The organism is Pedobacter sp. MR2016-24 (assembly GCF_026239655.1).
GTDB lineage: Bacteria > Bacteroidota > Bacteroidia > Sphingobacteriales > Sphingobacteriaceae > Pedobacter.
On record NZ_JAPIVO010000004.1, the window covers coordinates 1 to 57,671 of the forward strand.

A 57,671-nucleotide genomic window follows, 5' to 3' on the forward strand; every position below is an offset into this window, starting at 1 on the left:
CATATTGGGAATGCATCTTACAGGAAATAGGGCAAATCCTGTTCATCGCATAAGGCAGCCTTATATTCTTCGCTTCAATTCTAAGATAACGATATGATTTTTTTTATCTCTGACCACTTCTATAAGAATTTGCCTGCCATTTCTATTTTTAAGCATCTCCGTAACGTCACTCAGTTCAAAGAATGCCATACTTCTGAAATCTATGCTCACAATCTCATCCTCTGGCAATAATCCTGCAGCTTCTGCTGGTGATCCTGTTTCTATCCTTCCGATATAAAATCTATTTCTCCTGTCCGCGCCATTTACATAGATTTCCATACCCGACATATCGTGATCAAACTGAGGTTCTCCTTTGGTCTGTTTCTCCAGATACATACTGTTATTTTGATAATCGAATGTTACAGTAAAGTGGCGGAGAACATCCGCTCCTATACTGCCATTCCGTTCGCTGCCCTCTATTCTTAATACCTCTGTATTAAATTCCGGAAATCCGGAGAGTACGTTATGAAAGGTGTAGTTGCCTATTTTAAATACCGGGATTCTTCCTATGTGTCCACTAATTATACCATTAATGCCAACACCTAAATTAGCTGGTATCGTTGTAACAGGAAGTGGAAAAGGTTTTTGGTTTATAGATTCTAAGGAGAGTGGATTACTGGAACCATTATCTATTAACAATTCCAGTTTAATTGTGGTTGAATCCGGCATTTGAATTTCACTGGTCATATATGGCTTGGAATTCCTCAATAGTATGGGGATTCTGTCTCCTTTTATTTTTACTGGGTAGTCTGGGGTATAGAGTGTAAGCCTGTTTCTGTTATAGTTAATTCTGACTTTGAAGCTATTAAAGAAATAATAACCCAGAATACCATAAATACGAACGCCAAGATAGCTGGAAAGATTGAAGATGTCTTCTGTAAAAATTGCCGTAGGTACATTGTGCATTTGTGATTTTCCTACTCTTACTGCCATGTCATTCGTCAGGATTGCATCTACATTTTCTCCCAGGCCATAACCTCTTACTTTTACTCTCTGATAGTTTTTAATTTCATATCCTTTTAGAAAAGAAGTATCTGTAATGATCATTTGACTGGCACCAGTATCCAGCAGAAAGTTGAACGGACCTTTTCCATTGATATAAATGGGTATAATGATCAGGTTTTGGGCAGTCTTAAAGTCCATGCTGTATTTCTTCCTTTTACCATCCAGTTTAAAGACCTGAGCCTTTGTAATTGTTATCGTTACAGTAAGCATCAGGAATAAACTGAATTTCAAAATTGAAACCACAGGAATGGAGTTTTTCATGGCATGGAGCTATAAAAATCTTGTAATAAAAATAATATCTGGTTAGGTATTCCTTTATATAAATATACGATTATTTAGTGGCTAAGGTATTTGATCATATTAAATTCATATATACTTGTTAATGCCGTATTTTTAGTTACCTTTGAACCATCAATAAAGACAAATAAACATTAAGTACTTTTTGTATTTAATATCAAAATATTTAGGTGTCTATATCGGTGGTGTCCACCTCTTCCCATTCCGAACAGAGAAGTTAAGCCCACCAGAGCTGATGGTACTGCGGTAACACGTGGGAGAGTAAGTCGATGCCAAATCTTAAAATCCTGCTTGTAAGAGCAGGTTTTTTTTTGCGCAGGATTTCGATAGGGTAGTATTGCTGTTACTGAAATAAGTTGATCTTTTATGAAGAACAGATAAAACTTACCGATAGCTATGTTTTGAAAATTTTATCTCTGAAATTTTCCAGATGAAATTTTGCATGATATGATGAAAGACGTACAGCGCTTTGTTTAGCTGATACAGCTGTTTTAATCTTTCAATATTTGTATTGAGCGAATGTAAAACATATAAATTTCGTATAATTCACCAAAGAATATAGGTAGTTTTGCTTCCTGAATTTGTTTGAAATGAAATTAGCAATTAATGGTTTTGGTAGGATAGGACGCATATTTTTGCGCACTGCCCTCGAAAAAAACATCAATGTTGTCGCCATCAATGATCTTGCTGATCCGGCAACACTAGCACATCTTTTTAAGTACGATACGGTACACCGTGGTTTTAAAGGTGAGGTGACTTATACCGATAATTCGCTGATTATTAACGGTAAGGAGATTTTAGTTTACTGTGAATCTAAGCCCGCGTTATTACCATGGAGTTTATTGGCCATAGACCTTGTGCTGGAATCGACTGGTAAATTTACCACCAGGGCAGGTGCTGAACAGCATCTTACTGCTGGTGCCCAACAGGTGCTGATTTCTGCACCGGCTGATAAGGATATTCCAATGTTTATTTTAGGGGTGAATGATGCTGAGATTGATCTTAGCGCATCTGTGCTTTCCAATGCTTCCTGCACGACGAATAATGTGGCACCAATGGTGAAGATCCTTGATGATAAATGGGGAATTCTGGATGGCTATATTACCACTATTCACTCCATGACAGGTGATCAGAGTTTGCACGATGCACCGCATAAAGATCTGAGGAGGGCTAGGGCAGCATCGGCTTCTATTATCCCGACAAGTACCGGGGCAGCGAAGGCGATTACCAATATCTTTCCTCATCTGGAAGGTAAATTGGGTGGTGCCGGAATCAGGGTGCCGGTCTTAAACGGTTCATTAACTGATTTCACCTGTATACTGAAGCATCCGACTACTATCGAAGAGATCAATGCGGCATTTAAATCTGCCTCAGAAAATGAGATGAAGGCGGTACTGGAATATACCGAAGACCCTATTGTGTCTGTTGATATTCTTGATAACCCGCATTCTTGCATTTTTGATGCATTGCTGACTTCCATTGTTGGTGATCTGGTGAAGGTGGTAGGCTGGTATGATAATGAATCTGGTTACTCCGCACGACTGGTAGATCTGGTATTGAGGATCGCAGCGCAGCACAGATAGAGCGACGTGGCTAAAATCAGGATTAAGGAAGAAAAATGATCAAAAGGATAAGTCAGGAGCAAACATTTCCGCTTCGTAGTAAAGTGCTTAGAAAAGGTGCGCCTTTTACTAAATGTATATTACCCACAGACGGTATAGCTGGAATTTACCATCTTGGCTGTTTTGTAAATGACAGGCTGGTCTGTATAGCAACCTTTTTTCCGGAGGACTATCCGGAGCGGGGTGAGGGCGGGATGAGACTAAGAGGAATGGCTACAGACCCGGAATTTGCAGGTAAAGGTTATGGTGCGGAACTGATAAATTTTGCACTTGCAGAACTTAAAGAGAGCCATGTTGTTTATATGTGGTGTAATGCGCGTAGCACTGCTGCAGGCTTTTATGAAAAACTAGGTTTTAAGCTGATCTCTGAAGAATTTGAAATTCCTGGTATAGGTCCGCATTTTAATATGTTATATTCGCTGAGCAAAAATGAAGATACGGTTTGATAATTAATAGATAAACAATAAAAAATATAGAGATGAATACAATAGACCAATGCAATTTTAAGGATAAAAAGGCTTTAATAAGAGTAGATTTTAATGTTCCGCTGGACAAAGATTTCAATATCACAGATGATAAAAGAATGCGTGCAGCATTACCAACGATCACTAAAGTTTTGAATGATGGAGGATCTGTAATTTTGATGTCCCACCTTGGTCGCCCTAAAGGCGGACCTGAAAATGCATTCTCTTTGAAACATATTTTAGGTGATTTATCAAGAATGTTAGACCTTGAAGTAAAGTTTGCTGATGATTGTATTGGTGCTGAAGCTGAGGATAAAGCTAAAAACCTGGTACCGGGAGAAGTTTTATTGCTGGAGAATCTTCGTTTCTATAAAGAGGAAGAAAAAGGTGATAAAGATTTCGCCGGCAAATTGGCTAAACTGGGTGATGTATATGTAAATGATGCTTTCGGTACTGCTCACCGTGCACATGCTTCTACTTCGATCATTGCAGAATTTTTCCCTACAGAGAAATATTTTGGTTATTTGATGGCTGAGGAATTAAAAAATGCAGAGAAAATAAACAATAATGCAGATAAGCCTTTTACGGCAATTATGGGTGGAGCTAAAGTATCTGATAAAATCTTATTGATCGAAAGTCTGCTTGATAAAGTGGATAACCTGATTATTGGTGGTGGTATGGCTTATACTTTTGCTAAAGCGCAGGGTGGTGAAATAGGTACCTCTTTGCTGGAAGCAGACAGAATGGAATTGTGTCTGGAACTGATGGAAAAGGCAAAAGCAAAAGGTGTAAATCTGCTTTTACCACTGGATACAGTAATTGCTGATAAATTTGATAATAACGCCGAAAAGAAAAGCGTAGATACGGGTACTATTCCGGCCGACTGGATGGGATTGGATATCGGTCCAAAAACGATTGAAGCTTTCACTGCGGTAATTAAAAACTCAAAAACATTATTGTGGAACGGACCGATGGGCGTTTTCGAAATGGCTAATTTTGAGCAAGGTACGCGTGCAATAGCTGAAGCTGTTGTTGCTGCGACTAAAGAAAATGGTGCTTTCTCGCTGATTGGCGGAGGTGATTCTGCTGCTGCAATTGCAAAATTTGGCCTGGAAGATGAAGTGAGTTACGTTTCTACAGGTGGTGGTGCATTGTTGGAATATATGGAAGGCAAGGAACTTCCTGGAGTTAAGGCAATTAACAGCTAGAGGGAAAACCCGCTTTTTAGATAATATACACAGGAATAATGTAATTTTGTTCCTTCAAAAGAGTCGCCCACAGGCGACTCTTTTTCTGTTTTTGGGGAAGTCTTTTCCCTCTTTTTATATGTGGATAACTTTTTTGTGGTAGATTGTGGTAAAAAGTGGTAGAAGTATCTATTTTTACACTACATAAAATGTGCAGATACTATAATGGTTCAATTGTTAGGGGAATTTGATTGTAAATTGGATGCGAAAGGCCGCTTGATGGTTCCTTCCGGTCTGAAAAAACAATTGCCAAACGTTGAGCAAGAGGGACTTGTGATTAACAGGGGCTTTGAAAAACATCTGGTGATTTACCCTAAAAAAGTGTGGGAAGGTATAGTTGAAGAGTTGAGTAAGCTCAACCAATATGAGAAAAAAAATCGTGAATTTATTAGATTTTTTACTCGTGGTGCGATGGAATTGACGATGGATGCTTCAGGAAGAGTAAATCTGCCGAAGTCATTGTTGGAATTTGCGGGGATTAGTGGTGAAGTGATCCTGGCTTGTCAGTTTGATAAGATTGAGCTTTGGGATAAACAGGCTTACGATAATTTACTGGACAGTGAGCCGGAAGATTTTGCAAATCTGGCTGAGGAAGTGATGGGAAATAAAAACAGGGGGGAAGATGGAAAATAATTATCATATACCAGTGCTGCTGAAGGAATGCATTGAGGGTTTGAATATCAAACCTGATGGGGTGTATGTTGATGTGACTTTTGGTGGCGGTGGTCATTCCAGGGAAATATTAAAACATTTAGGTAAAGACGGTATACTGATCGCTTTTGATCAGGATCCGGATGCGCAGAGAAATAAGATTGACGACCCAAGGTTTTTGTTTGTTGACCAGAATTTTGCTTTTCTGAAAAACAATCTTCGCTTATTGGGATACAAACAGGTAGACGGAATTCTGGCTGATTTAGGCGTTTCTTCACACCAGTTCAATGAACCGGAGAGAGGTTTCTCTACCAGGTTCGAGTCGACCCTGGATATGCGGATGGATAAACAAGGCAAGCTTACGGCGGCCGACGTATTGAATACCTATACAGAAGAAAAACTGCACAGGATATTCGGTATTTATGGCGAAGTAAAAAATGCTAAGTCATTGGCCCGTGCGGTGGCAACAGCAAGAATGAACCAGCCGATTACCACGCTGGCTGAGTTCAAAGATGCAATTGCAGCTCATATTCCGAAAGGAAAAGAGAATAAATATATGGCGCAGGTTTTTCAAGCGCTTCGCATTGAAGTGAATGCGGAGATTGATGTGCTGGAGAATTTTTTACTGCAGACTGCCGATGTTTTGCATATTGGTGGTCGTTTGGTGGTAATGTCTTATCATTCGCTGGAAGACAGACCGGTAAAAAACTTCATTGGAAAGGGTAAGATCAGAGGAGAAGCGGATAAGGATTTTTTTGGCAATGAAGAGAAGCCTTATAAAGCAATTACGCGGAAAGCGGTAATCGCGGATGTAGAAGAGTTGGAAAGAAACAGCAGGGCCAGGAGTGCCAAATTGAGAATTGGAGAAAGGATATGAATAACCAGTTCAGGGAAGATATAGAAGAAGAGGAAGAAGAATTACTGGATGAACCGGTAATTAAGCTGAAGAAGCCTAAAAAAGAAAGGGAGACAGAGAATGCCAATCTTTTCTTTAAAAAGCTTTTTGTGGATGGAGTGGTTTCTAAGGAAGCTGCAACAGAAATGCTGCCCTTCCTGGTTTTCCTGTCGCTGCTCACGATGTTGTATATCGCGAACAGCCATATGGCGGTTAAGAATATAAGAGATATAGATAAGTTAAATAAAGAAGTTAAAGAGCTGAGCTGGGAATATAAATCACTTAAGGCTGATTTAATGTTTAAAAGCAAGCTGACGGAAGTTGCTAAAAAGGTTGACACGTTAGGTATAAAGGAGCTGACAGAGCCCCCAAGAAAAATTATCATAAGTAGTGATGAACATTAGAGCTAACATATTATTACGTGTTTACTTGTCCTTCGGACTGATTGTACTGCTTGCCGTGGCAGTATTGGTCAGGTTATGCGATGTACAGTTTGTAGAGGGACATAAATGGCGTGCCATGGCCGATAGTCTCTCTACAAAGTATATCAACGTGGAGGCTGCGCGTGGTAATATTTATTCTAATGACGGGAGCTTGCTGGCTACCTCGGTACCGGAGTATGAATTGAGAATGGATTTATATGCCGGAGGAATTAGTGATAATACTATTTTTAACAGTAAGGTAGATTCGCTGGCAATGAAGCTTTCGCAATTTTTTGCAGATAAAACACCAAAAGAATATTCGCGTATGCTGCGTACAGCAAGACGTGACAGTGTGAGGTATCTGCTGATCAAAAGAAAAGTGAATTACCAGGATCTGAAAACTATCCGGACTTTCCCTTTATACAATATCGGAAAGTATAGCGGTGGATTGATGGCAATACAGCAAAATAAAAGGATTTTACCTTTTAAAGATCTTGCTGCGAGGACTATTGGTTATGCCAATGAAAATGTAAAGAATGTTGTTGGCCTGGAAGGGGCTTACGGAAATTATATTAATGGTGAAAGCGGCAAGCGACTGGTGCAGCGTATTGCTGGTGGTGTATGGATGCCTGTAAATGATGAGGCAGAGATTGCACCGAAAGAGGGTGCAGATGTTATTTCCACTATTGACATCAATATGCAGGACCTGGCGCAGAGTGCTCTGGAAAAACAGCTGATTGTAAGTGATGCGGATCATGGTACGGTAGTGTTGATGGAAGTGGCTACCGGTGAGGTAAGGGCAATTGCCAATTATACACAGGTGGCGCCCGGAGAATATAAAGAAGTTTTCAATTATGCTATTGCGGGTAATCAGGATCCCGGATCAACATTTAAACTGGCCTCTTATATGGCTATGATTGAGGATGAAGTGATTGATACGAATACGCGGGTAGCAACAGGTACTTATAAGGTTCCTGGAAAATTGATTACAGATTCTCACGGGAGTGTGGGTGTCGTTTCGGTTAAGAGGGCATTTGAAGTATCTTCGAATGCTGCTGTAGCGCAATTGGTCAATACGCATTATAGAAATAACCAGTCGAAGTTTACAGAACACTTATACGATTGGCATCTGAATGAAAAAATGGACCTGCAGATTTATGGTGAGGCACAACCTGTAGTTAAAAATCCGAAGAACAAAAGCTGGAATAAAAATCTGACTTTACCGCAGATGGCTTATGGTTATGAGATGCAGCTTACGCCACTAAAAATGCTGTCTTTTTATAATGCAGTGGCAAATAACGGGAAATATCTGGCGCCGATTTTTGTAAAAGAAATACGCAGGCTGGGTAATCCTATTCAGCAGTTTAAAGCGAGAGTGGTAAATGAAAAAATTTGTTCGGACAGAACGTTAAAGAGAATGCAGGAGATGCTGGAAGGCGTAGTTACTGAAGGTAGCGGTAAGCTGATGGGTTCTCCGTTTTATAGGGTAGCAGGAAAAACAGGTACAGCACAGGTTGCAGATGGAAATAGAGGGTATAGAGCTAAAAAGAGTTACCAGGCATCATTTTGTGGATATTTTCCTGCAGATAAACCTAAATATTCAATTATTGTAGTGATCAACGGACCAAAAAACGGATACTATGGGGCTACGGTTGCAGGTCCTGTATTTAAGGAAATAGCGGATCGTATTTATGCAAGTGATATACAGATGTACAATAATGTAACAGAACATCTGGCAGGCAATACAAAAAGTCCGGAATCAAAAGCGGGACAAAGCAAAGCAGTTAAAAAAGTATATAATTCATTAGGAATTAAAACGCTTTATGCCGCAAAATCTGATTATTTCAATAGTATAGATACGAGTAATGGGATTGTTTACGAAGAATATAGTGATGTAAAAGGTATGATGCCTAATGTGCAGGGAATGGGACTTAAAGATGCCTTATACCTGTTAGGTAATGCGGGATTGAAAACCCGTATAAATGGTAGCGGAAAGGTGATAGCACAATCTGTCCCTTCTGGTACGAGAATAGGAAAAGGTTTATTGGTACAATTAGAATTACGATAAGATGCAGTTGCAGGATGTTTTATATGGTGTGGCAATCACAAACCTTGTTGGTTCTACCAACAGGGAAATCAGTGCGCTTACATTCGACTCCCGCAAAGTTGGACAGGATGCTGTCTTTTTTGCGATAACAGGTACGGTAGCTGACGGACATAAATTTATTAGTCAGACGATAGCAGCTGGTGCTACAGTGATTATTTGTGAAGAAATTCCGGAAGAAAAAGCAGCTGGTGTTACCTACATTGAGGTAGCAGATTCCTCTGTTGCTTTGGGCAGGATGGCTGCAAATTTTTATGGCAACCCTTCTGCAAAATTAAAATTAATCGGGATTACCGGTACAAACGGGAAGACGACGATTGCAACATTGCTGTTTAAATTGTTCAGGGCCTTAAAATACAACGTTGGCCTGATTTCTACGGTGGAAAATCAGATCAATGATCAGGTTTATGCAGCCACTCATACTACACCTGATCCCATCAGCCTGAATACACTGCTGAATACTATGGTGCAGGAAGGTTGTGAGTACTGTTTTATGGAAGTAAGTTCTCATGCGGTTGTTCAGCACAGGATTGAGGGGCTTGATTTTGCAGGAGCTGTGTTTTCTAATATTACACATGATCACCTGGATTTCCACAAGACATTTGACAATTATATTAAGGCCAAAAAGGCTTTCTTCGATATCTTGCCGAAATCAGCTTTTGCATTAACAAATGCGGATGATAAAAATGGTGCTGTAATGCTGCAAAATACCAAAGCGGCGAAAAAAACTTATGCGCTGAAACAGCTTGCTGATTTTAAGGCGAATATTATTGAAAACAGGTTTAGCGGTTTAAATCTGGACATTGACCATGTTGATGTATTTTTTAAACTGGTAGGTTCATTCAATGCCTATAACCTGCTTGCTGTTTACGGTACGGCTATGCTGCTTGACCAGGATAAGCTGAATGTGCTGACGATCTTGAGTAACCTCACAGGGGCTGATGGTCGTTTTGAATATGTAAGCAATGCTAAGCAGATCATTGGGATTGTAGACTATGCACACACGCCTGATGCAGTACAGAATATCTTGAGTACCATTCATGATATCAGGAAAGGTACAGAGCAGGTGATCACCATTATTGGTTGTGGCGGCGACAGGGATAAAACGAAACGCCCGCTGATGGCGCAGGTGGCGTGCGACTGGAGCGATAAGGTAATACTGACTTCCGATAATCCAAGAACAGAGAATCCGCAGACAATTGTGGAGGAAATGGAAGCGGGTGTATCACCGACAAATAAAAGAAAAACATTGACCATTCTTGACCGCAGGGAAGCGATTAAAACGGCCTGTCATTTAGCCAGACCGGGAGATATTATTGTGCTTGCAGGTAAAGGACATGAAACATACCAGGAGATTAATGGAGTAAGATATCATTTTGATGATAAGGAAGTGTTGACGGAACAATTAAACTTAATCAGCTGATGTTATATTATTTATTTGAATATCTAAACGCGCATTACGAATTTCCGGGATTGAGATTGTTTCAGTACATCACTTTCCGTACTTCGCTGGCAATTATCATTTCACTGATTATTACCACGGTTTACGGCAGACGGATTATTAATTATCTGCACAAAATGCAGGTAGGGGAAACGGTAAGAAATCTGGGCCTTGAAGGACAGATGCAAAAACAGGGTACGCCAACAATGGGAGGGATCATGATCCTGTTAGGGATTCTTGTGCCTACTTTATTACTGGCCAACCTGACGAATGTTTATGTGTTGCTGATGATCGTAACGACCATCTGGATGGGAGCTGTTGGTTTTGTGGATGACTATATTAAAGTATTTAAAAAAAATAAAGAAGGATTGGCCGGCAAGTTCAAAATTGTTGGTCAGGTTGGTCTGGCCTTGATTATTGGCTGGACAATGTATTTTAATCCGAATATAGTGGTAAGGCAGACTGTTGATGAGGCAGGTACGAGCAAGAATACTGCGCCAATGGTATTGAGACAGAAGGGGGAGAAGTATTATTATACTCAGGATGTAAAAACAACCATTACCAACATTCCCTTTTACAAAAACAATGAATTTGACTATGCCAAGGTGCTTAAGTTTTTAGGTCCTGGTTATGAGAAATATGCAGTGTTTGTATTTATACTTTTTGTAGTAGTGATTATTACAGCAGTTTCAAACGGGGCAAATATTACGGATGGGATAGATGGGCTCGCAACGGGTACTTCTGCCATTATTGGAATTACGCTTGGATTGCTGGCCTATGTTTCGGGAAATACGGTTATAGCGGATTATTTAAATATTCTCTATATACCTAATTCAGGCGAGCTGATGATCTTTGCCGGTGCTTTTGTAGGTGCGTGTGTCGGCTTTTTGTGGTACAATTCCTATCCGGCGCAGGTATTTATGGGGGATACGGGTAGTTTAGCTATCGGTGGGATTATTGCCGCATTGGCGATTATGATCCGGAAGGAATTGTTGATCCCGATCTTATGTGGTGTTTTCCTGATTGAGATTTTATCAGTAATGATCCAGGTTTCTTATTTTAAGTACACCAAAAAACGTTTTGGAGAAGGCAGAAGGGTATTCCTGATGTCGCCATTACACCACCATTACCAGAAAAAAGGATATCATGAAGCGAAGATTGTTACGCGCTTCTGGATCATCAGTATTCTACTGGCTATTATCACTATTGTCACTTTAAAACTGAGGTAATGGAGCAGCAAAGGATTGTCATATTGGGAGCCGGTGAGAGCGGTGTAGGTGCAGCAATGCTGGCACAAAAACAAGGATTCGATGTTTTTGTATCAGATTTTGGTGCTATTGCGGATCGGTACAAACAAGATCTTGAAGCGCTGAAAGTCGTTTTTGAAGAAAAGCAGCATAGTACTGAGCTGATTCTGAACGCTCATGAAGTGATTAAAAGTCCGGGTATTCCTGATACGGCTCCGGTCATTAAAGAGTTAAAGAAAAAAGGTGTGCCGGTGATTTCAGAGATTGAGTTTGCCAAACGCTATACCCAGGCAAAAACGATCTGTATTACCGGTTCAAATGGGAAAACGACTACCACAATGCTAACCTATCATATCCTGAAAAAAGCAGGTTTGAACGTAGGTCTGGCAGGTAATATCGGGCATAGTTTTGCAGCGCAGGTTGCTACGGAGGCATTCGACTGGTATGTACTGGAGATATCAAGCTTTATGCTGGATGATATGCACGAATTCAGGGCAGATATTGCCATACTGTTAAACATTACGCCTGACCATTTAGACAGGTACGATTATAAAATGGCTAATTACGCGGCCTCAAAAATGCGTATTACACAGAATCAGCGACCAGAAGATCATTTTATCTATTGCGCAGATGATGCCGAAACAATTAAGGTGCTGAAAGGTGCAAAGGTGAATTCGAAAATGCTTCCGTTTTCTATCCGTAAGAAGGTAGAGGAAGGCGCATACCTGGAGGGAAGCAACATACACATCAATATAAACCACAAAGAACAACTAACCATGTCAATTTCAGAGTTAGCCTTACAGGGCAAGCATAATATCTACAACTCTATGGCCTCTGGCATAGTGTCTAAGGTATTAGATATCCGCAATCAGATCATTCGTGAAAGTATGGGCGATATTAAAAATATTGAGCATAGGCTGGAGCATGTGGCGAAGATTTCCGGTGTTGACTATATCAATGATTCGAAAGCGACCAATGTAAATTCGACCTGGTACGCCTTGGAGAGTGTGAGTGCTGATGTAATCCTGATTATGGGTGGTGTGGATAAAGGCAATGATTACGAAATGCTGAAGGACCTGGTGAAGAAAAAGGTTAAAGCTATTGTTTGTCTTGGAAAAGATAATAAGCGGATTCACGAAGCTTTTGAAGATGATGTGGAAATTATTGTGAACACATTTTCTGCAAATGAGGCTGTACAGGTATCTTACCATTTGGCAAAAAAAGGTGATACAGTATTGTTATCACCAGCCTGTGCGAGTTTTGATCTTTTTAAAAATTATGAAGACCGTGGTAACCAGTTTAAGATGGCAGTTAAAGAATTATAGATTATGAGCACAGTACAGATGCTTTTAGAGAAGACAAAGGGAGATCGCTGGATATGGCTGATCATTATCCTGTTGTCGCTTATTTCTATTCTTGCGGTTTATAGTGCTACGGGAACGTTAGCTTATAAACAAGGGAAAACAGTAGAGAAATTGTTGCTGACGAAGCACCTGATCTTTGTTGTAATGGGGATAGGTATGATCTATATTGCGCATCTGCTGGATTATAAATATTATGCAGGGATATCGAAAATCCTGATGATCATCACAATTCCACTGTTGTTTTATACGCTTGTTTTTGGTACCAGTTTAAACGATGCATCACGTTGGGTGAAGATTCCTATTATAGGGCTGACTTTCCAGACTTCCGATTTGGCTAAACTGGCATTGATTACGTTTCTGGCAAGGATGCTCACCAAGAAACAGGAGAATATTAAAGACGTGAAATCAGCATTCATCCCAATTATGGGGTCAGTTTGTGTTGTTTTCATATTAATTGCACTGGCAAATTTATCTACGGCACTGATGTTATTCGGTGTAAGTATTTTGCTGTTAATTATCGGCAGGATCAGTATCAAACAGATTGCGATTGTTTGTGCAGGAGGTGTAGTATTATTGATGTTCGTGGTCTTATTAGGACCAAGGAGGGAAACCTATAAATCGAGGATCAATACATTTTTACATCCGGAACTGCAGCACTCTGATAAAACATACCAGGCGGACCAGGCTAAAATTGCATTGGCAGCTGGTGGCATTTTTGGTAAAGGACCGGGTAACAGTACACAGCGAAATTTCCTGCCCCATCCATATTCCGATTTTATCTTCGCAATTATTGTGGAAGAATACGGGTTGATGGGAGCGCTGATCATTATTGTATTGTATCTGGTATTGCTGTACAGGTGTGTGAGGATTGTTACGCAAAGTCCCAAAGCCTTTGGTGCACTGCTCGCTGCAGGATTAAGTTTTAGCTTAACGATACAGGCTTTTGCGAATATGGCAGTAGCAGTTGGATTAGGGCCTGTTACGGGTGTTCCGCTGCCTTTAGTGAGCATGGGCGGTACATCGATGATATTTACCAGTATTGCATTTGGTATTATTCTGAGTGTAAGCCGGGACGTAGAAGAAAATATTAAGAAATCGCTGGATGAAAACGGCAATAAAAAGGTAGTTGTTGGTGAAATACCAGCAATGGCATAAGATGATAAAGATGAGACCAACAAGGGTAATTATTTCAGGTGGTGGCACGGGCGGACATATTTTTCCGGCCATAGCAATTGCTAATGCGCTGAGGCGTATGGAGCCGGGCTGCGAAATACTTTTTGTTGGTGCAACCGGCAGAATGGAAATGGAAAAAGTTCCTGCTGCAGGTTATAAAATTGTAGGATTGAATATCAGTGGTATCCAGAGAGGGTCTATCCTGAAAAACCTGGGACTGCCTTTTAAGTTTTTGGGCAGCATGCAAAAGGCACTAAAACTGATTTCTGAATTTAAGCCTGATGTAGTAGTAGGGGTAGGAGGTTATGCCTCCGGACCGATCCTGTTTGCCGCTTCCTGGAAAAATGTTCCTTATTTAATTCAGGAACAGAATTCCTATGCGGGGGTGACCAATAAAAACCTGGGCAAAAAAGCTTCAAAGGTATGTGTTGCTTTTGATGATATGGATCAGTTTTTTCCTGCGGACAAAATCCTTAAAACAGGTAATCCGGTAAGGAAAGAGGTAGTAGATATTTATAACAAACATTTCGAGGGTGCAGAGCTATTGAAGCTGGATCCGCAGAAACGGACAATCCTGGTAACTGGTGGTAGTCTGGGTGCGGGAACATTAAATAAGAGTATTGAAAAACACCTGCAGGATTTTATTGATCAGGATGTACAGCTGATCTGGCAGACGGGTAAATACTATTATGCCGGTATTATGGAGCGGATCGGATTTAATTTTCATCCGAATATCCGTGTACTGGAATTCCTGAATAAGATGGATCTGGCCTATGCAGCGGCTGATGTAATTATTTCAAGAGCGGGTGCGGGTACGATTGCAGAATTATGCCTGATTAAAAAGCCCGTGATACTGGTGCCTTCGCCAAATGTTGCGGAAGACCATCAGACGAAAAATGCAATGGCATTGGTGAAAAACAATGCTGCTTTATTGATTAACGACCGCTCGGCAGAAGACACTTTGGTTAAAGAAGCACTGAGCCTGCTAAATGATAAAGATCGTTGCGAAGAATATGGAATCAATATTGGTAAGATGGCACTGCCTGAAGCTGATGAACTGATTGCAAAAGAGGTGTTTAAACTAGCGGGGAAGGAGGCAAGATAATATGGAACTGGAATTGATCAAACGTGTTTATTTTGTGGGTATCGGCGGTATCGGAATGAGTGCTATTGCACGTTATTTCAAGAAACGCGGTTGCCTGGTTTCCGGTTACGATAAAACGCAGACTGTATTGACTGCTGCTCTGGAGAAAGAGGGGATTGTTATTGCCTTCAAGGATGAAGTGACAGCTGTTCCATCGGAATTTTTAAATAATGATGCGGAAACGCTGATTATATATACTCCGGCAATACCTAAAAGTTCTGTTATCCTGAATTATTTTATGGATAGCGGTTTTGACCTGAAGAAAAGATCACAGGTTTTAGGGATTATCAGTAAAGGCCAGTTTTGTATTGGGGTGGCTGGTACACACGGGAAGACGACTACTTCTTCTATTATTGCGCACCTTTTGACTGATACAGGATACGGATGTACAGCATTTTTAGGAGGAATAGCCACAAATTATAAAAGCAATTTCTTAATTGGCGATAGTGATGTAGTGGTAGTGGAGGCAGATGAATATGACCGCTCGTTCCTGACTTTGCATCCTGATATTGCTGTGATCACTTCTATGGATGCTGATCACCTGGATATTTACGGTGATGCGGCGCAATTACATGAGTCATTTCAGTTGTTTGCTGATCAGTTGGAAGAAGGTGGTACCCTGTTTATTAAAAAAGGCTTACCAATTCAGCAAGGTACTACTTATAGTGCCGGACTGGATTCGGTAGTAAGGGCTCAAAATATTAGGGTAGAAGATTCGAACTTTGTTTTTGACTATAAAGATGAAGTCCATGCGATTGATAATATCCGTTTAATGCTTCCGGGTAAACATAATGTGGAAAATGCTACAGTAGCTATTGCTGTTGCGCTGAAGCTAGGAATTGATGCAGATAAAATTAAAGCTGCAGTGGCCAGTTTTTTAGGTGTGAAGAGACGATTTGAATATGTGGTAAAGGCAGAAAATCATATTTATATAGATGATTATGCACATCATCCCGAAGAGTTAAGAGCTTGTTTTGATGCGGTGAGACAGTTGTATCCTGATAAGAAATTAACAGTTGTTTTTCAGCCGCATTTATTTACACGTACGCGGGATTTTGCAGAGGGCTTCGCGGAGGTGCTCAGTACAGTTGACGAGCTCTTATTGCTGGAGATTTACCCGGCGAGAGAGTTACCTATCGAAGGTATCGACGCAAAGTTTCTGGCGGATCAGATGACATTGGAGAACTGCAGTATCCTTACAAAAGAGGAAGTGCTGGAGCATGTTAAAAATACTGGACCTGAGTTATTGTTAACTGTAGGTGCCGGAGATATTGATACATTAATTGAACCGTTGAAAGATATTTTATCAAATGCTTAGGAGGGTAAACTGGAAATTGGTATTTAAGTGTTTTGCCTGGCTGATCAGCCTTGGCGGAATCATTACCCTCATGAGTTTTGTGAGCGTAAAAAAGAATACGATTACCTGTACCAATATTAAGATTCTGATTCCGGGAGCAGATAATTTTATTGAAAGAGAAGAGATTGACGCTATACTGAAACAGAGTCAGGGAACACTGATAGGCCGTAAACTCGAAAGCATTAATTTACATGCGATTGAAAGAAAAATACAGTCCAATCCATATATCGCTCAGTCAACGGTTTATGCGGATATGGATGGTGTAATTCATATTGAGATCAGTCAGCGCCAACCCCTGTTAAGAGTCATTAATGCTGGCGGGCAGGACTATTATATTGATCGCGACGGATTAAAAATGCCGATCTCTCCAAACTTTACAGCGGATGTATTAGTAGCAAACGGACACATTCTGGAACATTTTGGAGGTCGCGTAGATACACTGATTACAAAAATGGCAGCAGATTTGTACAGGACTGCATTATACCTGAAAAAAGATACGTTATGGGACGCACAAATTGAGCAAATATTTGTTAATGATAAAGACGATATAGAATTAGTACCAAGAGTGGGCGATCAACGCATAATATTGGGTAGTGCTGACTCACTTGAGATTAAAATGGCGAACCTCCTTATTTTTTATAAAAAAGCAATGCCACAGGTTGGCTGGGATACCTATAAGACGATAAATATCAAGTACACCAATCAGATTGTTTGTGAAAAGAACAAAGTTGATTCCTTAAATGGATTTGCTGTAAGGGCGGTTTCTGTGAAACATACCCAGGCACAGGCCAAAAAAGTGATCGATTCTCTGGTCAATGCACAGATTGCTGCAGAACTCAGTAATAATCCTGAAGCGGATGTTGCGGGCGATGAAGTAATAGCGGTCAAGAGAAGGGAACCGGAAAAAAAGAAGGAAGCGGTGAAAAAGCCGGTGGTGACTAAGCAGCCCGAGAAGAAAAAAGAGCCGGAAAAGAAAGCCGTAAAGAAAACGGTTGTAACTATACAACCAGAAAAGAAAAAGGATCCGGTTATAAAAGCTGCTGCAGTTAAACAGCCTGAAAAGAAAGAGCCTGTAAAGGCGCCAACTGTAACAGTTAAAAAGAAGGAACCGGTAAAAACGATAACAGTGAAAAAAGTTGAGCCGGTAAAAAGTGCGGAGCCGGTGAAGACAAATGTAACAGCGAGAAAAAGCTGGCCTCCGCATGCAAATGAGAAAAAAGATACCAAGAAAAACAAATAGTATATAATTCGACAAATAGATATAGTTATGGGCAAAGAAAAAACTACCGTTCAGTCTCCAATAGTGGTGGGATTAGACATCGGTACTACTAAAATCTGTGTGATAGTTGGTCGCAGAACACAGCATGGGAAAATTGAGGTGTTGGGCATCGGGAAGGCAGAATCCGCGGGTGTAACACGTGGGGTAGTATCAAACATACAGAAAACTGTACAGGGTATTTCACAAGCTGTTGAACTGGCGAGCGGACAATCTAACGTGGAAGTGCGCGTGGTGAATGTTGGCATTGCTGGTCAGCATATCAAAAGTTTGCAGCACCGTGGTATTCTGACGAGGAGGGAGCTTAATAATGAGATCAGTAAAAAAGATCTGGATAAATTAATTGATGATATGTTCAAACTGGTTATGCCCCCGGGAGAAGAAATCATCCATGTTTTACCTCAGGAATTTACTGTCGATAATGAGCCTGGAGTAAAAGATCCGATTGGTATGGCGGGTGTTCGTTTAGAAGCGAATTTCCACATCATCTCTGGTCAGGTAACTGCCGTTAAAAACATTATGAGATGTGTCACCAACGCTGGTTTGCAAACTCAGGAACTGATATTGGAGCCCCTGGCTTCATCGGAATCTGTATTAAGCGATGAAGAAAAAGAAGCTGGTATCGCTTTAGTTGATATCGGTGGTGGTACTACTGATATTGCTATATTCCATGAAGGTATCATCCGTCATACGGCTGTTATTCCGTTTGGTGGTAATAGTGTTACAGAGGATATCCGTGAAGGCTGTTCAGTGATGAGAAACCAGGCAGAATTGTTGAAGACCCGTTTCGGTTCTGCTTTGGCTGAAGAAAATAAAGAAAATGAGATTATCTGCGTACCAGGTTTGCGTGGCAGAGAACCGAAAGAAATATCTGTGAAAAACTTAGCTTACGTCATCCAGGCCCGTATGGAAGAAATTATTGAGCATGTTTATTATGAGATCAAATCTTCAGGTTATGAGAAAAAACTGATCGGCGGTGTAGTAATTACCGGTGGCGGAGCGTTATTAAAACATCTGGCGCAATTGGTAGAGTATGTAACCGGTTTAGATTGTCGTGTAGGATATCCGAATGAACATTTGTCGAAATATGAGGATATGCCAAAGACTATCTATGACGATCTGAAAAGCCCGATGTACGCAACGAGTGTTGGTTTGCTGATCAAGGGTATTCAGAAAGCTGAAGAGTTAATAGAAGAGCTGAAACAGCCTGGTGTTTATGTAGAAAAGACAGCAGCAGTTAAAGATAAGGCGAAACGCAGCGGAGGTGGATTATTTGATAAGTTACTGGCTAAGACTAAAGACTTTATCAAAGATGACATGAACGTTAGCGATGAGGATTATATAAAACCGTAGTATTTATCCACAATACATTAGTTTTCCACATTACAAACAGATGTGGAAAACTAATGTGGAAAAAGTGGTAATATTACAAGGAGTGATGAACAGGTAAAACCAATTTTTAAGTAACTGATTCATAAATATATGTATTTTGAAATGTTAAAAGATAAGTCATCAATCATCAAGGTAATTGGTGTTGGTGGCGGTGGTGGTAATGCGGTAAACCATATGTACCGTCAGGGAATAGCAGGTGTGGACTTTATTATTTGTAATACTGATGCTCAGGCATTGGAGTTCAGTCCTATTCCCAACAAGGTACAGCTTGGCGCAAGTTTAACAGAAGGAATGGGTGCAGGCTCTATTCCTGAAGTGGGTAAAAATTCGGCTATTGAGAATATAGACGATATTAAATCCATGTTAGGCAGTACTACAAAAATGTTGTTCATTACGGCTGGTATGGGTGGTGGTACTGGTACAGGTGCAAGTCCGATTATTGCTCAGGCAGCAAAGGAGCTTGATATCTTAACCGTGGCAATCATTACTACTCCCTTCTCTTTTGAAGGGAAAAGACGTAAGATGCAGGCCGAAGATGGTTTGGATGAACTGAAAAAGTATGTAGATTCTTACCTGGTGATTTCCAACGACAGGCTGCGTGAAATTTTTGGTAACCTGACTTTGGGTTCCGCTTTTGCACAGGCTGATGATATTTTGACAACTGCCGCTAAGGGAATTGCCGAGATCATCACTGTTCCTGGTTATATCAACGTGGATTTTAAGGATGTGCGTACAGTAATGAAAGACAGTGGTGTTTCTATCATGGGTAGCTTTGCCTGTGAGGGAGAGAACAGAGCGCTTGCTGCTGTTGAAGGTGCTTTAGCATCGCCATTGCTGAAAGATAATGAAATTGAAGGTGCAAGATATATCTTACTGAATATCAGTTCTGGTTTACGTGAGGTAACAATGGACGAGGTAGCCATCATTACGGATTACATTCAGGATAAAGCAGGTCTTTCTGCTGATTTGATCTGGGGTAACTGTATAGATGAAAACCTGGGTGATAAGTTGTCAGTAACAATTATCGCTACTGGTTTCCAGACTACGGAACAACGTGCACACGATAAGAAGAATGTTAAAAAAATATCTCTGCTGACTCCCGAAGAAGCACCATTGGTGAAACCTCTGGAGCCTGTAAATTCGTTTATCGAACCTAAAGCTAACAGCTTCTCTAACGAGCCGGTAATAAAAACGAAGGAAGAGATTAAACAATCTGATTTATTTGGTGATATGTATAACGGAAATAAATCCAGAAAAACAGAAGAGCCAGAAAATGGGATTATCAGACATACTTTAGTGGAAGAAGAAAAACCAGTTGCGGAAGTGCAGGAGACTGGTGTTGACTTTGAGCTTAAGCTTGCTGAAACTGATTTCGTATTCGAAACGCCTAAACATAATTATGTTGAGCCGGCAGCAACGCAGGCAGAGGAAGAGATTGAAGTTCCGGGACTTGATGATGATAAAAATGACGAGTCTATTGAAGACCAGCTTAAAAAATCTAAAGAGCGGATTTTACGTTTGAAAGACCTGAGCATGAAATTGCGTACTACCAATGGTTTACAGGAACTGGAAAATGAACCTGCTTACAAACGTAAACAAATGCAATTACAACAGGTTCCGCATTCTTCAGAATCTCAGGTTTCGAGATTTACATTGAGCAGTGATGATGACGGTACAACTGAAATCAGACCCAATAATTCATTTTTGCATGATAATGTTGATTAAATCAGCTGATCATATTTAACAAAAAGCCTTAACAATAAAACGTTGAGGCTTTTTTGGCATTGTATATCAGCCACAGAAAGCTTAAATTCGCAAAAAATAAAAGATAACTTAAAGACATATAACATTGGATATTTTTGAAAAGATAACAAAGCATATGGGCCCGCTCGGGCAACACCAAAAATGGTCACATGGATATTTCTCCTTTCCAAAACTGGAAGGCGATATCGCACCGCATATGAATTTCCGTGGTAAAGAACACTTGGTATGGAGTTTAAATAACTACCTGGGATTAGCTAATCATCCTGAGGTAAGAGCAGCTGACCAAAAGGGGGCTGCTGACTTTGGAATGGCCTATCCTATGGGAGCCAGGATGATGTCTGGAAACTCAAAGTATCATGAGCAATTAGAGCAGGAGCTTGCCACTTTTGTGGGTAAACCTGATGCATTTTTATTGAACTATGGATATCAGGGTATGGTATCTATCATTGACTGCCTGGTTGACCGGAATGATGTTATTGTTTATGACGGTGAATCTCATGCTTGTATTATAGACGGTTTGCGTTTGCATATGGGCAAGCGTTTTGTTTATAAACACAACGATATAGATAGTGCAAGAAAACAGCTGGAGCGTGCTACGAAACTGGTAGAAGTTAGCGGTGGTGGTATTCTTGTGATTACTGAAGGTGTTTTTGGAATGTCTGGTGCCCAGGGTAAAATCAAGGAACTGATAGACCTTAAAAAAGAATTCAATTTTCGTCTGTTAATTGATGATGCGCATGGTTTTGGTACAATGGGCCCTACTGGTGCAGGTACTCATGAAGAACAAAATTGTATAGAAGGTGTTGATATTTATTTTGCAACCTTTGCAAAATCAATGGCCGGTATCGGAGCATTTGTAGCCTCTACAGAGGAAATCACTAATTTCTTCCGTTACAATATGCGTTCACAAACATTTGCTAAAGCATTGCCTATGCCAATGGTTGTCGGTTTGCTGAAACGTTTGGAGCTGTTAAAAAACAATCCTGAGCTAAGAGAGAAACTTTGGAACATTGCAACAACGCTACAAAAAGGCTTACGTGCGAGAGGCTTTGATTTAGGGATCACTAATACCATGGTAACTCCTGTATTTTTACAGGGTGAGCTTCTTGAAGCTACAGCACTGACTATGGATCTGCGTGAAAATTATGGTATTTTCTGTTCTATAGTTGTATTCCCTGTTATTCCTAAGGGGTTGATTGAATTGAGATTAATTCCTACAGCAATGCACACAATTGAAGACGTTAACCGTACTTTGGAAGCTTTCAGTGAAGTAGCAGACAAGTTAAAGAGCGGCTATTATAATGATAACAAATTTGTTCCTCAATAGCAGGTTTCAAAAAATATAAATTCGTAAACGCCTTCTGACTCATCAGGAGGCGTTTCTTTTTACATACCATTCCATCTGTTAATTCTGATGATTTAAAATGCCTTTTTGAGAAAATAAAGTAGGTTATCCGTCTCTGTATAGAGGAAAAGGCCGTTTATTTTCTATTATTTCTTATGTAAAAACTTTTTTTATAGTAATAAAGGAGTTATATTAGTAATTAAGTATTAATACAACCTAAAAAACCAAACTATAATTTAAAGATGAAAAAATTTAATGAATTAAAGGAACTGCTGACTTCGCTGGAAGTTGATGCAGAAAAGTTTTACAGCAAATCGAATAGTGCTGCCGGTACACGTGTTCGTAAGGGGATGCAGGATCTCAAGAATTTGGCACAGACAATCCGTCTGGAAATTCAGGAAACTAAAAACAAAGAAGCGTAATTTGCTTCCTGTAAACAAAAATGCCCTGATTGTTATATCGGGGCATTTTCGTTAGTCTTATTATAACTAATTCTGTTGTATCTGTTTAATAATTTGTTCGGCCAGTCCTGCAGTAGCGGGTACCAATGGCAGACGCACCTGGTCTCCACACACATTGAAATGCTTTAAGGCAGCCTTTACACCCGCAGGATTTCCTTCTGCAAAGATTAAACGCGTAAATTCTATCAGCTTTAAATGGAGAGGAAGCGCCGCGGCGAAGTCGCCCGCCAGACATAACCTGATCATCTCTGATAATTGTAAAGGCAAAGCATTCCCCACCACAGATATCACTCCCGAAGCACCTAATGCAATCATTGGTAAGGCTACGGGATCATCTCCGGAAATTAACAGGAAATCTTCTGGTTTATCTCTCATGATCTGGTTGAACTGATCAAAGTTACCTGAAGCTTCTTTTGTACCTATCACATTTTTACAGTCATGCGCCAGTCTGCAGGTGGTCTCCGGACTCACATTGCTGGCTGTACGCCCCGGCACATTATAAAGTAATACATCGAGGTCGGTCGATTCACTTATTGCCTTATAGTGCTGATATATGCCTTCCTGAGTTGGCTTGTTGTAATATGGGCTGGCTGAAAGTATAGCCGAATAACCTTCTTTATCGAAATTCCTGATTGTATCAATTACTTCTGCGGTATCGTTACCGCCAATTCCTGCTATTAATGGTAGTCTGCCGTTATTTATTTCTGCTGTAAATGCCCAGATCTTCTTCTTTTCTTCCTTATTGAGTGTTGCTGATTCACCTGTAGTACCTAATGATACCAGATATTCTACCTTCCCGTCGATCTGGTAGTTGATCAGTTTCTCTAAACTGCCATAATCTACCGATCCGTCTGCATTAAATGGGGTAACCAAGGCTACACCCGTTCCACGAAATTTGTTCATCATCTTTTCTTTACTTCAATAGCTCTAATAAGTCGTCCTCTGAAATCATTTGGACTTTCAGTTTTTGTGCTTTTTCCAGTTTGGAGGGGCCCATATTATCGCCCGCCAGCAAGTAGTTCAATTTTGCAGAGATACTGCTTAAGACTTTGCCGCCGTTGCTTTCTATAAGACCTTTCAGCTCTTCCCGGCCGTAATTTTCAAAAACTCCCGAAATTACAAATGTTTTTCCAGTTAATTTGTCACTTTCTAATGTTATTACCGTGTCTTCAGCTTCGAACTGTAGTCCCTGTGCCTTCAGCAGCTCTATTTGCTCCAAATGTTCTGGTTTGCTAAAGTATTCAATGATACTTTCCGCAATGCGCTGCCCAATTTCGTTGATGGCAACCAGTTCCTCCAGACTTGCTTTGATCAGGTTATCGATGCTTTTTGTACCAATAGCCAGTTTACGTGCTACGGTTTCACCTACATATCTTATTCCTAAGCCGAATAATACTTTTTCAAAAGGCATCTGTTTGGACAGCTCAATGCCTTTCAACATGTTTTCTATTGATTTTTCACCGAAACGTTCTATATTTTTCAGCTCGTCAGCCCTGTCTTTCAGGGTATATAAGTCGCTGATATGCCTTACCAGATCCCTATGATAAAAAGCTTCTATCGTTTCATCTCCCAATCCGTCAATATTCATGGCTTTACGACCGATAAAATGCTGGATTTTGCCGACGATCTGTGGGGGACATGCTTCGTCATTAGGACAATAAAATGCGACTTCTCCTTCCTTCCTGATCAGCGGGGTATTACATTCCGGACAGATGAAAGGGTAGATGACCGGAGTTGCATCAGCCGCTCTTTTGTCCAGATTAACATTGATAATCTTTGGAATGATTTCACCCCCTTTTTCAACAAATACAGTGTCTCCTTCATGGAGATCCAGACGTTCAATTTCATTTGCATTATGCAGTGTAGCCCGCTTTACTGTTGTTCCTGCCAGTAATACCGGCTTTAAATTAGCTACAGGGGTCACAGCACCGGTACGGCCAACCTGATAGGTGACTTTTTCCAGTATAGTTTCTACTTCTTCTGCTTTAAACTTATAAGAGATCGCCCAACGGGGTGATTTGGCGGTGAAACCCAACTCCTGTTGTTGTGTATAGCTATTTACTTTGATTACGATGCCATCAATTTCATAACCCAGCTGGTGTCTTTCGGTACTCCAGTGTGCAATGAATAATAATACATCATCAATATTGCTCTTCAGTTCTGTATGCGCTGATACATGGAAGCCCCATGCTTTTAGTGCCTGCAGACTTTCCCAGTGTGTTCTGAAATATTCTTTTTCTGTATTCAGCGAATAGAAAAATGCGTCCAGCGGTCGTTTTGCCACTTCTTTAGGATCCTGCATTTTGATGGTGCCTGAAGCAAAATTACGTGGGTTGGCATAAGGAATTTCCCCCAGTTCCTCACGTTCTCTGTTGAGCCTCAGAAAGGCGGCTTTATGCATAAATATCTCACCCCTGATTTCAAAAAGGGGAGGTGCCTGATCCGTTTTAAGGTGGTGTGGAATATTATTGATGGTCTTCACATTTGAAGTAACATCATCACCCTTTGAACCATCGCCACGTGTAACTGCGCGGAGCAGTTTATTGTTTTCATAAGTGAGGCTGATGGACAAGCCATCGAATTTCAGTTCACATACATATTCGAAGTTATCTCCGATAGATTTTTTGATACGTTCATCAAAATCCCTTAAGTCCTGCTCATTATAAGTATTTCCCAAAGAAAGCATCGCCCATTTGTGCTTTACGGTAGTAAAGCTTTTAGTGATTTCTCCACCAACCCTTAAAGTAGGTGAATTGGGATCAGCAAATTCCGGATGTTCTTTTTCCAGGCGTGCGAGTTCTTCGAGTTTTTTATCAAACTCATAATCCGCGATTGTTGGCATAGCCAAAACGTAATAATTATAACTATGCTGGTTAAGTTCATTAACCAGGGCATCTATAGTGTCTTTAATAGAAGATTGCGACATATTGCGAAGTTAGTAAATCAGCTATAAATCCTGCTTCATTAATTCACTTTCGATCTGATCGAAAATGACCATGAAATCGTCCTGGATACTCTCCTTATATAAGATTAACCTTCCGGTTAAATCAGCAAGCTGCTCTTCCGTAAACGGTTGTGCCCATAAACGCATGCAGATACGGTTAAGTGCATAAGTTATGTTTTCCATTTTTAAGTAACTCAGCAGATAACGACTGGAGATGAAATTGGTCAGGAATTTATCGAACAACACTTCATCCGGTAATCCAGCCTGCGCCAGGAAACGATCCAGTACCGGCCCTTTTGCGCTGTAAAGCTGCCTGTAAAAAGTATCTGCGCTGACAACATTTTTTGTGATGAGCAGGTGATCCAGGATCAGTTCCAGTCCTATGTGGGCCAGGAAAAATGGCTTCACAGGTCCGCTGTTCATTACTGGTAATATGAATTTTTTGAGTTTTGCAGTTTCCTCTTTAAAAAAGCCGGAAGAGTGAAACTGGCGGTCTACTTCAAGATGTCTTTTCCAGCCAGTCAGCAGTGCAAACTGATCGGGATCCGGTTCATAAAGGTATTCAGCTTTCTGCGGATTGAGATTCCAGTCCTTATGTGCATTTTTTACGAAATCCGGCAATACTACGCCCATTACGATAAAATCATTTGTATTGTGCCTTTCGAAGTAAAAATGTGATAGGAAGTTCATCGCTTCTAAATTAGAAATTTTTTAACGAGGCTTTTCTTATATTTGGCGAAAAGTAAAGAAGAATGACCAATTTTGTTGACGAATTAAGATGGAGAGGCATGTTACATGACGTCATGCCCAATGCAGAGGATAAATTAAATGAAGGCATGTGCTCGGGATATATCGGCTTTGATCCAACCGCAGATTCGCTCCATGTTGGCCATCTTACACAGATCATGACTTTAATTCACTTTCAGCGTGCAGGTCATAAACCTTATGCGCTGGTAGGCGGGGCTACAGGGATGGTCGGTGATCCGTCTTTCAAATCTGCTGAGCGAAACCTGCTCAACGATGAAACCCTTGCAGTTAATTTAGCAGGAATTAAAGTGCAGCTGACTAAGTTTTTAACTTTCAGCGAGGAAGGTAATGGTGCTGTTATGGTAAATAATGCCGACTGGTTTAAGAGTTTCAGCTTTCTGGATTTCATCAGAGATGTGGGTAAACACTTTACAGTGAACTACATGATGGCAAAGGACAGTGTGAAGAAACGTTTGGAAGGTGAAAATGGAATGTCTTTCACAGAGTTCAGTTACCAGCTGATCCAGGGATATGATTTTTACTACCTATGGAAAAATAACAATTGTACTTTTCAAATGGGGGGGTCGGATCAATGGGGGAATATCCTTACCGGAACAGAAATGATCAGAAGAAAAGGTGCGGGCACAGGTTACGGGCTGACTACACAACTGATTAAAAAAGCTGATGGTACCAAATTCGGGAAAACCGAAAGTGGTGCAATATGGTTAGATCCGGAAAAAACTTCACCCTATAAATTCTATCAGTTCTGGCTAAATGCTACAGATGCAGATGTGAAGATGTGGATCCGAATTTTTACTTTATTCAGCAAAGATGAGTTAGAAAAGCTGGAAGCTGAGCATGATGCTGCGCCTCATTTAAGGATATTGCAAAAGGCACTGGCGACGGATATTACTATCCGTACCCACTCTGAAGCAGCACTGGAAACGGCATCAAAAACTTCAGAATTTTTATTCGGTAATGGTCCGCTGTCATTTCTTGAATCTTTAAGTCACGATCATGTGATGGAGATTTTTGAAGGTGTAGCTCAGTTTGAGATCAGCAAAGCTGAATTAGCCGAGGGTATTGATGCGGCAACCTTATTGGCGGAGAAAACAACTGTTTTTCCTTCAAAAGGAGAAGTAAAGAAAACAGTACAGGGTGGTGGACTGAGTATCAATAAAGAAAAAGTTACAGACTTAGTCGGGCAGTATACACTTGCTCATCTGATCAATGATAAATATATAATTGTACAAAAAGGTAAAAAGAACTACTTCCTGCTGATTGCAGGATAGTAGCATTTTATTGTACCAGGAGGTTACATCCCCGGATATCAGCATTATCAAAACGGCCCAGGACTTCAAAGGAACCGTCCGGGAATACTCGTCCCAGGTCCTGTGTCGCGATAAATGAGCAGGAATTGATATTTGCCAGGTCGATGATATTAATACCACCTGTCTGATTTTTTTCGAGTAATGTTAAGGGATCGTTGGTATCTCTTAACACTACTTTCATCCATGGGGGACAATCAAAGATCCCGTTTCCTGAAGAGTAAGCCTGAGAAAGAAGTTCTGTCATTCCATATTCACTGTGAATAAAGTTTACACCAAATCCTGCTTTCAAAATATTATGTAATTCCTCCCTTACCATTTCTTTTCTTTTTCCTTTCATGCCACCAGTTTCCATCACGATCAGTTCGGGGAAGTTTATGGCATATGTATCCAGAAAATCTAGCAAAGCATAGGTTACACCTATCAAAATCGTTTTCTGACCTGAATTTTGTCTTTCCTGCAGCCGCTTATATAGGTCTTCGTGATTATGCAGAAAATAACCACTTTCCGGATGTTCACTTTGTTTCAAAAGTGCATCCACCATGTAGATCAGTGAAGAACCATCACGTTCCAGATAGGAAGGTAAAAGCGCAAGTATGCAAGTATCTTTCGCGATGCCATAAAACTGCTGAAACGCTTTGTTAAAGCTATCCTCATATACAGCAACATCAGTCACAAAGTGTTTGCTTTGCGACATGCCCGTAGTACCTGAACTGCTGAAAACGATCTCTTCAGTGGCGTTATCGCTAACTACCCGGTGTGTTTTAAAGAAGCTGATGGGTAAATAAGGGATCTCGTTAACCTGGCTAATCTCCGCAGGTTTTACAGCAAGATGGCTGATGAATTCTTTGTATACCAGGCAATTTTCTGCCTGGTATCTGAATATATTTAAGGCCGTTTCATTGAACTGCGCTTTGGTGCTTATAGAAAAGATTTGAGGGATTGAAATTTTCACCCCGCAAAAATACGTAACAAATTTTTGAGTTTAGCTATTCGTTTTCTTTACTAAAATGGCTTTTCTGAACTGATAGCCACAATAGCCGCTAATAGCAGCAGTGAAACCGCCCAGTATAGCCATGAGTGCAAGTATAAGCCACCAGGCCTGTACACCAAACATTTGCGCAACCTTTGATACCAATAAATGTTGGTTGGGCATACTTTTAAAGAGAGCCATTCCTATCCAGAGCAGCACTATAGCGAAGAAAGGCGACCAAAGAGATAGTTTAGCTGTTTTTCCTATTAGTCCGCAGGTAGCAAAGGAGATGATAACAATAATCCACCAGGGTAAAACGAGCTGGAGCAGAAAAGAAGCGATAAGCACAACTATAAAAACCATATTATTTTTTTGAAATTGTTAAACGTGAAATGATCTTACCGGAATGATCTGTGACGGATTGCATAAAATATAAATCATATAATTTGCCTCCTGCCCAGGTGCTGATCATATTATCATAAAAGGGGCTGCCCGGATTTCCTGATTGTCCGCCAGGATAAACGCCATGACCTTTTGGTGTTTTGCCCAGTTCGACGACCATTCTCCATGAAGGTCCGTTACTTTCGCTCAATGCATTGATGGTACTTTTACCTCCGCCAATCATCAATGTTTCTGAACCAAATCCGGGAATGTTGGCAAGATGCGGAACATGTGTTTTCTTGACATTGGCCCAGGCCCAGTTTTTACCAATTGTACCATACTTACGCTCCAGACTGTCGCAAGCATATTTGAATGCTTCATTGACTAATTCATCCAGGGTTTCTTTGGCTGGAGTATTCACATTGTCAAACCATTCAGATCCGGGATCTTTTAAGATGAGTTCGACAGTGCGGTCTCTGGATGGATAAATCATCGGTATGGTGGCAATCGTAAAATCATCATCCCAGATGTTGAAAAATAAACGTTTGGTCCACAGTTCAAAGACACTGGCACCGATTGCTTTTGCATCATAGAATTTCTTCCATTTGCTGATGATGTTTAATGCCTCTTTCTGTGTGGCATTTAAATTATTCGGATCCACTTTGGAGAGTAATGCCGGTAGTATATTTTGAGCGAAGATACTGTAATTGTCACTTTGCATAAGCCGGATACTGTCGGCAGTAGCATTTTTCATTACTTTAAGTCTGTCATTGATACGTTTTCCGCGTTCATAAGATCCGAATTCCCAATTGATATAGTATGGATATGTGGGGTCTGTTGAAGATTGATTTGCAGAGCTGACAAAATTTCTTTCCGGATTTTTTACTGTAGGATTCTGGCTGGCGGGAATCCATCCCTGCCAGTCATTCTTTGGATCGGATCCATCGAGAATAAACTTACCCTGATCTTTGTATTTTAAAGGGAACTTACCATTAACTGTAATCGCAATATCATTATCAGCCGATGCAAATACAAAGTTTTGGGCCGGTGCAGTATAAAAAGTAAGCGCATCACGGTAATCAGCATAATTCCTGCCCCTGTTGAGTTTATAGAAGGTCATGAGCTCATTGGATTCTTCATGTGCTATCCATCTGAGTGCATTTCCGGTTGGTACATTATCTGCCATTTTCAGTTTTTCCGGCTTTTGGAAATAAACAACCGGACCCTGATGGGTATAATAAACGGTGTCAATTTCATTTTTATCGCCCCTTATTTTTATAGTTTCCAATCTCAACTGTGTGTTTTTCCACTGGTTGTCATATTTGTATTGCCGATGGGAATTATCTTTGAAGGTGATCTGATAGAAGTCGAGCACATCTGCTGCAACATTGGTTACTCCCCAGGCAATATGCTGATTGAAGCCAATAGTAATTCCCGGAGCACCAGGCAGTGAAACACCATAGGCATTTAATCCGGGTGCATTCAGTTGAATCTGATACCATATAGAGGGCAGTGTGAGATTAAGATGCGGGTCATTGGCCAGGATTGGATAACCTGAAAGGGTTTTTTCTCCGGATATAGCCCAGTTATTGCTGCCGATACCATCTTCCAGTTCCTTTGTTTTTACGGTGCTGGTCATCATGTTCATGCTGGAAGCGGGAGGCTGAGGAATAGGGAGCGGTTTGAAATCCCATTTTGTACCCACAGGAATGATTGGATCTTCTTTAAATGGGTAATCTGGGAAGAGATTGCTGGTAATTTCAGGGCCGAATTTTTTCATGATATTGGTCATATAGAACTCGTTGGAGCCCATAGCCAGTACGGCCGACATCTGTTTGAGCAGTAAAGCACATTTTAATGGTGTCCAGTCTTCTGGCTTAAAGTCGAGCAGCTTGTACTCCAGCGGGTATTCTGCTGCAGAAAGAGAATGAATATAAGCGTTAATACCGTCGCTGTAAGCATTCATCATTTCTTTTGATTTGGGATTGGCCATCATTCCTTTGAGCGAATTTTCTGCGCCATAGACCATACCCATTCTCCGTTGATACCTGTCCAGTTCAATCGCTTTTTTACCCACCACTTCGGATAATCTTCCGGCTGCATAGCGTGTCTGAAAGTCCATTTGCCATAACCGGTGCATAGCCGTAATATAACCCTGTGCAAAATAGACATCATGGTCATTTTTGGCGAAAACATGAGGAATCATCCTGTCATCAAAAACAATATCAACCGTTTCCTGCGTACCTTTTAATACCAGTTTGCTGCTGGCTTTTACACTTATTCTCTCTGCATTTTGCCAAAAACCGGTGAAGGGGTTCATGAATTTTAATAGCGGGGGCAGATCGCCGAACTTTGTATTTAGGGCAAAAGCAAGCAGGATGGGGATAAGTATACAGATTGAAGCTTTTATTTTATTCCACATATTTGATTTTTATTAAGCTGTTTAATAGTGTTCAACAGATCTGCATAAGCATTTGCAATTTACCATAAAACAAACGGTTATTTAATCATAAATCTTCATCAAATTTTACCATTGGATTTTTTAAGGAAATAAAATTTGCATTTGACAGGATTAGTCTTAAGTTTATACTTAATTAACCTGCATCTCTAATCAAATATAAATTATATGAACACTTTGTTAACAAGAGCTATATTGCTTTTTGTGCTATGTTCAACTGTAAGCTTCGTCAAGGCTCAGAGTATCAACATTAACGGTTACGTGTCTGACAAGCTGACTAAAGAACCCATTCCCGGCGTAAGTATCACTATTAAAGGAACAACTGTTGGTACCGCCACAGGGCAAGCGGGGAAATTTTCATTACGAACGACAGAAAAAGTACCTTTCACACTGGTTGTTTCCTTTCTTGGCTATACGAAAACAGAATATCCGGTAAATGGTAATACCAACGATTTAAATATCGAACTGGAATCCGCATCAATCTTAGGGCAGGAAGTAGTAATTTCTGCATCACGCACACCCGAAAGAATTCTGGAATCACCTGTTTCTATTGAGCGGATGAGTGCGGCTTCGATCAAAGATCTGCCGGCGCCTTCATTTTATGATGCATTGAACAATATGAAAGGGGTAGAAATCAGTACGCAGAGTTTAACTTTTAAATCAGTCAATACCCGGGGCTTTAACTCTAATGGTAATACCCGTTTTAATCAATACGTTGATGGAATGGATAATCAGGCACCCGGACTGAATTTCTCTGTCGGCAATATTGTTGGAATTACGGAGCTTGACGTAGACAATGTAGAATTGCTGCCGGGTGCTTCTTCTGCATTATATGGTGCAGGTGGTATCAATGGGACTTTACTGATGACTTCTAAAAATCCTTTTGACTATCAGGGTGCAAGTTTTCAGTTTAAGAGCGGGATCAACCATGTGAATGATGGGAATAGCTCCACTCAGCCATTTAAACAACTGGACGTACGTTTAGCTAAGGCTTGGAATAATAAATTCGGGATCAAAGGATCATTTTCGTTTTTGCAGGCCAAAGACTGGGTGGCGGATGACTATAGTAACTTTGACCGGGCTTCCAGAACTGCTAAGGGCGGCGACAGAAGTACAGATCCCAATTATGACGGGATTAATGTGTATGGTGATGAGGTGAGTCAGAATATGAGAAACGTTGCACAATCTGTACTCAATGCGGGACAGGCTGCTTTTATTGAAAACTATGGAAAGGCTACAGGTGGTCTTGTGCCCAATCAGGCTCAGATCAATGGTTTTTTAAGCACTAATGCGCAGACTGCACCCTTTTATGCAGGTTTAAATACACCGGGTCTGATCCCTAATCAGAATGTATCAAGAACGGGCTATAAAGAAAGTGACCTGGTGGATTACAATACCCAGTCATTAAAAACATCTACAGCCATTTATTACCGCTTCAACAGTACAATCGAAGCGGTTGCACAAGCTAACTGGGGTACTGGTACATCCGTTTATACAGGGTCTGACCGTTATTCACTTCGTAATTTTAGCATCGGACAATATAAACTGGAATTAAAAGGACAGGACTTTTTTCTGAGGGGTTATACTACACAGGAGCGCTCCGGCGATTCGTATATCTCATCTATTCTGGGCAGTTATATCAATGAGCAATCCAAGGTTTCTCAGACCTGGTTTCCGCAGTATATTGGGAATTACGTGGGTGCCCGTTTAAATCCCGGCATTACAGATGCGCAGGCACATGCGATAGCAAGATCGGCTGCAGATCAGGGAAGGTATGAGCCGGGTTCTGTCGCATTTGAAACGGCTAAAGAAGCGATTATCAATAATACGATCAGTTCTGGTAAAGGAGCTAAGTTTGATGATAAAACGAACCTTTACCATTACGAAGGCATGTATAACTTCAGTAATATCTTAAAGAATGTAGTTGAATTTCAGATCGGAAGTTCTTACAGGAAGTACCAGCTGCGGTCGGCCGGAACCATCTTTGACGATTTGAACAGGAAGCTTGATATTGATGAATATGGCGCTTTTGCTCAGCTTGGTAAAAAGATGTTCAATGATAAATTTAAACTGACGGTAGCCGGCCGGTATGATAAAAATCAAAATTTTGAAGGCAGGTTTACACCACGTGTGACAGGTGTTTTTACTGTTGCACCTAATCAGAACATCAGAGCCTCCTTCCAGACAGGTTACCGTAACCCTACAACGCAAAATCAATACATAGATCTGGCGGTGGGTGGTGGTTCACAGCGCCTGATCGGGGGCTTGCCGGAGATCCTGAATAAATATGAATTATACGATATCAAACCCTATACTGATGTTAGCTACCGTGCTTTTCTGGCTTCGGCAGCTGCCGGAACGCCAAACCCTGCCTTACTTCAAAGTTATACCTTTGACCCAAAAGGTGTGCGTCCGGAAAGTGTGAAAGCCTACGAAGTTGGGTATAAAGCATTACTTGGTCCCAGACTTTTGTTAGATGCCTATGCGTATTATAATCAATACAAAAACTTTATCACATCAGTTGATGTATACCAGAATAAGGGAGGGACGTTTACTAAGTTTGGTGTGCCGGTAAATGCTGCTGCTGAAGTTAATTCTTATGGCGCTGCATTGGGACTGGATTATCTGCTTGGTCAATTTAATTTAAGCGGAAATGTATCCTACAATAAAATCGGGGATTTACCGGAAAATTATATCAATGATTTCAATACGCCAGAATACCGTTTCAACTTTGGAATAGGCAATAAAAATATCATCAGGAATGTAGGCTTTAATGTGAATTACAGATGGCAGGACAGGTTTTACTGGAACTCTTCTTTTGCTTCGGGCGATGTGCCTGCCTATGGCTCGCTTGATGCACAGGTTAACCTGAAAATTCCTGCTGTAAATTCAATGATTAAGATCGGCGGTTCAAACGTGCTGAATAATTATTACATTACCTCTTTTGGCAATCCGAAAGCCGGGGCGCTTTATTATATCGCTTATACATTTAATCCATAAACTATATTACAATGTCTCTCAGACCCGGATATTTCTATCCGGGTTTTTTGTTTTTAATTGAATTATAATCCAAAAAAATCTTGGCATTTGCGATTATAATTAACACTTTAGCTAATGAAATCAGCGATTTCAGCGTAAAAACTTTTACACACACCATATCTATGGACGAATTGGAAGAACAAGGAAACGAAATAAAGAACGACGAGAATATTAAAGAGATAGTAGAAGAAACTATACAGCATTTAAACAATCCGGTACTTGATTTAAAGCCGATTGTCAAAAAATATCTGACTCAAATTCAAAAAGTACAAGTAGAAGGTAACCGGTTTTTCTTTTCCGATGGGGAAGCAAGAGTTGAGGTGAGGATTGTCAGTGATGAAATCATTCGCGTCCGCTTAGCTCCGCATGGTGTTTTTCTGGACGATTTTTCTTATGCAGTGCCTGTGGTTGATCAGAAAGTAAGTACTTTCAGTATGGAAGAGCATGAAGATTTTTATGCGATTGCTACCAATACAATTACTTGCAAGGTCAGAAAAAGCGATTTCCATGTCTCCTTTACAGAGAACCTTACTCAAATGGTGATGAGCGAAGATGCCCGGCCAATGCATTGGGAAGAGAATGCTGAGTTTGGCGGCTATTATGTATTTGCGACTAAAAAATGCTTCCCTGAGGAGAACTTTTTTGGTCTTGGTGATAAGTCTGGTAACATGAATCTTCGTGGTCGCCATTTCCAGAACTGGAATACTGATGCCTACTCATTTGGCTGGGAGCAGGATCCTTTATACAGAACTATTCCTTTTTATACAGGTGTGCATCAGCAGTCCGCTTACGGTATTTTCTTTGATAATACCTTCCGTTCCTATTTTGACTTTGGGAAAGAAGACAATGATAAAACCAGTTTTTGGGCTGATGGTGGTGAGTTGCAGTATTATTATATCCACGGACCTCATATGATGGATGTGCTAAAACGATATCAAACGCTGACCGGTACACATCCTATGCCACCGAAGTGGGCGCTGGGTTATCACCAGTGCCGCTGGAGTTATTATCCGGAAAGTAAGGTGAAGTCAGTTGCCGAAGGTTTCCGCTCCAGAAATATCCCTTGTGACGCGATCTATTTTGATATTGATTACATGGACGGTTACCGTTGTTTTACCTGGAACAAGAAGCATTTTCCTGATCCGCGGAGAATGATCAAAGAACTTGCTGATGATGGTTTTAAAACCGTTGTGATGATTGATCCTGGAATTAAAGTTGACGATAATTACTGGGTTTTTAAAGAAGGTAAAGAGAACAATTACTTCTGCAGAAGAAGTGACGATTATTTCATGGAAGGGCATGTTTGGCCCGGAAGATGCCAATTCCCTGATTTTACTAATCCTACGGTGAGAGACTGGTGGGGCGGATTATATAAAGAGCTGGTGGACCTTGGTGTTGCAGGCGTATGGAATGATATGAACGAACCTGCTGTTTTTGGTGCAGGTACTTTTCCGAATGACGTACGTCATAATTATGATGGCTTCAGGGGATCACATCGCAAAGCTCATAATGTTTACGGCATGCAGATGGTTCGGTCTACCTATGACGGGCTGAAGAAACTCATGCGTAATAAACGTCCATTTACCATTACACGTGCCGGATATTCCGGTATGCAGCGTTATGGCTGTGTGTGGACCGGTGATAATGTAGCGAGCTGGGAGCATCTGAAAATGGGCAATATACAGTGTCAGCGTATGTCTGTTTCAGGGGTACCTTTCTGTGGTACTGACATTGGTGGCTTCAGTGGTGAACCGGATGGTGAATTGTTTACCCGCTGGATACAGCTTGGCACATTTTCACCATTTATGCGTGCACACTCTGCAGGTGATACAGCAGAAAGAGAGCCCTGGAGTTTTGGTGAGCCTTATACCAGTATCAACCGTAAATTTATCGAGTTACGTTACCGGTTAATGCCTTATTTCTATTCGGTATTCTGGGAGCATCACCGTTATGGTTTTCCTATCCTGCGTCCTTTAGTTATGCTGGAGCAGGAAAATGTGAGTAATCACTTCAGACAGGATGAATTTGCCTATGGAGATAAGATATTGGTATGTCCTATCCTGGAACAGGGGGCTAACTCCAGACAGGTTTATTTACCGAAAGGCCAATGGTATAATTTCTGGACACATGAGCTCCTTGCTGGTGGCACAGAGCATTTAATTGAAGCACCGCTGGAAGATATGCCTATTTTCATTAAGGCTGGTGCTGTCATCCCTGAATATCCTGTGATGCAATACGTAGGAGAGAAGCATGTTGAAGAAGTATTATTAAATATTTATTATGCTGACTACGAAGTGAATTCATTCTTTTTTGAAGATCACGGGGATACTTTTGCTTATGAGCAGGATATTTATTCAGAGAAGAAGTTTATTGTTAAAGGCTCTGCACGTCATTTGATTATTCATCAAAAGATAGAAGGGCTGTATACACCTAATTACGAACTTTATAATTATAATTTAATTGGCATTCCTTTTGGAGTAAGAAAAATAACATTGGATGGTAAGGAAATTAAAGATTACCTTATCGACGATCAAAATTGTTTGCGCTTTAAATCCAACAAGAACTTTTCTGAAATCCAAATATTAGGTGCCTGATAAAAAAAGGCACTGATCATAATTCCTTTTAATGATGGCCAAAAAAAAACAGGATAGCTCTGTTAAAAAAGAAACAGTAGAAAATACTGATCAACCTGTATGGATTTATAGTCTGCTGACAGACTTCGATATTTCTTTATTTGTTACCGGCAAGCACTTCCGTCTTTATGAAAAGATGGGAGCGCATTTGCTGACACTCCATAAAACCAACGGAACTTATTTTGCAGTCTGGGCACCGAATGCGCAGGATGTATATGTTGCAGGTAATTTTAATGAATGGGGTAAAACACACCGTTTATACAAACGTCTGGACAGCTCCGGAATCTGGGAAGGTTTTATACCTGCGCTGGGCAAAGGAGAGGTTTACAAGTACTTTATCACAGGATTTGATGGAGTGGCTTATGAAAAGGGTGATCCTTTTGCCACCCGGTGGGAACATCCTCCGCAAACAGCATCTGTGATATGGGATACTGATTACTCCTGGAAGGACAAAAGCTGGATCAAAAAGCGTGAAAAGATAAATGCTGATAGTGAGCCAATGTCTGTTTATGAACTGCACTTAGGCTCCTGGCAACGTGATCCTTCGGAGCCTGACAGAATCCTGACCTATAAAGAGATTGCGAATAGTTTAGTTCCTTATGTAGTTGAAATGGGCTTTACACACGTAGAGCTGATGCCGATTATGGAATATCCTTATTTCCCTTCATGGGGTTATCAGATTACGGGATATTTTGCGGCGAGTTCGAGGCATGGTACACCACAGGAGCTGATGTACCTGGTGGAGCAGCTTCATGCCAGTGGAATAGGGGTTATTCTGGATTGGGTACCTTCACATTTCCCGGGGGATGCACATGGTCTGTATCATTTTGACGGAACCCATTTGTATGAACATGCAGATATGCGTAAAGGGTTTCATCCCGACTGGAAGTCTTATATCTTTAACTATGACCGACCTGAAGTACGCTCTTTCCTGGTCAGCAACGCGATGTACTGGGTTGATCAGTTTCATGCGGACGGACTTCGTGTGGATGCGGTGGCTTCTATGTTATACTTCGACTTTTCCAGAACACCGGAGCAGTCCGGCACCAATGAATATGGTGGTTCAGAAAATCTAGGTGCAATACAGTTTTTGCAGGATATGAATGAATCTATAGCTGTTAATTTTAAAGGTGTACAGACTATAGCAGAAGAAAGCAGTACTTATCCGGGCGTAACACGTCCTGTAGCTGAAGGCGGTCTGGGTTTTGGGATGAAGTGGATGATGGGATGGATGAACGATACCTTAAAGTATTTTAAGACCGATCCTATCGACAGGAAGTTTAATCATCATCAACTTACCTTCAGTATTACCTATGCCTTTACTGAAAAGTTTATGCTGCCTTTTTCACATGATGAGGTGGTACATGGCAAATCTTCCATGATTTATAAGATGCCGGGTGATGAGTGGCGCAAACATGCCAATCTCAGGTTACTGTATGCTTATATGTTTACCCAGCCTGGTACCAAACTACTTTTTATGGGCAATGAAATTGCGCAGAACGGGGAGTGGAATTTTACGAAGTCGCTGGACTGGGATTTATTACAATATCCTTCCCATCTGGGCATGCAGACTTTTGTTAAGGCTTTAAATCATCTGTATCGTTCAGAGCCGGGGCTACATGATTTTAATTTTTCCCCTGAGGGATTTGAATGGATCAGTGCGGATGATGTAAACCATTCTATTTATATCTACACCAGGAAAGGTCATAAAGCGGAAGATACCTTAATTGTGATCCTGAATATGACCCCTGTCTATAGAGAAAACTACCGGATTGGTTTGCCTTTTAAAGCGAATTGGAAAGAGATCTTTAGCAGCGATGCAGAAGAGTTTTTCGGCAGCGGTAAACTGAATAAAGACGTGTTCAAACCTGAGCAGATTCCCGGCAATCACAGAGAATATTCTATTGAGGTAAATCTACCTCCATTAGGCGCTATTATACTTAAACAAAGCAAATAGTACCGGAAACAAGAAAAGGACGCTCCATCCAGAGGCGTCCTTTTTCTAACCAAATATAAACCTGTATGAACGGGTTTTATTTTAAGTTTCCGTAGTATTCTACGAATTTAGCTAATGCAGAAGAATAGCCCCACTCGTTGTCATACCATGAAACTACTTTTACGAAGTTGTCATTTAATGCGATACCCGCATTAGCATCAAAAATAGAAGCGTGGTCATCACCGATAAAGTCAGATGAAACAACCTCATCTTCAGTGTAACCTAACACACCTTTCAACTCACCTTCAGAAGCAGCTTTCATTGCATCTTTGATTTGCTGATAAGTAGCTGGTCTTTCTAAGCGTACTGTTAAATCTACAACTGATACATCAGCAACCGGAACACGGAAAGCCATACCAGTTAATTTGCCTTTAAGCTCAGGAATTACTTTAGTTACTGCTTTAGCAGCACCTGTAGCAGAAGGGATGATGTTAGAGAAACCACCACGTCCACCTCTCCAGTCTTTTGCAGACGGACCATCAACAGTTTTCTGAGTTGCTGTTACAGCATGTACTGTACTCATCAGGCCTTCAGCAATACCCCAGTTATCATTTAATACCTTAGCAATAGGAGCAAGGCAGTTTGTAGTACAGGAAGCGTTAGAAACAACAGTTTGATCTGCTGTTAATTTATCATGATTCACACCCATTACGTAAGTAGGGATTGAATCGTCTTTAGCTGGTGCTGAAAGAACAACTCTTTTTGCACCTGCAGTGATGTGTTTCTCAGCATCAACCTGAGTTAAGAATAAGCCTGTAGATTCAATAACTGTTTCTACACCAACTTCATTCCATTTTAAGTTTGCAGGATCTCTTTCTGCTGTGATACGAATTGTTTTTCCGTTAACCACAAGGTTTCCGTCAACAACTTCGATAGTACCATCAAAGCGTCCATGCGTAGTATCATACTTTAACATGTAAGCCATGTAATCTGGCTCAACTAAGTCATTTATTGCAACAACATCTAAACCTCTTTTTAAAGCAGCTCTAAAAACTAATCTGCCGATACGGCCAAAACCGTTTATTCCAATCTTTGTCATTATTGTTAATTTGAATAGTAATTAAGTAAATTATATATTGGTTGTTTGGTAATCGTTGTAATTTCAATCCCGTATTTCTGTGCTACTGCACGCAAGCGGTCCTGAAAGTTCCCTGCAACAATACCTATGAAATGAACTTCATTTCCAGGATGCAATTTTATTGTAGGTAAAAGGTATACTTCAAAATAACGCTCAAAAGCACTATCAATTATACCATGTATGTATTCATGTGTACTGTTCTCTATATAAAACTCTAAAAAAGAACTTAAAAATTGTTGTGCAAGCGTTTTTTTATACACCCGTTCCAGTATTTCAGTTCTATCCAGATCATATTTTTCACTGAACTTATGATGGAGTTCCAAAGGTAACTTTTCCTGCAGATAATTTTTAAGGATTATTTTACCCAGGTAATTTGCAGAACCTTCATCACCAAGAATAAAACCAAGTCCGAAGTTATTATCCTGCAGCTCTGTTCCGTCAAAATAAGCACAGTTAGCACCACTGCCTAAAATGCCAATAATGCCTTTCTCATTATAACATGCTGCTTTTGCCGCCCCATACAGATCATCATGAACATCGATTTTACTATGTTTAAAGAACAATCCCAGTGAAGTAGCCAGCTCATTTCTTCTGTCCTCTGATGTTGCCCCTGCTGCGAAAACATGGATCTTCTTGATTTGTTCCGCATGGTTGATCAGGGTTGTTTTTTTATTCAGCTGCTGTAATAATGCTTTCTGGTCTACAAAGCAGGGATTGATACCGGGCATAGTGCATTCTGCTATCGTCTTGCCGTCTCTGGCAATCTTCCAAACTGCAGTTTTTGATCCGCTATATACCACTGCTATCATCATTATATGGATAAAACTTTAGTCATTTCCAATAAATCGTTTTCCAGCTTAAATGTATGGGCAGTTAATGCTTCATCTAAACTTGTTAATGCAATTTCATTTCCCCGTAAGCCAACCATCTTCTGGGTATTCCCTTTCAGTAGTTCGTTTACAGCTGCATATCCCAATCTGCTACCTAAAATACGGTCGAAACTACTTGGGCTTCCTCCGCGTTGCAGGTGACCAAGGATAGTAACTTTAGTATCATAATGATTGAATTTCTCCTTAACCCTTTTAGCGATATCGTAAGCTCCACCTTGTTTGTGTCCCTCAGATACAATGACAATACTAGATGATTTCTTAGTTGCAGCGCCTATTTCCAGCTGCTTAACCAATTCATCAATACTTGTTGCTTTTTCCGGCAATAAAACTGCTTCAGAACCACTTGCAATAGCACTTCTTAATGCGATACAGCCTGAATCGCGACCCATTACCTCAACAAAAAATAACCTGTCATGTGAATCTGCAGTATCCCTGATTTTATCTATAGCTTCAATGACAGTATTTATTGCTGTATCATAGCCTAAAGTAAAGTCAGAGCCATAAAGGTCATTGTCAATTGTTCCTGGTACACCGATTACATTCACCTGATGTCTCTGTGCAAAACGGCGTGCTCCGGTAAAGGTTCCATCACCACCAATCACTACGAGTGCATCTATATTATGCGCTTTTAAGTTTTCAAACGCAAGGTCCATGCCTTCGTCTGTTTTGAAAGATAAACAGCGTGCTGTTTTAAGTATTGTACCACCCAGATGTATAATGTTGCTCACGGAACGTGCATCCATGGGAATAATATTATTATCTATTAATCCCTGATATCCTTGGAAAACTCCAAACATATTTATACCATTGTATATACCGGTGCGTACAACGGCTCTTATGCAGGCATTCATCCCGGGTGCGTCACCTCCAGATGTCAATACAGCTATATTTTTGATATTTGGTTTCATTTGCTTAATGACACGAATATACAGTGTAAATATTACACTAAGTAATTTAATTTGATTTATTTTATGTAAATCGCTGACAAGTATATTAATTTGCTTTAATTTTTAATAATTATATTTTGAAAGAACTCTTACCACACTTTAATTCCACCTTCTCCATCGACTGTATTTTATTCGGTTTTGATGAGGGTGAGTTGAAAATTCTATTGATTGAAAGGAATGAAGAGCCTTTTAAAGATTGGTGGGCCCTTCCCGGAAATCTTGTAAGTGAAAATGAAAGTCTGGATCAGTCGGCCTCAAGAATTTTGCATGAGCTGACCGGGCTTGACAATGTTTACATGGAACAGTTTTATACTTTTGGTGATGTTGGTCGCCACCCCCAGGGAAGAATCATTTCAGTAGCCTATTACGCAATGTTGCGTCTGGGAGGAGACAGGGTCTTGAAACCTGTCAGTTCCTATGCGAAACAAGCGTATTGGATCAATGTAAATGAGTTACCAAAACTTGCGTTTGACCACCAGAAAATATTTGATCAGGGACTGGAAAAAATCAAGCGAAGAATTAAGCATCAGCCTATAGCTTTTGAGTTGCTGCCGGAAAAGTTTACCCTCACCCAGTTGCAAAATGTTTATGAAGTAATTTTAGGTAAGAAGTTGGATAAGAGGAACTTTAGAAAAAAAATGCTGAGTTTCAATGTGCTGAAAGACCTGAATGAAAAGCAAAAAGGCGTGTCCTTCAGAGCTGCTACCTTATACCGTTTTGATAAGCGAAAATACGGTAAGTTATTTGGGAAAGAGATTTCCTTTTAAATATTTCCATATACAGAAAAGCCGGGCTGAAATTAATTTTAGCCCGGCTTTTCTGTATGATTTATTTTAGATTTTTTGCGGTTTGCATATGGTAATCTACCAGATCATCTATAGGTGAGCGAATGATTTTTCCGACACCCATCTCGTATCTGTCGGCCACTATACTCAGGATATCTCTAAAGCTATATCCTACTGAACCTACACAATTTAGTTTGTAGTCTTTATAGTTAGGATAGTGGATAACCAGGTTTTCAAAAAATGCAGTGAACGCATATTCTACGGTAGAGAAGGTATAATCTTCATAAGTATCTTTGTAGTCATACAGAAACTTACTGAATCCTGCACAAAAACGATTGGGAAGAGGTTTGTTATAAATGTTATCAAAGATATCTTCGTTGGTTAAAGCGAAATTATCGTAGAAACTTTCTCTTAGTCCTTTGGGCATATAACCCTTCATGTAGTCGCTCAGAATTCGTTTGCCTATGAAACATCCGCTTCCTTCATCACCTAAAAAGTAACCCAGGGAATCAATATTCAGAGAGATATCGCTACCATCATAAAGACAAGAGTTCGTTCCGGTTCCTAATATCGCTGCGAATCCTGGTTCATCACCAAGTAAAGCACGGCATGAAGCCAGTAAATCATGGCCAATGTTGATTTCTGCGTTCTCAAAGACCTGGCTCATCGCATCGGCAACAATTTTCTTTTTAGCATCAGTTGAACAACCTGCCCCGTAGTAGTAGACCTCTGTTAGTTTATCAGCCTCTAAATGATCTGGTAAAGACTTTTTTAAAGATCCAACAATATAATCTGTATCTGAAAAATACGGATTGTAACCTTCGGTATTGAAATGAATTTTTCTACCAGCTTCATTAATTAAACACCAATTGGTTTTGGTTGAACCACCATCTGCGATAACTATCATCTTAATTTGATTTTTGGGGAGTAAATGTAAATATTCCTGACACGCTAAAACTGTTTTTTTTCATAATTTTAATTTATCAAATGTTTGGTTTATAAGTATGGTTATTGATAACCCTTTGAAAACTGTATGGCTCCAATTGCTCATTTTTGGAACAGTCAAAACAGGATATTGTTAAAATAACACTAAGCTAAAATGATGTTTGTTATTTTAAATTCCAAATTTTAATAAAATTGAATGTTGGTGAAGATCGCATCTTTATGCTGAAATTTAGCGTAAAATATATTTAAAGTGCTAATAACTAGGTGATAATAAATGTATTACTGCGCTTTTGTTTGATTTTAAAAAAGTCATACCCGGATAGGCATGTTTGTAATAATTTCATGTTTTTGCACAAAAACGATTGTAAAAAGGTAATATTGAAGTAGTTTCCAAATTTAATTATGTTAGAAAAAATAGACTTTAGAAGTGATACGGTGACGTTACCTACAACAGAGATGAAAGCAGCCATGTTTGCTGCAAAAGTGGGGGATGATGTCTATGGCGAAGACGAGACGGTAATTGCGCTGGAAAACAAACTTTCTGCGCTTTTCAATATGGAAGCGGGGTTATTTTGCCCTTCCGGGACAATGACAAATCAGCTTGCAATTAAGTGTTTTACCCAGCCTATGGATGAAGTGATTTGTGATCAGACAGCACACGTCTATCGCTATGAAGGAGGCGGAATTGCTTACCACTCTATGGCTTCAGTCAGATTACTGCATGGCCAAAGGGGCATCATTACAGCAGGAATGATTGAGCCGGAAATCAATGAAGACAATATCCACTACCCCAATTCTACGCTCGTTGTATTGGAAAATACTATTAATAAGGGTGGCGGTTCATGTTATACTTTAGAACAAATTGCACCAATAGCCAGATTGTGTAAAAACAGAGTATTAAAACTTCATCTGGATGGAGCCCGGATATTCAATGCGCTGAGTGCAACTGGTGATTCAGCAGCTGACTATGGACAATACTTTGACGGAATTTCTGTTTGCCTATCAAAAGGATTAGGTGCACCGGTAGGTTCAGTGTTACTGGGATCTAAAGATACTATTCATAAAGCAAGAAAAATTCGCAAAGCCTTTGGTGGTGGAATGCGGCAGTCGGGTTTCCTCGCTGCTGCGGGTATTTATGCTTTGGATCATCATGTAGGGCGTTTATCGCAAGACCATGCACATGCTGCTACTCTGGCTGCAACATTAACAGCAGCTGATTTTGTTGACTCGGTGATGCCCGTAGAAACGAACATCGTAATTTTTAAAGTGAAATCTTCCTATACTGCTGCAAGTATAATCAGCAGTTTAAATGCGAAGGGTATTTTATGTGGGGCAACTGGTGCAGATACGGTAAGGTTTGTGACCCATTTAGATATCACGTCTGCAATGATAGATCAGGCAGTTGAAATTATCAAAAATCTAAATCCAACTATCAATTCATAATATTGCTTATGCAAAAAATCTTAATTGCCAACAGGGGAGAGATCGCATTAAGGGTGATGCGCTCTGCAAAGGAGATGGGAATCAGTACCGTGGCGGTATTTTCTGAAGCAGACAGGGACGCGCTGCATGTTCGTTATGCAGATGAGGCTGTATTTATAGGCCCTTCTGCCGCGAGCCAATCCTATCTGGATGGTCACAAAATTATTGAAGCCTGTAAACTGACAGGTGCAGGTGCCATTCATCCCGGATATGGTTTTCTGTCTGAAAATGCTAGCTTTGCCAGGATGGTACAGGATGCGGGTTTAATTTTGATTGGTCCCTCTCCTGAGGCGATGGAGATTATGGGCAATAAGTTGTCGGCCAAGGCCGCAGCACTCAAATACCAGATACCTATGGTACCCGGGACCGACGAGGCAATTACTTCTATAGAAGATGCAAAGCTAAGGGCACAGGAGATCGGGTTCCCTATTCTGATTAAAGCAGCTGCTGGCGGCGGCGGAAAAGGGATGCGGATTGTTAGTGATGAAACGGTGTTTGAAGAACAGATGCAGCTGGCTGTAAGTGAAGCAATAACTGCTTTTGGTGATGGCGCTGTATTTATTGAAAGATATGTCTCGTCACCCAGACATATTGAAATACAAATTCTTGGTGATCACCATGGTCATATCGTTCATCTTTTTGAAAGGGAATGTTCTGTACAGCGCAGACATCAGAAAGTAATAGAGGAGGCTCCCTCAAGTGTAATCAGTAATGAGCTGAGAGCCAGGATGGGTAAATGTGCTGTAGATGTTGCCCGTTCGGTGGCTTATACCGGCGCAGGAACCGTCGAATTTATTCTGGATGAAAACCTGGACTTTTTCTTTCTTGAAATGAATACCAGGTTACAGGTTGAACATCCGGTTACAGAAATGATTACGGGGCTCGACCTGGTAAAGGAACAGATCAGGGTAGCACGCGGGGAGTTGCTTGCCTACAGTCAGGAAGATTTGAAGATTAGCGGCCATGCAATTGAACTGAGAATTTATGCTGAAGATCCAAAACATGACTTTCTTCCCGATATCGGTACACTTCAAACTTATTGCACGCCTAAGGGAAATGGTGTACGGGTAGATGATGGTTATGAGGAGGGAATGGAGATTCCTATTTATTATGATCCTATGATCGCCAAACTGATTACTTACGGAAAAGACCGAACGGAAGCGATTGCAAGAATGTTAAGAGCTATTGAAGAATATGACATTACAGGAATTCAAACTACTTTAAACTTCGGTAGGTTTGTAATGCAACATTCAGCATTTATTACAGGAAACTTCGATACGCATTTTGTGAGTAAATATTATAACCCGGAAGAACCGGAAGAAATTGATGAGGAAGAAGCACTGATCGCAGCGATTGTGGCACTGAAACAATTAAAAGATAAAAATACAGCTGCTTTGATTCCGGTCAAAACAGAACTGCAAAATAACTGGTACAGCAACCGGAAGAAATTGAATTAGAATTATGTTTACAGGAATTATTGAAACAATGGGAACGGTCTCCCAGATAATCGAAGAAGGAACTAATCTTCACTTTATTATCGCGTCAACTTTAAGTAACGAACTGAAAATTGACCAGAGTGTAGCACATAACGGTGTATGTTTAACGGTAGTATCGTTAACAGAAGACACTTATACCGTTACCGCCATACAGGAAACGCTGCAGAAAACAAATCTTCAGCATCTGAAGGTAAATAACAAAATTAATTTAGAACGTTGCATGCAGATGAATGGTCGGCTGGACGGACATATTGTGCAGGGGCATGTGGATCAGACCGGGGTCTGTATACTTAGGGAAGAATTGGACGGAAGCTGGGAATACCGCTTTAAATATCAGGCTGAAAAAGGAAATGTAACGGTTGAAAAAGGATCTGTTTGTGTAAATGGAATTAGTCTGACTGTAGTGAATTCTACTGATGATGAGTTCTCTGTTTTTATTATTCCTTACACACATGAACATACCAATCTTCATGAGGTTCACGTGGGTGATACGGTGAATCTGGAGTTTGATATTATCGGGAAATATGTGGCCAGATTAATCAAAAATAATCACATATCCTGAAAGAAACCTATTCTTGGCAAGGTAATTGGTCAATCCTATTTAGATAATTGAATTTAAAAATAACAGATAATCATATGGATACTTTAAAGAAGTTTGAATTAATGGAGAAAATTGTAAGAGAATTAGAAGACTTACAACATTCACAACAGGCAATTATTCAAAAGATAGGAAAAATTGAAGTAGATAATATAGAGCTGGGTGATAAAAGATTAGAAAAAGATTTACCAGATATGCACCAAAGAGTAGCAGATAACCTTGATACTATAGTGGGTATACTTGAATATTTTGCAGACAAAACGCAGAACTTTGGAAATAAAAATAATGTTGACGCTTTAAAAGAGCAACAAATTATTGACGAAGCTACCGGACACTAGTCATTCAGGGACCTCTAATTTGAGGTCCTTATTTTTTTTCTGCTATCGGGATATTCAGGCAAAAAGATGTGCCAAGACCCAGTTTGCTTTCCATGGCAATTGTTCCGCCGTTTCTTTCCATAAAGTCTCTGCACACCATCAGGCCCAGGCCCGTACCTTTTTCATTTTGCGTACCCCGGCTGGAGATGTTTTCTCCGCTAAACAGTCTTTTAGCTGTTTCAGCAGACATTCCTACACCATTATCACGCAGGCAGATACTCACAAAATCTTCAGTTCCTTCTTGTATAAAAATTTCAATCAGACAGGTTTCCTTACAGAATTTGATGGCATTGGTAATCAGGTTCCTTAATACAATCTGCATCATCAGCATGTCTGCATAAGCAGTAGTATCATCCGGGATGTCCTGAATTACGGTTATTTTCTTTGAGTTTGCTGATGGTAAATGATAAGTTACCTCGTCATTAATCAGCTTTTTCAGGTCAAATACTTCTATATTGATACCGTAGCCATTCAGCTGACTCCTGGACCAGTGCAAAATGTTTTCCAGCAGATCTGCAGTATAGGCTATATCTTTATTTAAAGTAGGGGATAACATCTTAAATTCTTCAATGCTGATCGTATTGTCGTTAACCATTTTCAATACCTCAGAAAGGTTTAAAAGCGGCCCTCTCAGATCATGCGCCATGATGGAAAATATTCTGTCTTTTAAAGCATTCAGCGTTTTCAACTCCTCTGTCTGTTGTTGAGACTTTACCGCTTCTTTTCTGAGTTCTGTAATATCCTGCAATTTGATGATCATTGCACTGTGATCAGGACGATGTTCTTCCAGGATCCTTACATCTGCTTCCATCTCGGTAGTTCCTGTTACTGTATTGATGAATAATGGATGTTTACCTGAATAATGCTGACTGACTAATGCAAGAAGTGAGGGTTGGTCTTTTAATACTTCTTCTAATTTTTTACCAGCAATTTTTTGAGTTTTGATTCCTGTATAATAGATAAAGGCGGCATTGTAATCAATAATTCTTTTTTGCTGATCCAGCACTACAAAACCATCCTGCATCAGATCAAGTATTTTTTTTCTGGCTACGGGCAGTATATCGAAAAGTTTCATATTGTAGATCCATATGAACAGCAGTATGGAGGACAATAAGAAGGCGTAAGGCGTAAGATCAAGGTGTGTTAGCGGACGCAAGCCAGCCATGTAGGAAATATTCGCTGCCCATGGGATAAATGCAGCTATCATTACGATGTAATTTTGCTTTCTGTAGGCGGCATCAGATTTCCTGAACTTCACAATCAGCAGATAACTTCCTATTAAGAGCAGGCAGTAAAAAAATAAAGTAAATATCCGGAATGATGGGCCAGGTACGAGGGCGAGCATAGGGAAATCGCCGGACCTGTCGATACTGATCTGCTCGTAATGAATGTGGTGGAAATCATTCGTCCAAACCAGTAAAAGCGTAAGTACAGGGATAACAGAAATTAAAAGCTTATTGCTCGTTTTCTTAAACCACTGATCTTTTTCCACCAGCTCCATGCAATAAAGAAACCAGATAACTGGTAAAGTCGTTATCCCAAGATATTCAATATTCACAAAGAATTTCATTTGATCTGCATTGCTGCTGGCAAGTTCAAATCCGTAGGCTACGGACCAGATGGAATTTGACAGCATCACAAGTCCTACCCACCGTACTGCGCCTCTTTCATTTTTTAAAATATAAAAAGAAAGTAGAAGTGTTATGCTACCAAAGAAGATGAGCGAGAACGCATATGTATTAAAGAAGAATTCCATCTAATGGTGTGAGCAATAAAAAACTGTTAATTCAGTCAAACAAAACTAACAATTATGGGTTGATTAATATTAAGCAATGTCATTTTAATTTGACATAAAATAATGCTTAGATTTGAATCTTATTATAAAAAAACAAAATATCAATTATGAAAAAGATAATTCTATCTGCAATATTACTTTTCTTTACTGCGACTGCATTTTGTCAGATATTGCCTAGTGTTCAATTTGGAGTTAAAGGTGGAGCAAATCTCTCGAAATTCAGTACAAAAAATACTTTTAGCAGTGATAATCAGGCAGGTTACTACGCAGGTTTATGGGCAAGGATTGGTGCTGCTGGTGTTCATTTTCAGCCAGAGCTTTATTTATCAGGTAAAAACACAACGCTGGTAAACGAAGCAGATGGATTAGAAAACAAGGTTAAGTTTACAAGTTTAGATGTGCCTTTGTTAATTGGTACCAAGATTGGTGCTGCGGGTATTGGTTTACGGTTAAATACGGGACCTGTAGTTTCTTTTATTTTAGATAAAAAGCAGTCCTTTGGTGCTGCTGCAACTAATGCATTTAATGGCAGATTCAAAGATCAGACACTGGCATGGCAGTTCGGTGCTGGCTTGGATATTGGTCAGATTGGCGTGGACTTGAGATACGAAGCAGGGCTTTCAAAAATTGGTAAAGATGGTTATAATGATACGAGACTTAGCCTATTCACGCTTGGATTGGCACTTAAATTATTTTAGCGTATAAATACATTCAAATTGGGTGTTAATCGGGTAGCTTTTAGTAGTTTACCCGATTTTTTTTGGCTTTAATTTTGCTATATTTATATTCCAAACCAAAATATATACCGCTATGATAATTAAAGACCTGTTGTTGAATGGAAATAGCTTTCTTACGCTATTGAAACAGTACGCTATTGATATAGCTGATGTCCAGATTAAGGACGAAGATGTTCTTGTTGACCAGTTTAGGCAACATCCCCAGCTTTCAAAAGGAAGTGTTTGCATCGAAGGCAAAAATAAAGATGGAATCATTAATTTCTTTGGTACCATTCATTATAACCTGATGAGTAAACTTGCAGTATTTGAAATGCAGGATTTTGAGCAGACTCCTGTTCAGCAATTAAACTAGTTTGCTTTTACAATCTCTTTTATCTCATAGGTAAATGCACCCTTGATTGGTCTTATAGGTGTTTCTTTCGCATCACTTAATACCTTAACGAAGCAGGCGCCAAAATAGAAGATAAATGAAGAATAGAAGACAAATAGCATAATTAAAACGATTGAGCCTGATGCTCCGTAGATGTTTCCAATATTACTTAGCGGTAATGCAATACGAAGAATGTACTTCCCGAGTGTAAAAAGTATCCCTGTTAAAATTCCTCCACGGATGGAAGATTTCCAGGTGGGTCTTCCGCTGGTAAGAAATCTGAACAACACAGTGAACCAGGTAGTCACAATAGCTATAAACAAAATTTGATTCAGCACACTCATTAACATTCTTCCAAATGTAGGCGAGGCAGTATTGATGTAGGAACCTATAAATGCCTGGATACTGTCTGTCAGCAATCCCACAAAAAATAAGATACCTGCTAAAAGTATAATGACCATGGACCTTGCCCTGATTTTAAGCTTAAATAGAAAACTGGAGTGCTCTTTAATCCCGATAGACCAGATCTGATCCATTGAATTTTTTATTACCGTAAATAAGGTTGTTGCTACAAATAGAAAAAATACGAAACTGATTAGTGTGGCATACCATTGATGATCTATTCCTCTGATATTTCTAAGTGTCTGCCTGATCTGTTTAGTACTGCTATCATCGAGAATTGTTGACAGTCGTTCGAAAATTCCGGTTACGATAATCTTTCTGTCTATAAAAAATCCGAAGAGTCTGATCAAAATCAGCAGGATAGGCGGAAGTGCGAAGTTGGTGAAAAATGCAGTGGCACCAGCCAGTCTTAAGGGGTCATTTTTTTGGAAAAGCTTAAACGCAGTACTAAAATGCGATGAAAATGTCTTGACGTTATGGGTAATAGTGTTTAACATGCTTTTTTAGATTGCAGACGATAACGAAAGTACTAATTTTTTTCAATCCGTAAGCTTTAAACGTAAAATGCCGGCCTTTTCGGGGCCGGCTCGAGTATATCCTAAGCAGAATGTTTACAAGTTTCCTCTCAGTTCCTGCTCACGCTCAAGAGATTCAAATAATGCTTTAAAATTTCCTGCCCCAAAAGACTGTGCGCCTTTTCTCTGTATGATTTCGAAGAAAAGCGTTGGGCGATCCTGCACAGGTTTGGTGAAAATCTGCAGCAGATAACCTTCTTCATCATGATCTACCAGAATACCAAGCTCCTGTAGAGGAGCGATGTCTTCGTCTATTTTGCCTACTCTTTGCAATAGTGTCTCATAATATGCCCTTGGAGGAGCACTCAAGAATTCTACCCCGCGCTTTTTCATTTCTCTTACTGTTGAGATAATATCATGTGTAGCTACAGCAATATGCTGTACGCCTTCACCTTCATAAAATTCCAGGTACTCTTCAATCTGGGATTTCTTTTTGCCTTCGGCAGGTTCATTGATAGGAAATTTAACATAACCATTTTTGTTACTCATTACCTTACTCATCAATGCAGAATACTCAGTGTTGATTTGTTTATCATCGAAAGACAGGATGTTTTTAAAGCCCATGATATCTTCATACCACTGTACAGCTTCATTCATTCTGTTCCATCCAACATTGCCAACGCAATGGTCTATATATAAAAGTCCTGTGCTTTCCGGCTCATAACCACCTTCAACCGCTATATATCCCGGCATAAATGCGCCATTGTAGTTTTTACGTTCTACAAACAGGTGTACTGTTTCTCCATAGGTGTAAATGCCAGCGGTACGCACTTCACCAAAGTCGTCAGTGAGTGTTTGTGGTTCCTGATAAGATTTTGCACCACGTTTTATCGTCTCTTCATAAGACTTGTAAGCATCATCTACCCACAAGGCGAGGATTTTAACGCCATCCCCATGAGTTTTGATATGATCCATAATCGGGCTGTCAGATTTTAGGGGGCTGGTTAAAATTAACCTGATTTTTCCCTGCTGTAATACATACGAGGCACGGTCTCTTAAACCAGTTTCCGGGCCGGCATAGGCTACAGTTTTAAAACCAAATGCGGTCTTATAAAAGTGGGCCGATTGTTTGGCATTTCCTACATAAAATTCCACATGGTCTGTGCCATTCAGTGGTAAGAAATCTTTAGTTTCAGGGTCTTTTTCTACAAATGAAGTTTGCATGGGTTCTTTTTTTTTGTTTATAATGAGTTGAGGCTATTATTCAATATTGATCTGCCAGCTTTTATGATAACTTTCATCTTCGATGCTGATGGCATCTTCAGTTAACATCAGCGGTCTGAAGGGATCAATCATTACGGCAAGTTCTTCCGTTTTTTCCTTGCCGATGGATTTCTCTACCGTACCCGGGTGTGGCCCGTGTGGAATCCCGCCCGGATGCAGTGTAATTTGTCCTTTCACTACGCTTTTTCTGCTCATGAAATCCCCGTCCACATAATACAATACCTCGTCACTGTCCACATTGCTGTGGTTATAAGGCGCAGGAATAGATAAGGGATGGTAATCGTATTTGCGTGGTACAAAAGAACAGATCACGAAGTTATGGCCTTCAAAAGTCTGATGTACCGGAGGTGGCTGATGGAGACGACCGGTAATGGGTTCAAAGTCATGTATAGAAAAGGCCCATGGATAATGAAATCCGTCCCAGCCTACAAAATCGAATGGATGTGTGCCGTAAGTATAGGGATATATTAATCCTTGTTTTTTAATCAATACCTTAAAGTCTCCAAATTCATCGATGGTTTCCAGGTCTTCCGGTCTCCTGATATCACGTTCGCAATAAGGAGAGTGTTCCATCAGTTGTCCATATTCATTACGGTATCTTTTTGGAGAGCGTATCGGACTAAAGCTTTCTATAATAAACAGCCGGTTTTTCTCATTATCAAATTCCAGCTGATAAATAGTACCACGGGGTACAACAAGGTAATCTCCGTAAGCAAAGCGGATCTTCCCGAATCCTGTTTTTAATGTGCCCGTACCTTCATGGATAAATATCACTTCGTCGGCCTGACTATTTTTATAGAAATAATCGGTCATGGATTTGCGCGGGGCGGCCAATGAGATATGCAGGTCACTGTTTACCAATACCGGTTTCCTGCTTTTCAGGTAATCGTCCTCCGGTGCGATATTGAATCCGATCAGGGAAGTATGGCGCAGGTGTTTTTCCCTTGCAATTTTAGGCTCTACAGAGTAGGGTTCCCCTAAAGATTTAACAATGGTCGGCGGATGGCAGTGATAAACAAGCGAATACAAGCTTGAAAAGCCTTCTGTGGATACAAGTTCCTCTGCATACAGTTCTCCATTTGGTTTTCGGAAAACCGTATGTCTTTTCGCGGGAACAGTTCCTAATTTATGATAAATAGGCATAACTGTAAGTTATCTGGTTAGAATATGTAATTGATGAAGAGAATAAAGTGTGTAAAACACTCTATTGTGATGCTTAGATAGAATTAAGCAAATAAGGAATATTGTGCAAAGATGAGTTTTGAAAGCATAGCATATCTGAATGAAGCCAAAACCTGGCTTGCAATACGATCCTGATATTTTAATTTGCTTTTTGTCATCGTTGCCGCGACTAATCTAAGAATTATATTAACAGTTTTCAAATTTTCACCATATATTCTATTGGATTTAGTTTAATCTATTTGCGCTAAATTTTCTAGCTTTGGCATGTTTAACCATATATAAATTTAATTCAACCGATGAAACTAGTATCCTACAAAACAGAAGATAGAGAACATTTGGGTGTTTTCGTAAACGGGCATATTTATAATCTGAATTCCTGCGACAAGCAATTGCCTAACGACATGAATACTTTTTTGCAGGATGCAGAAGTATTGATGGAACGTGCGCTGGCAATAGATGCCAGGATTAAGTCGGGCGAAATAGAACCTAAAGAAGAAGCTTTTTACGAAGTTATTGCCCCTGTTCCACATCCAAGTTCCTGTAGAGATGGTTATGCATTCCGTCAGCATGTTGCAGCGGCACGCAGAAACCGGAAAGTGGATATGATTGCGGAATTTGATCAGTATCCGATCTTTTATTTTACCAACCATAATGCGATACAAGGTCCCGGTGAAATTGAGTGTATGCCAGATCATTTCCAGAAGCTGGATTTTGAGCTTGAAGTGGCTGTGGTAATTGGAAAAAAGGGAAGAAATATAACTGCTGCAGAAGCAGATGCCTATATCTCAGGTTATATGATTATGAACGATATGAGTGCAAGAACCCTGCAGATGGAGGAGATGCTGTTAAACCTTGGGCCAGCAAAAGGAAAGGATTTCTCCACAGTAATCGGTCCCTGGTTGGTTACTCCTGATGAACTGGAACAGTATAAAACGGAAGCCAAAACCGGTCATGTTGGTAATGCCTATAATTTAAAGATGACTTGTACGGTAAATGGCAGGGAAGTGTCTGCCGGAAATATGGCAGATATGGACTGGACTTTTGCTGAAATTATAGAGCGCTGCGCCTATGGTGCAGATATTTTGCCAGGCGACGTAATTGGTTCCGGCACTGTGGGTACAGGCTGTTTCCTGGAACTAAATGGTACTGGATTATTGAATGATCCTAATTATCAACCACAGTGGTTACAGGATGGCGATATTGTTGAAATGGAAATCACCGGGCTGGGCAGGTTGAGCAATACGATCCGCAAGGCAGATACAGACTTTTCTATTTTAGCCCTGAAAAAATAATGCTGACCATAAAAACTTCAGATCTGAGTCCGGCGCAATTGCAGAATTACCTGCAATATGCAATTGCGCCGCGGCCCATATGTTTTGCGACTACCATAGACAGTGCGGGAAATATCAACCTGAGTCCTTTCAGTTTTTTTAATATGTTCAGTACCAATCCTCCGCTGTGCATATTTTCTCCCGCAAGAAGAGTACGTGACAATACCACTAAACATACTTTAGAGAATATTCTGGAAGTAAAAGAGTGTGTAATTAACATCGTTAATTATCCTATGGTACAACAAACCAGTCTGGCGAGTACTGAATACGCCAAAGGGATTAATGAGTTCGAAAAGGCAGGCTTTACCATGCTGTCTTCCCAATTAGTTAAACCACCCCGCGTAGCTGAAGCACCTGTGCAAATGGAATGTATAGTAACCGAGATTATTCATCTTGGCGAAAATCCGGGAGCTGGAAATCTCATTCTTGCAGAGATTAAACTGATACATATTAAAGAGGAAATTTTGGATGAGGAGGGGAAAATCGATCAGGCCAAAATAGATCTGGTTGCCCGTTTGGGTGGCGACTGGTATTGCCGGGTTACTCCAGAGAATCTTTTTAAAGTCGCCAAGCCTTTAACCACATTAGGTATAGGAGTAGATGCTTTACCAAAAGGGGTGAGGAATTCTTATGTGCTTACCGGGAATGACCTGGGCATGCTCGGTAATCTGGAACGCATGCCTTCTGATGAGGAAATAGATGATCTGAGGAGCCATCCTCTGGTGAAAGAAGTATTAGATGCTACTATAGGCGATGGCAATAACCGCCAGCGCGAATTACATGAGCTTGCTAAAGAAATGCTTGCGCAGGGAAATATTGAAGACGCACTGAAAGTAGTGTTGATGGAAGTTTAAAGCATACTGACCGCTTTCATAAAACGGCTTTTATAATAAGCATTGAACTTAGTAATCGTTACACCATGTGCTTTACCTGATGTGGCATGAATAAACTGAATCGTATCTCCCTCAATGGATGATACGATTCCTACATGACCAACTCTCCGGATTCTGGGATTTGTGCCGGTAAACACAAGTACATCACCTACTTTTATATTTTCCAGTTTTACCGGAACACCAGCTATACTAAATTCTGAAGAGGAGCGGGGTGTTGAAATTCCAAAGTTTTTAAATACATAACTTACAAATCCGGAGCAGTCAAAACCAATGGAAGGATTGCTGCTTGCATACCGGTAAGGTATGCCGATCATAGATTTAGCGAAACTGATGAGATCATTTGCTGGCTCCTTAGCCGGCATATGCATCAATATATTGTCAAGTAGTTCTCTGTATTTAGCAGGTACTGTTTGTGATCTTCCGGTAGTCGAAAAGAGGCATACAAAACAAAACAGGATCAGGATTTTCTTCATATATCGCTTTAAAGATATAAAAATAATTTTTAAGGAGTAGTTACAGCCACCGGAATGATTTTTCCATTAAAATATTTATGCCCTGTGCGGGCAAAATCGGCTACATATTTTCCCATCTCAAATGCCATCACAGGCGATTCATATCCGGGGAATGCACTTTCCAACATTTCTGTTTGTGCAGATCCCAATGCCAGGCAGTTTACTTTTATACCCGATGGGGCCAGTTCGAAAGCAAGACATTCTGTCAAAGTGTGCAAAGCCGATTTACTGGCTGAATATGCTGATAAACCGGGGAATTTAACACTGCCCTGAAATCCGCCCATGCTGCCAATATTAACAATATGGCTTCCGGATTTCATCATAGGCAGGAGCTGTTGAATCATATTAAAGTGGCCTACTACATTGCTTTGCAGCATTTCATTCAGCTCATCTGCGGTAGTCTCCAGAAAAGGTTTGTTAATTAATGTTCCCGCATTATTGATGAGAATATCAATATGTCCTAACCTTTGTGCTAAGAACGGAACAAGCGCAGCATAGTCGTCATTTACGATGTCAAACTCTACCGGGAGTAAAGTACATTCAGGATTTATTCCACGGGCTATTTCTAATAGTTTCCGTAACTTATCTGCTGATCTTGCAATACAAACTACCTTATTATCGGTATGCAAAGTAAATTCTAATGCGGCTTCAAAGCCAATGCCACTGCTGGCGCCTGTTAATACTATATTCATGTTTATTCTTCTTCAGTAATTAGCTGGGTAACGGGGTTTGCAATTACGTGCAAGCCATCGTCAATCAGTTTTTTGTGATCAGGCTCATTTGAGGCCTTCATTTCCAGGTAAATCCTGACTTCTTTTTCCATTATAGGATCGTACTGGGTAT

The 57,671-nt window shown here is 40.3% G+C and carries 49 protein-coding genes and 1 rRNA gene (1 of these 50 running past the window's edge); 32 read left to right on the forward strand and 18 right to left on the reverse strand.

Annotated features, from left to right (window positions below):
- Positions 1-60: 60 nt before the first annotated feature.
- Entirely contained in the window at positions 61-1,305 is a 1,245-nt protein-coding gene (locus OQX62_RS11185) for an aspartyl protease family protein (protein ID WP_265831621.1), read from the reverse strand.
- Positions 1,306-1,507: 202 nt separating this feature from the next.
- On the opposite strand from OQX62_RS11185, the gene rrf reads away from it, so the two are divergent.
- From rrf to OQX62_RS11280, 19 genes are all read left to right on the forward strand, one after another.
- Positions 1,508-1,619, forward strand: a 5S ribosomal RNA gene (gene rrf / locus OQX62_RS11190).
- A 312-nt stretch (positions 1,620-1,931) separates the two neighbouring features.
- On the forward strand, positions 1,932-2,924 hold the full coding sequence (gene gap, locus OQX62_RS11195; protein ID WP_265831622.1) for a type I glyceraldehyde-3-phosphate dehydrogenase: 993 nt from the start codon (positions 1,932-1,934) through the stop codon (positions 2,922-2,924).
- Positions 2,925-2,959: 35 nt separating this feature from the next.
- The gene (locus OQX62_RS11200) at positions 2,960-3,409 is read left to right on the forward strand and encodes a GNAT family N-acetyltransferase (protein ID WP_265831623.1); all 450 of its coding nucleotides are present in this window, start codon (positions 2,960-2,962) and stop codon (positions 3,407-3,409) included.
- A 32-nt stretch (positions 3,410-3,441) separates the two neighbouring features.
- Positions 3,442-4,635, forward strand: coding sequence for a phosphoglycerate kinase (locus OQX62_RS11205; protein ID WP_265831624.1), 1,194 nt, complete (start codon positions 3,442-3,444; stop codon positions 4,633-4,635).
- 204 nt (positions 4,636-4,839) lie between these two features.
- The gene (mraZ, locus tag OQX62_RS11210; RefSeq protein ID WP_265831625.1) at positions 4,840-5,307 is read left to right on the forward strand and encodes a division/cell wall cluster transcriptional repressor MraZ; all 468 of its coding nucleotides are present in this window, start codon (positions 4,840-4,842) and stop codon (positions 5,305-5,307) included.
- Positions 5,297-6,202, forward strand: coding sequence for a 16S rRNA (cytosine(1402)-N(4))-methyltransferase RsmH (gene rsmH, locus OQX62_RS11215; protein WP_265831626.1), 906 nt, complete (start codon positions 5,297-5,299; stop codon positions 6,200-6,202). Before mraZ ends, rsmH begins: the two co-directional genes overlap by 11 nt.
- Entirely contained in the window at positions 6,199-6,624 is a 426-nt protein-coding gene (locus tag OQX62_RS11220) for an FtsL-like putative cell division protein (RefSeq protein ID WP_265831627.1), read from the forward strand. Before rsmH ends, OQX62_RS11220 begins: the two co-directional genes overlap by 4 nt.
- Positions 6,614-8,710, forward strand: coding sequence for a penicillin-binding protein (locus OQX62_RS11225; RefSeq protein ID WP_265831628.1), 2,097 nt, complete (start codon positions 6,614-6,616; stop codon positions 8,708-8,710). The genes OQX62_RS11220 and OQX62_RS11225 overlap by 11 nt, the downstream gene beginning before the upstream one ends.
- 1 nt (position 8,711) lies before the next feature.
- Positions 8,712-10,169 (forward strand): UDP-N-acetylmuramoyl-L-alanyl-D-glutamate--2,6-diaminopimelate ligase, encoded by a 1,458-nt coding sequence (locus OQX62_RS11230; protein WP_265831629.1) that lies wholly within the window; start codon positions 8,712-8,714, stop codon positions 10,167-10,169.
- Positions 10,169-11,416, forward strand: a complete 1,248-nt coding sequence (gene mraY, locus OQX62_RS11235) for a phospho-N-acetylmuramoyl-pentapeptide-transferase (RefSeq protein WP_265831630.1) — start codon at positions 10,169-10,171, stop codon at positions 11,414-11,416. The genes OQX62_RS11230 and mraY overlap by 1 nt, the downstream gene beginning before the upstream one ends.
- Positions 11,416-12,759 carry a UDP-N-acetylmuramoyl-L-alanine--D-glutamate ligase gene (gene murD / locus OQX62_RS11240; protein WP_265831631.1) on the forward strand — a complete coding sequence of 448 codons (1,344 nt, stop codon included), beginning with the start codon at positions 11,416-11,418 and terminating at the stop codon, positions 12,757-12,759. The genes mraY and murD overlap by 1 nt, the downstream gene beginning before the upstream one ends.
- Positions 12,760-12,762: 3 nt before the next feature.
- Positions 12,763-13,953 carry an FtsW/RodA/SpoVE family cell cycle protein gene (locus tag OQX62_RS11245; protein WP_265831632.1) on the forward strand — a complete coding sequence of 397 codons (1,191 nt, stop codon included), beginning with the start codon at positions 12,763-12,765 and terminating at the stop codon, positions 13,951-13,953.
- Positions 13,954-13,963: 10 nt separating this feature from the next.
- Entirely contained in the window at positions 13,964-15,076 is a 1,113-nt protein-coding gene (murG, locus tag OQX62_RS11250; RefSeq protein WP_265831633.1) for an undecaprenyldiphospho-muramoylpentapeptide beta-N-acetylglucosaminyltransferase, read from the forward strand.
- A 1-nt stretch (position 15,077) separates the two neighbouring features.
- Entirely contained in the window at positions 15,078-16,433 is a 1,356-nt protein-coding gene (gene murC, locus OQX62_RS11255) for a UDP-N-acetylmuramate--L-alanine ligase (RefSeq protein WP_265831634.1), read from the forward strand.
- Positions 16,426-17,712 carry a cell division protein FtsQ/DivIB gene (locus OQX62_RS11260; RefSeq protein WP_265831635.1) on the forward strand — a complete coding sequence of 429 codons (1,287 nt, stop codon included), beginning with the start codon at positions 16,426-16,428 and terminating at the stop codon, positions 17,710-17,712. Before murC ends, OQX62_RS11260 begins: the two co-directional genes overlap by 8 nt.
- 27 nt (positions 17,713-17,739) lie before the next feature.
- Positions 17,740-19,101, forward strand: a complete 1,362-nt coding sequence (gene ftsA / locus OQX62_RS11265; RefSeq protein ID WP_265831636.1) for a cell division protein FtsA — start codon at positions 17,740-17,742, stop codon at positions 19,099-19,101.
- A gap of 129 nt (positions 19,102-19,230) precedes the next feature.
- The gene (gene ftsZ, locus OQX62_RS11270) at positions 19,231-20,865 is read left to right on the forward strand and encodes a cell division protein FtsZ (RefSeq protein WP_265831637.1); all 1,635 of its coding nucleotides are present in this window, start codon (positions 19,231-19,233) and stop codon (positions 20,863-20,865) included.
- 154 nt (positions 20,866-21,019) lie between these two features.
- Positions 21,020-22,231: an aminotransferase class I/II-fold pyridoxal phosphate-dependent enzyme gene (locus tag OQX62_RS11275; protein WP_322973743.1), complete on the forward strand. Its 1,212-nt coding sequence runs from the start codon at positions 21,020-21,022 to the stop codon at positions 22,229-22,231.
- 260 nt (positions 22,232-22,491) lie between these two features.
- Positions 22,492-22,671: a histone H1 gene (locus OQX62_RS11280; protein ID WP_265831639.1), complete on the forward strand. Its 180-nt coding sequence runs from the start codon at positions 22,492-22,494 to the stop codon at positions 22,669-22,671.
- Positions 22,672-22,737: 66 nt separating this feature from the next.
- Here the strand turns inward: OQX62_RS11280 and dapA are convergent, their stop codons facing one another.
- Genes dapA through OQX62_RS11295 form a run of 3 tightly spaced genes read right to left on the reverse strand, consistent with a single transcriptional unit; the run spans position 22,738 to position 26,344 of the window.
- On the reverse strand, positions 22,738-23,613 hold the full coding sequence (dapA, locus tag OQX62_RS11285) for a 4-hydroxy-tetrahydrodipicolinate synthase (protein ID WP_265832170.1): 876 nt from the start codon (positions 23,611-23,613) through the stop codon (positions 22,738-22,740).
- A 10-nt stretch (positions 23,614-23,623) separates the two neighbouring features.
- Positions 23,624-25,636 (reverse strand): NAD-dependent DNA ligase LigA, encoded by a 2,013-nt coding sequence (gene ligA / locus OQX62_RS11290; protein WP_265831640.1) that lies wholly within the window; start codon positions 25,634-25,636, stop codon positions 23,624-23,626.
- 21 nt (positions 25,637-25,657) lie between these two features.
- Entirely contained in the window at positions 25,658-26,344 is a 687-nt protein-coding gene (locus OQX62_RS11295) for a hypothetical protein (RefSeq protein WP_265831641.1), read from the reverse strand.
- 62 nt (positions 26,345-26,406) lie between these two features.
- Between OQX62_RS11295 and tyrS the strand changes: the two genes are divergently transcribed.
- Entirely contained in the window at positions 26,407-27,693 is a 1,287-nt protein-coding gene (gene tyrS, locus OQX62_RS11300) for a tyrosine--tRNA ligase (protein WP_265831642.1), read from the forward strand.
- A gap of 7 nt (positions 27,694-27,700) precedes the next feature.
- On the opposite strand, the gene OQX62_RS11305 is transcribed toward tyrS, so the two are convergent.
- From OQX62_RS11305 to OQX62_RS11315, 3 genes are read right to left on the reverse strand one after another with little or no spacing between them, the layout of a single operon-like run.
- Positions 27,701-28,684, reverse strand: coding sequence for an acyl transferase (locus OQX62_RS11305; protein ID WP_265831643.1), 984 nt, complete (start codon positions 28,682-28,684; stop codon positions 27,701-27,703).
- 30 nt (positions 28,685-28,714) lie between these two features.
- Positions 28,715-29,065, reverse strand: a complete 351-nt coding sequence (locus OQX62_RS11310; protein WP_265831644.1) for a hypothetical protein — start codon at positions 29,063-29,065, stop codon at positions 28,715-28,717.
- A gap of 1 nt (position 29,066) precedes the next feature.
- Positions 29,067-31,505 carry a penicillin acylase family protein gene (locus tag OQX62_RS11315; RefSeq protein WP_265831645.1) on the reverse strand — a complete coding sequence of 813 codons (2,439 nt, stop codon included), beginning with the start codon at positions 31,503-31,505 and terminating at the stop codon, positions 29,067-29,069.
- A gap of 204 nt (positions 31,506-31,709) precedes the next feature.
- On the opposite strand from OQX62_RS11315, the gene OQX62_RS11320 reads away from it, so the two are divergent.
- From OQX62_RS11320 to glgB, 3 genes are all read left to right on the forward strand, one after another.
- Positions 31,710-34,541, forward strand: a complete 2,832-nt coding sequence (locus OQX62_RS11320; protein WP_265831646.1) for a TonB-dependent receptor — start codon at positions 31,710-31,712, stop codon at positions 34,539-34,541.
- Between the two features lie 161 nt (positions 34,542-34,702).
- Positions 34,703-37,174: a glycoside hydrolase family 31 protein gene (locus OQX62_RS11325; RefSeq protein ID WP_265832171.1), complete on the forward strand. Its 2,472-nt coding sequence runs from the start codon at positions 34,703-34,705 to the stop codon at positions 37,172-37,174.
- A 31-nt stretch (positions 37,175-37,205) separates the two neighbouring features.
- On the forward strand, positions 37,206-39,170 hold the full coding sequence (gene glgB / locus OQX62_RS11330) for a 1,4-alpha-glucan branching protein GlgB (RefSeq protein ID WP_265831647.1): 1,965 nt from the start codon (positions 37,206-37,208) through the stop codon (positions 39,168-39,170).
- Between the two features lie 76 nt (positions 39,171-39,246).
- On the opposite strand, the gene gap (OQX62_RS11335) is transcribed toward glgB, so the two are convergent.
- Genes gap (OQX62_RS11335) through pfkA form a run of 3 tightly spaced genes read right to left on the reverse strand, consistent with a single transcriptional unit; the run spans position 39,247 to position 42,085 of the window.
- Positions 39,247-40,248, reverse strand: coding sequence for a type I glyceraldehyde-3-phosphate dehydrogenase (gene gap, locus OQX62_RS11335; protein ID WP_265831648.1), 1,002 nt, complete (start codon positions 40,246-40,248; stop codon positions 39,247-39,249).
- Positions 40,249-40,253: 5 nt separating this feature from the next.
- Positions 40,254-41,099, reverse strand: coding sequence for a hypothetical protein (locus tag OQX62_RS11340; protein WP_265831649.1), 846 nt, complete (start codon positions 41,097-41,099; stop codon positions 40,254-40,256).
- Complete coding sequence (gene pfkA, locus OQX62_RS11345) at positions 41,099-42,085, reverse strand: 6-phosphofructokinase (protein ID WP_265831650.1); 987 nt, start codon at positions 42,083-42,085, stop codon at positions 41,099-41,101. Before pfkA ends, OQX62_RS11340 begins: the two co-directional genes overlap by 1 nt.
- 116 nt (positions 42,086-42,201) lie before the next feature.
- On the opposite strand from pfkA, the gene OQX62_RS11350 reads away from it, so the two are divergent.
- Entirely contained in the window at positions 42,202-42,891 is a 690-nt protein-coding gene (locus OQX62_RS11350; protein WP_265831651.1) for an NUDIX hydrolase, read from the forward strand.
- A 61-nt stretch (positions 42,892-42,952) separates the two neighbouring features.
- Here the strand turns inward: OQX62_RS11350 and OQX62_RS11355 are convergent, their stop codons facing one another.
- Positions 42,953-43,816 (reverse strand): N-acetylglucosamine kinase, encoded by an 864-nt coding sequence (locus OQX62_RS11355; RefSeq protein WP_265831652.1) that lies wholly within the window; start codon positions 43,814-43,816, stop codon positions 42,953-42,955.
- Between the two features lie 440 nt (positions 43,817-44,256).
- On the opposite strand from OQX62_RS11355, the gene OQX62_RS11360 reads away from it, so the two are divergent.
- The 4 genes from OQX62_RS11360 (at position 44,257) to OQX62_RS11375 (ending at position 47,768) form a co-directional block, all read left to right on the forward strand.
- A complete protein-coding gene (locus OQX62_RS11360) occupies positions 44,257-45,297 on the forward strand; it encodes a threonine aldolase family protein (RefSeq protein ID WP_265831653.1) in 1,041 nt (346 codons plus the stop codon).
- Positions 45,298-45,305: 8 nt separating this feature from the next.
- Positions 45,306-46,793 carry an acetyl-CoA carboxylase biotin carboxylase subunit gene (accC, locus tag OQX62_RS11365; RefSeq protein WP_265831654.1) on the forward strand — a complete coding sequence of 496 codons (1,488 nt, stop codon included), beginning with the start codon at positions 45,306-45,308 and terminating at the stop codon, positions 46,791-46,793.
- 4 nt (positions 46,794-46,797) lie between these two features.
- Positions 46,798-47,394 (forward strand): riboflavin synthase, encoded by a 597-nt coding sequence (locus tag OQX62_RS11370; protein WP_265831655.1) that lies wholly within the window; start codon positions 46,798-46,800, stop codon positions 47,392-47,394.
- A gap of 74 nt (positions 47,395-47,468) precedes the next feature.
- Positions 47,469-47,768 (forward strand): hypothetical protein, encoded by a 300-nt coding sequence (locus OQX62_RS11375; RefSeq protein WP_265831656.1) that lies wholly within the window; start codon positions 47,469-47,471, stop codon positions 47,766-47,768.
- Positions 47,769-47,796: 28 nt separating this feature from the next.
- Here OQX62_RS11375 and OQX62_RS11380 read toward each other — a convergent pair whose 3' ends face one another.
- Positions 47,797-49,563 carry a histidine kinase N-terminal 7TM domain-containing protein gene (locus OQX62_RS11380; protein ID WP_265831657.1) on the reverse strand — a complete coding sequence of 589 codons (1,767 nt, stop codon included), beginning with the start codon at positions 49,561-49,563 and terminating at the stop codon, positions 47,797-47,799.
- 146 nt (positions 49,564-49,709) lie between these two features.
- Between OQX62_RS11380 and OQX62_RS11385 the strand changes: the two genes are divergently transcribed.
- Positions 49,710-50,300: a porin family protein gene (locus tag OQX62_RS11385; RefSeq protein ID WP_265831658.1), complete on the forward strand. Its 591-nt coding sequence runs from the start codon at positions 49,710-49,712 to the stop codon at positions 50,298-50,300.
- A 112-nt stretch (positions 50,301-50,412) separates the two neighbouring features.
- Complete coding sequence (locus tag OQX62_RS11390; RefSeq protein ID WP_265831659.1) at positions 50,413-50,691, forward strand: hypothetical protein; 279 nt, start codon at positions 50,413-50,415, stop codon at positions 50,689-50,691.
- Here OQX62_RS11390 and OQX62_RS11395 read toward each other — a convergent pair.
- From OQX62_RS11395 to OQX62_RS11405, 3 genes are all read right to left on the reverse strand, one after another.
- Positions 50,688-51,608 carry a YihY/virulence factor BrkB family protein gene (locus OQX62_RS11395; RefSeq protein WP_265831660.1) on the reverse strand — a complete coding sequence of 307 codons (921 nt, stop codon included), beginning with the start codon at positions 51,606-51,608 and terminating at the stop codon, positions 50,688-50,690. The genes OQX62_RS11390 and OQX62_RS11395 overlap by 4 nt on opposite strands.
- Before the next feature lie 114 nt (positions 51,609-51,722).
- Positions 51,723-52,850, reverse strand: a complete 1,128-nt coding sequence (gene hppD / locus OQX62_RS11400; RefSeq protein ID WP_265831661.1) for a 4-hydroxyphenylpyruvate dioxygenase — start codon at positions 52,848-52,850, stop codon at positions 51,723-51,725.
- 36 nt (positions 52,851-52,886) lie between these two features.
- On the reverse strand, positions 52,887-54,053 hold the full coding sequence (locus OQX62_RS11405; protein WP_265831662.1) for a homogentisate 1,2-dioxygenase: 1,167 nt from the start codon (positions 54,051-54,053) through the stop codon (positions 52,887-52,889).
- Positions 54,054-54,388: 335 nt separating this feature from the next.
- On the opposite strand from OQX62_RS11405, the gene OQX62_RS11410 reads away from it, so the two are divergent.
- Entirely contained in the window at positions 54,389-55,384 is a 996-nt protein-coding gene (locus tag OQX62_RS11410) for a fumarylacetoacetate hydrolase family protein (RefSeq protein WP_265831663.1), read from the forward strand.
- Positions 55,384-56,277 carry a flavin reductase family protein gene (locus OQX62_RS11415; RefSeq protein WP_265831664.1) on the forward strand — a complete coding sequence of 298 codons (894 nt, stop codon included), beginning with the start codon at positions 55,384-55,386 and terminating at the stop codon, positions 56,275-56,277. The genes OQX62_RS11410 and OQX62_RS11415 overlap by 1 nt, the downstream gene beginning before the upstream one ends.
- Here the strand turns inward: OQX62_RS11415 and OQX62_RS11420 are convergent.
- The 3 genes in view from OQX62_RS11420 to OQX62_RS11430 are tightly spaced (at most 29 nt apart) and all read right to left on the reverse strand, a layout consistent with a single transcriptional unit that may run on beyond the window.
- Complete coding sequence (locus OQX62_RS11420; RefSeq protein WP_265831665.1) at positions 56,274-56,789, reverse strand: C40 family peptidase; 516 nt, start codon at positions 56,787-56,789, stop codon at positions 56,274-56,276. The two genes, OQX62_RS11415 and OQX62_RS11420, sit on opposite strands and share 4 nt — an antisense overlap.
- A 29-nt stretch (positions 56,790-56,818) precedes the next feature.
- Positions 56,819-57,520: an SDR family NAD(P)-dependent oxidoreductase gene (locus tag OQX62_RS11425; protein ID WP_265831666.1), complete on the reverse strand. Its 702-nt coding sequence runs from the start codon at positions 57,518-57,520 to the stop codon at positions 56,819-56,821.
- A gap of 2 nt (positions 57,521-57,522) precedes the next feature.
- On the reverse strand, positions 57,523-57,671 hold the final stretch of the coding sequence (locus OQX62_RS11430) for an aromatic amino acid hydroxylase (protein ID WP_265831667.1). 1,636 nt of this gene lie beyond the right edge of the window; only the last 149 of its 1,785 coding nucleotides appear in the window; the start codon falls outside the window, past its right edge; the stop codon is at positions 57,523-57,525.

What these genes read in the sequence shown, in the direction of transcription:
- OQX62_RS11185 (WP_265831621.1), bottom strand. Translation starts at nt 1,305, where the DNA reads ATGAAAAACTCCATTCCTGTGGTTTCAATTTTGAAATTCAGTTTATTC.
- gap (WP_265831622.1), top strand. Translation starts at nt 1,932, where the DNA reads ATGAAATTAGCAATTAATGGTTTTGGTAGGATAGGACGCATATTTTTG.
- OQX62_RS11200 (WP_265831623.1), top strand. Translation starts at nt 2,960, where the DNA reads ATGATCAAAAGGATAAGTCAGGAGCAAACATTTCCGCTTCGTAGTAAA.
- OQX62_RS11205 (WP_265831624.1), top strand. Translation starts at nt 3,442, where the DNA reads ATGAATACAATAGACCAATGCAATTTTAAGGATAAAAAGGCTTTAATA.
- mraZ (WP_265831625.1), top strand. Translation starts at nt 4,840, where the DNA reads ATGGTTCAATTGTTAGGGGAATTTGATTGTAAATTGGATGCGAAAGGC.
- rsmH (WP_265831626.1), top strand. Translation starts at nt 5,297, where the DNA reads ATGGAAAATAATTATCATATACCAGTGCTGCTGAAGGAATGCATTGAG.
- OQX62_RS11220 (WP_265831627.1), top strand. Translation starts at nt 6,199, where the DNA reads ATGAATAACCAGTTCAGGGAAGATATAGAAGAAGAGGAAGAAGAATTA.
- OQX62_RS11225 (WP_265831628.1), top strand. Translation starts at nt 6,614, where the DNA reads ATGAACATTAGAGCTAACATATTATTACGTGTTTACTTGTCCTTCGGA.
- OQX62_RS11230 (WP_265831629.1), top strand. Translation starts at nt 8,712, where the DNA reads ATGCAGTTGCAGGATGTTTTATATGGTGTGGCAATCACAAACCTTGTT.
- mraY (WP_265831630.1), top strand. Translation starts at nt 10,169, where the DNA reads ATGTTATATTATTTATTTGAATATCTAAACGCGCATTACGAATTTCCG.
- murD (WP_265831631.1), top strand. Translation starts at nt 11,416, where the DNA reads ATGGAGCAGCAAAGGATTGTCATATTGGGAGCCGGTGAGAGCGGTGTA.
- OQX62_RS11245 (WP_265831632.1), top strand. Translation starts at nt 12,763, where the DNA reads ATGAGCACAGTACAGATGCTTTTAGAGAAGACAAAGGGAGATCGCTGG.
- murG (WP_265831633.1), top strand. Translation starts at nt 13,964, where the DNA reads ATGAGACCAACAAGGGTAATTATTTCAGGTGGTGGCACGGGCGGACAT.
- murC (WP_265831634.1), top strand. Translation starts at nt 15,078, where the DNA reads ATGGAACTGGAATTGATCAAACGTGTTTATTTTGTGGGTATCGGCGGT.
- OQX62_RS11260 (WP_265831635.1), top strand. Translation starts at nt 16,426, where the DNA reads ATGCTTAGGAGGGTAAACTGGAAATTGGTATTTAAGTGTTTTGCCTGG.
- ftsA (WP_265831636.1), top strand. Translation starts at nt 17,740, where the DNA reads ATGGGCAAAGAAAAAACTACCGTTCAGTCTCCAATAGTGGTGGGATTA.
- ftsZ (WP_265831637.1), top strand. Translation starts at nt 19,231, where the DNA reads ATGTATTTTGAAATGTTAAAAGATAAGTCATCAATCATCAAGGTAATT.
- OQX62_RS11275 (WP_322973743.1), top strand. Translation starts at nt 21,020, where the DNA reads ATGGGCCCGCTCGGGCAACACCAAAAATGGTCACATGGATATTTCTCC.
- OQX62_RS11280 (WP_265831639.1), top strand. Translation starts at nt 22,492, where the DNA reads ATGAAAAAATTTAATGAATTAAAGGAACTGCTGACTTCGCTGGAAGTT.
- dapA (WP_265832170.1), bottom strand. Translation starts at nt 23,613, where the DNA reads ATGAACAAATTTCGTGGAACGGGTGTAGCCTTGGTTACCCCATTTAAT.
- ligA (WP_265831640.1), bottom strand. Translation starts at nt 25,636, where the DNA reads ATGTCGCAATCTTCTATTAAAGACACTATAGATGCCCTGGTTAATGAA.
- OQX62_RS11295 (WP_265831641.1), bottom strand. Translation starts at nt 26,344, where the DNA reads ATGAACTTCCTATCACATTTTTACTTCGAAAGGCACAATACAAATGAT.
- tyrS (WP_265831642.1), top strand. Translation starts at nt 26,407, where the DNA reads ATGACCAATTTTGTTGACGAATTAAGATGGAGAGGCATGTTACATGAC.
- OQX62_RS11310 (WP_265831644.1), bottom strand. Translation starts at nt 29,065, where the DNA reads ATGGTTTTTATAGTTGTGCTTATCGCTTCTTTTCTGCTCCAGCTCGTT.
- OQX62_RS11315 (WP_265831645.1), bottom strand. Translation starts at nt 31,505, where the DNA reads ATGTGGAATAAAATAAAAGCTTCAATCTGTATACTTATCCCCATCCTG.
- OQX62_RS11320 (WP_265831646.1), top strand. Translation starts at nt 31,710, where the DNA reads ATGAACACTTTGTTAACAAGAGCTATATTGCTTTTTGTGCTATGTTCA.
- OQX62_RS11325 (WP_265832171.1), top strand. Translation starts at nt 34,703, where the DNA reads ATGGACGAATTGGAAGAACAAGGAAACGAAATAAAGAACGACGAGAAT.
- glgB (WP_265831647.1), top strand. Translation starts at nt 37,206, where the DNA reads ATGATGGCCAAAAAAAAACAGGATAGCTCTGTTAAAAAAGAAACAGTA.
- gap (WP_265831648.1), bottom strand. Translation starts at nt 40,248, where the DNA reads ATGACAAAGATTGGAATAAACGGTTTTGGCCGTATCGGCAGATTAGTT.
- OQX62_RS11340 (WP_265831649.1), bottom strand. Translation starts at nt 41,099, where the DNA reads ATGATGATAGCAGTGGTATATAGCGGATCAAAAACTGCAGTTTGGAAG.
- pfkA (WP_265831650.1), bottom strand. Translation starts at nt 42,085, where the DNA reads ATGAAACCAAATATCAAAAATATAGCTGTATTGACATCTGGAGGTGAC.
- OQX62_RS11355 (WP_265831652.1), bottom strand. Translation starts at nt 43,816, where the DNA reads ATGATAGTTATCGCAGATGGTGGTTCAACCAAAACCAATTGGTGTTTA.
- OQX62_RS11360 (WP_265831653.1), top strand. Translation starts at nt 44,257, where the DNA reads ATGTTAGAAAAAATAGACTTTAGAAGTGATACGGTGACGTTACCTACA.
- accC (WP_265831654.1), top strand. Translation starts at nt 45,306, where the DNA reads ATGCAAAAAATCTTAATTGCCAACAGGGGAGAGATCGCATTAAGGGTG.
- OQX62_RS11370 (WP_265831655.1), top strand. Translation starts at nt 46,798, where the DNA reads ATGTTTACAGGAATTATTGAAACAATGGGAACGGTCTCCCAGATAATC.
- OQX62_RS11375 (WP_265831656.1), top strand. Translation starts at nt 47,469, where the DNA reads ATGGATACTTTAAAGAAGTTTGAATTAATGGAGAAAATTGTAAGAGAA.
- OQX62_RS11380 (WP_265831657.1), bottom strand. Translation starts at nt 49,563, where the DNA reads ATGGAATTCTTCTTTAATACATATGCGTTCTCGCTCATCTTCTTTGGT.
- OQX62_RS11385 (WP_265831658.1), top strand. Translation starts at nt 49,710, where the DNA reads ATGAAAAAGATAATTCTATCTGCAATATTACTTTTCTTTACTGCGACT.
- OQX62_RS11390 (WP_265831659.1), top strand. Translation starts at nt 50,413, where the DNA reads ATGATAATTAAAGACCTGTTGTTGAATGGAAATAGCTTTCTTACGCTA.
- OQX62_RS11395 (WP_265831660.1), bottom strand. Translation starts at nt 51,608, where the DNA reads ATGTTAAACACTATTACCCATAACGTCAAGACATTTTCATCGCATTTT.
- hppD (WP_265831661.1), bottom strand. Translation starts at nt 52,850, where the DNA reads ATGCAAACTTCATTTGTAGAAAAAGACCCTGAAACTAAAGATTTCTTA.
- OQX62_RS11405 (WP_265831662.1), bottom strand. Translation starts at nt 54,053, where the DNA reads ATGCCTATTTATCATAAATTAGGAACTGTTCCCGCGAAAAGACATACG.
- OQX62_RS11410 (WP_265831663.1), top strand. Translation starts at nt 54,389, where the DNA reads ATGAAACTAGTATCCTACAAAACAGAAGATAGAGAACATTTGGGTGTT.
- OQX62_RS11415 (WP_265831664.1), top strand. Translation starts at nt 55,384, where the DNA reads ATGCTGACCATAAAAACTTCAGATCTGAGTCCGGCGCAATTGCAGAAT.
- OQX62_RS11420 (WP_265831665.1), bottom strand. Translation starts at nt 56,789, where the DNA reads ATGAAGAAAATCCTGATCCTGTTTTGTTTTGTATGCCTCTTTTCGACT.
- OQX62_RS11425 (WP_265831666.1), bottom strand. Translation starts at nt 57,520, where the DNA reads ATGAATATAGTATTAACAGGCGCCAGCAGTGGCATTGGCTTTGAAGCC.